Below are 55905 nucleotides of genomic sequence, written 5' to 3'. Positions count from 1 at the left end.
TCCGCGTGATCCTTGCGGACATGGAGTTGGTGCCGCTCGATGATGTCGAAGGCTGGATCGAGAGAAGCTACGCCGCCTATATGGGGTCCAAGCATGTGGACCGGGCGATGCCCGATTCCCTCGACCTCCTGAACACGCTGCGCGAGAACCTCCTCGTTCTGAGGTTCTGGATCGGTTTGAAGATCGGCGTTCCGGCAGCGACGTTGGAGAATCTCCTCCAGCGTGACCAGCTGAGCTCGCAGTTCATCGCTCTCGATTGAAGTGCTGCGGTGAGCCAGAGCGAGCGTGGACTCCTAATCCCGCACCCGATGGTCCACTTAGACCCAGCCTGTCGAGTGGTGGTCTGACTCGGGTGCGCGAGGGATGTCGCCGTGTAGGTTCGATCGCAGCGCGCGAGCATGAGCCCGATCGCTTGCTCCGCAAGGTCGCTCAGGTCGCAGTCGGCTGAGCGGTGATGCAGGCCCGACTGAGCGAAAGTACGATTTCCAAAGTGCGGGGTTAATGCGGGGCGCTTGACTGAAGACACTCGGAGATACGCGGAAGATCTTCACGATTCCATTGACCGTTCGCTGAGTGTGCTCCGCCAGTACCGCCGGATCTCCCTGGTCAGCACTAAAAAGGAACCCCCGCAAGTAGAAGCCTTGCGAGGGTTCAGCAGCGGTGTAATCTCCGCTACGTGGCTCCGACCGGCATCGATCCGGTGACCTTTCGATTTTCAGTCGAACGCTCTACCAACTGAGCTACAGAGCCGTACGGCACATCATGATCTGCCGCATCCTAGACGAAGAGCCTCCTCGAAAGAAGGCTCATCGCTCAGAGCGACCCTGACGGGACTTGAACCCGCGACCTCCGCCGTGACAGGGCGGCACGCTAACCAACTGCGCTACAGGGCCATAACTTTTCAATTGTATCGGAAGAGTGACCCCAACGGGATTCGAACCCGTGCTACCGCCGTGAAAGGGCGGCGTCCTAGGCCGCTAAACGATGGGGCCGAAGAGATTCCCGGAGGTTTCCCTTGCCGACGCTCAAGCATAAGGGGCAGAGCGGGCAAAAACGAAATCCAGGGCGGTTCTACTTCCATCCCGGGCGTTTCGGGGGGACTATGGATGGGTCTCGCCTGTGCGTCCGAGTGCCACCCGAGTGCTCGTGCGAGCACGCCACCTGTTGCAGCTGTGACGAATGTTGTTACTGTTACAGCTGTGAAACCGGCGGAAGGAGCCGAGTGAACGAGGCAAGACTTGCGGATGCCCGATCCGCAGGCGACGATGACTGCGGCTGCACGCCGCCCGTCGTCGACCGCCCTTCCGTGCTGGCGAACTCGAAGATCACCCGCCGCGGCGCGATCACGGTCGGTGCGCTGAGCGCCATCGCGCTCACCGCGTTCGGCGTCTCTTCTGCCGGCCAGACCGCCCAGGCCGCCGACTACCCCAGCTGGGACGACGTGCAGCGCGCCAAGGCGAACGAGGCCGCGAAGGCCTCTGAGATCACGCGCATCGAGGCGCTGATCCGCACGCTCACCGACCAGGCCGCCGCAGCCGAGGCTGCGTCGCGCAAGGCCGGCGAGGAGTTCTACGCCGCCCAGCAGGCCTATTTCGATCAGGCCGCCAAGGCGGAGGATCTGCAGTCGCAGGCCGACGAGCAGGCGAAGATCGCCGACGAGAGCGCCCGCAAGGCCGGCCAGGTCGCCAACCAGCTCTACCGCAGCGGCGGAGACGAAGCGGCTCTCGAGCTCTTCCTCTCCGAGTCCTCCGACGGGGCCGACGACCTGCTCGCCCGCCTCGGCAGCATGGACAAGCTCGTCGAGTACAACCGCACGGTCGCAGAGCGTGCGGCGTCGGCTCGCGACACCGCACAGGCGCTCAGCAACCAGGCATCCGCAGCCCGCGACGAGCGCGACCGCCTGCAGAAGGTCGCCGAGCAGAAGATGATCGCCGCGCAGCAGGCGGCCGAAGCCGCGCAGCGGGCGCTCGAAGAGCGCCAGGCGAACCTCGTCACTCTCGAGGCGCAGCTCGCCGCACTCAAAGACAACACGACCGCGACGGTCGCCGCCTATCAGGAGGGCGAGCGCAAGCGGAAGGCAGCGGAAGAGGCGCGACGCAGGGCAGAGGCCGAGCGCCTGCGCCGGCTCGCCGAGGAAGCCGCGAAGAACAACCAGGGCGGCGGCGGTGGCAGCCCCAGCAGTGGTGGGGGCGGCGGTGGCGGAGGAACCGGCACGGGCGCCTGGCGTCGACCGCACGGCGGCCGCATCTCATCGGGCTACGGCCCCCGGCCTCCGCGCTGCGTGAACGGCACGTGCCGGTCGACCTTCCACCGCGGACTCGACTTCGCGAACGGCTGCGGTGCCGCGATCTACGCCGCATCGTCGGGCCGCGTCGACGTCGCCTGGTACAACGGCGGCTACGGCAACTACGTGCGCATCCAGCACGGTGACGGAATCGCCACCGGCTACGCGCACCTCAGCCACTTCGCCGTCCGCAGCGGGCAGCGGGTCAGCGCGGGCCAGATCATCGGCTACTCGGGCAACACCGGCGCCTCGCAGGGCTGCCACCTGCACTTCGAGGTCTACACGGGCGGCGGCACGACCGACCCCTACAGTTTCCTGTCTCGGCGCGGAGCTCTCTGAGTCCGCGACCGCACGGCAGACGACAGAACCCCCGGCCGCTGGGCCGGGGGTTCCGTCGTTGACAGCGGGAGGTCTCAGTGACCGTCGTTCGCGAAGCGCTCGATCGCCTCGTCGAGGATGCGCTGCGCCTCGGCGGCGTCGCCCCAGGCGTCGACCTTGACCCACTTGTTGGGCTCGAGGTCCTTGTAGTGCTCGAAGAAGTGCGCGATCTCCTTCTTCGTGTACTCGGGCAGGTCGCCGATGTCCTGGATGTGCGCCCAGCGCGGGTCCTTCGACAGCACGGCCACGAGCTTGTCGTCGCCACCGGCCTCGTCGCTCATCTTGAGCACGGCGACGGGGCGCACGTTCACGACGACACCGGGGAAGATCGCGTGGTCGAGCAGCACGAGCACGTCGAGCGGGTCGCCGTCCTCGCCGAGGGTGTTGTCGAAGTAGCCGTAGTCGGCCGGGTAGCCGAAGGTGGTGTACAGGACGCGGTCGAGGTGGACGCGACCGGTCTCGTGGTCGACTTCGTACTTCACGCGGCTGCCGCGCGGGATCTCGATGACGGCGTCGTGTGCGCCCATGTGCTGTTCTCCTTGAAAGACGGGTGGATGCCGGAGACCAGCCTACTCGCGCCCGCCTGAGCGGCCGAGCAGCTGCGGCTGCACCTCGGCGGTGCGCCGGCGCAGGGCATCCGCCACCGCCGCCACCGCCGGCTGGCGAAGCGAATCGGCCCGCACGACCAGCCAGTAGGGGAGCCGCTCGTCGAAGTCGTCCGGCAGCAGCCGGACGAGATCCGGATGCTGATCCGCGAGGAAGCACGGCAGGAAGCCGATGCCCGCGCCGGCGCGCGTCGCCTCGACGTGCACGAAGACGTTTGTCGAGCTCAGCGAATCCTGCATGCCAGGCACGAGCCGGCGGGGTGCGTCGAGGTCGTCGACCTGCAGCATCGAGTCGACGAAGTAGACCAGAGGATGGTCGGCGAGGGCGTCGATCCCCGAGGGGGTGCCGTACTCGGCGAGGTACTCGCGAGACGCGTACATGCCGAGCGCATACTCGCCCAGGCGGATGGCCTCGGCGCGGTGCACCTGCGGCTCGCCCACGACGACCTCCATGTCGAGACCCGAGCGGTGCTGCAGAGCGCGCCGGGTCACGTTCATGACCTCGACGCTGAGTCGCGGATGCCGGCGCCGCAGCTGCGCGACGGCCGGGGCGATCACGAAGCCGCTGAACCCGTCGGTCGACGAGATGCGCACCACACCGGCGATCGGGTCGAGCGGACCGTCGCCCTGCAGGATGCCCGACATCGCGGACTCGACGTCCTCCGCGGCGCGGACGGCGCGACGGCCGAGGTCGGTGAGCTCCCACCCGCCGGCGCCGCGGGAGAGCACGCGGCCGCCGAGCGCGCCCTCGAGCGCGGAGATCCGGCGGGAGACGGTGGTGTGGTTCAAGCCGAGGGTCTCGCCCGCCGTGACGAAGCGTCCTGCACGCGACACCTCGAGCAGGATGAGGAGGTCGTGCGGGTCGGGAGAGGACGACGAGACGGCGGTGGTGCTCATATCTGCAATTCTGCACACCAGGTCTGCTGGAATGGTCATTGATGCACACCGGGTTCCTGCCGATACTTGCTGAGACCCCCGCGAGCTCACACACGAAGGAGTGCACATGAGCGTCCCCCACGCCGCCCCAGGCGCGACATCCCCCGCCGAACCCGAGACCGGGAAGACCTCGGGCCTGAAGAAGATCGTCGCCGCCTCCATGGTCGGCACCGTCGTCGAATGGTACGAGTTCTTCCTCTACGCCACCGCCGCATCGCTGATCTTCGGCACCTACTTCTTCCCGAACGCCGGCACCGAGCTCGACGGCATCATCGCCGCCTTCCTCACCTACGCGGTCGGCTTCATCGCGCGCCCGCTCGGCGGCATCGTGTTCGGCCAGATCGGCGACCGCCTCGGACGCAAGCACACCCTGCAGGTCACGATCATCCTCGTCGGCGTCGCGACCTTCCTCATGGGCTGCCTGCCCGGCTTCAACGCCATCGGCTACTGGGCGCCCGCGCTGCTCGTGGTGCTGCGGTTCATCCAGGGCTTCGCCGTCGGTGGCGAATGGGGCGGCGCCGTGCTGCTCGTCGCCGAGCACAGCCCCGATCGCTCGCGCGGCTTCTGGTCGAGCTGGCCGCAGGCCGCCGTGCCGGTCGGCAACCTGCTCGCCACCCTCGTGCTGCTCGGCATGTCGTGGATCCTGCCCGCCGACCAGTTCCTCGGCTGGGGATGGCGCGTGGCGTTCTGGGTCTCGGCGATCGTCGTGATCATCGGCTACTACATCCGCACCCACGTCAGCGAGGCGCCGATCTTCCTCGAGGCGCGCGCCCAGGTCGAGGCCGACAAGGCCGCAGGATACGGCGTGCTCGAGGTCGTCAAGAAGTACCCGCGCGGCATCTTCGGCGCGATGGGCCTCCGCTTCGCCGAGAACATCCTGTACTACATCATCGTGTCGTTCACGATCGTGTACCTGAAGACCGTGCACGAGTACGACACGAGCCAGCTGCTGCTCGCGCTGCTCGTGGCCCACGCGATCCACTTCGTCGTGATCCCGCAGGCGGGGCGGCTCTCCGACCGCTTCGGACGCCGCCCGGTGTACCTCGCCGGCGCCGTGCTCGGCGCACTGTGGGCATTCTTCGCCTTCCCGATGTTCGACACCCTGAACCCGCTGATCATCATCGCGGCGGTCTCGATCGGACTCTGCTTCCACGCCCTGATGTACGCCGGTCAGCCGGCCATCATGGCCGAGATGTTCCCGACCCGCATGCGGTACTCGGGCGTCTCGCTCGGCTACCAGGTGACCTCGATCATCGCGGGGTCGCTGGCGCCCATCATCGCCACCGCCCTGCTGCAGGAGTTCAGCTCGTGGGTGCCCGTTGCCGTGTACGTCGCGATCGCCTGCGCGATCACCGCCGTCGCCGTGATCACCCTGCGTGAGACGAAGGGCATCTCGCTGCTCGAGGTCGACCAGGCAGACGCCGAGAAGCACGGCCTCGCTGCCGTGAAGGCCGGCGCCTGAGCATCCGTCGCCCGATCGAGAACCCGCCACCGGAGGAATGACATGACTCAGCCCGACGCCCCCGCGCCCGTCACCGCGACACCGCTCGCGGGGCGTCGGGCGCTCGTCACCGGCGGCGCGAGCGGCATCGGCCTGGCCGTGGTCGAGGCGCTCGCGGCGCGCGGCGCCCACGTCGTGGTCGCCGATCGCGACGTCGAGGGCTGCCGCCGCGCCGCCGCGGCGGTCGGCGGCACTCCATGGGCCGTCGATCTTCTCGACCGCGACGCGGTGGCCGACGACCGGCTCGCCGAGGCGCTCGACGGCGTCGACATCCTCGTCAACAACGCGGGCATCCAGCACGTCAGCCCCATTGAGGACTTCGACCCCGACGACTTCCGGCGCATGCTCGCCCTCATGCTCGAGGTGCCGTTCCTGCTCGTGCGCGCGGCGCTGCCCGGCATGTACGAACGCGGGTTCGGGCGCGTGATCAACATCTCCTCCGTGCACGGGCTGCGGGCCTCGCCGTACAAGTCGGCATACGTCACCGCCAAGCACGGGCTCGAGGGGCTGTCGAAGGTCACCGCCCTCGAGGGCGGCGCGCACCGGGTGACGAGCAACTGCGTCAACCCCGGGTACGTGCGCACGCCTCTCGTCGAGAAGCAGATCGCCGATCAGGCGAGGGTGCACGGCATCGCAGAGGCCGAGGTGCTCGACCGCATCATGCTCACCGAGAGCGCGATCAAGCGGCTGGTCGAGCCCGCCGAGGTCGCCTCGCTCGTCGCCTGGCTGGCGGGCGACGACGCCGCCATGGTGACCGGCGCGAGCTACACGATGGACGGCGGCTGGTCGGCCCGCTGACTCCGGCCCCCTCGGCCGGCGCGCGTTCACAACTCAGGAGCCGCGACGCCGATCGGTGCTGTCGCGCCCGGTTCGGGCCCACCCGGGGCATGTTCTCCTGAGTTGCGACCGCGCTAGCGTGGAGACGTGCCCTCGCTCGATCCCGCCATCGCCGAAGTCCGCCGCGCCGTGCGCACCGCGCTGGGCCCGCTGCCCGCCGGCTCGACCGTCGTCGTCGCGCTGTCGGGCGGAGCTGATTCGCTGGCGCTCACGGCCGCGACGGTGTTCGAGGCGCGTGCACGCGACATCACCGTGCTGAGCCTGACCGTCGACCATCAGCTGCAGGAGGGCTCCGACGCGGTGGCCGCATCGGCCGCGGTCGCCGCCGAGCAGCTCGGCGTGCACGACGCCCTGCAGACGAAGGTCGCCGTCGCGTCCGACGGAGCGGGGATCGAGGCCGCCGCCCGCGACGCGCGCTACGCCGCTATCCACGCCATCGCCCGTGCCGAGGGCGCGGCCGCTGTGCTGCTCGGACACACCCTCGACGATCAGGCCGAGACCGTGCTTCTCGGCCTCGCCCGCGGTTCAGGGGCCGCGAGTCTGCAGGGCATGGCCCCGGTTCGCGAGAGCGACGACGGGATGCTGTGGATGCGCCCGCTGCTCGCAGTGCGCCGAGCCACCACGCGAGCGTGCTGCACAGCATCCGGGATCGAGTTCTGGGACGACCCGCACAACCTCGACCCGCGCTACGCCCGGGTGCGCACCCGCGAGCGGGTGATGCCGATGCTCGAGACCGAACTCGGCCCCGGCATCGCCGAGGCGCTCGCCCGCACCGCCGAGCAGCTGCGGGAAGACGCCGAGGCGTTCGACGAGATGATCCACGAGACCATCGAAGACATCGTCGAGCACGCCGAAGCGGGCATCTCGGTGAGCGTCGCCGCGCTCGCGGCGAACCCCGCGGCGCTGCGCAACCGCATCATCCGGCTGGTCGTCGACAGCGAGTTCGGGGTGAGCCTGACCCGGGCGCAGACTCTCGAGGTGGCTCGCCTGGTGACCGACTGGTCGGGCCAGGGGCCGATCGATCTGCCCGCGTGCACCGCGCGGCGGGCAGGCGGGCAGATCGTCTTCACCGCGCGGTAGCGACTACTTGCGGCCGCCGAGCAGTCCGCCGAGGATGTCGCCGAGTCCGCCGCCTGCTCCGCCGGACGAGCTCTTCCCGCCGCCCAGCAGCCCGCCGAGGATGTCGCCCAGTCCGCCGCCGGCACCGCCGGACGAGCTCTGGCCGCCGCCGAGCAGTCCGCCGAGGATGTCGCCCAGTCCGCCGCCGGATCCACCGGACCTGCCCTTGTTCATGTTGGCGATGATGCCCATGATGATCGGCGCGAGGATCGGCAGCAGCTTGCCGAAGTCGATGCCGCCCGCCGTCTTCTCGCTCTTGTTCAGCGTCTCGGTGACCTCGCCCTTGCGCTCGCCGAAGACGTGCTTCACGATCTTCTCGCCGTCGGCCTGGTCGACGTCGTCGACCTTCGAGGCTCCGGTGAAGCCGCCGTGGCGGTTCAGGGCCTTCTCGATCGCCGCCGAGCCCTCATCGGTCTCGGCGTTCTTGGCGAGGCCGCCGAGCAGGGTCGCGCCGCCCTCCTGCACGGCCTGGCGGGCGACATCCGTGCTGACGCCGAAGCGCTCAGCGATGTCGTCGACCGGCACCTGCTTCAGGATCTCGTCGAAGTTCATGTCTTCCTTCCCCGCAGGGCGGGAGCCCTGCTCCACAGCACACAGTAGTGCGGAAGGTCATGCCGATCGACCTAAGATCGATCCATGCGCGCTGCCGACATCCAGGACGACCTGACCGACATCCTCGTCACCGAGGAGCAGATCCACGCCAAGCTCGAAGAGCTGGCTGCGCAGGTGGCGAACGACTACTCCGGCAAGGATCTTCTGCTGATCGGCGTGCTCAAGGGCGCCGTGATGGTGATGGCCGACTTCTCGCGCCGGCTGCCGATGAATGCCCCGATGGACTGGATGGCGGTCTCGAGCTACGGCGCCAGCACCAAGTCGAGCGGCGTGGTGCAGATCCGCAAGGACCTCGACACCGACCTGCACGGCAAGCACGTGCTGATCGTCGAGGACATCATCGACTCGGGTCTCACTCTCAGCTGGCTGCTCGAGAACTTCGAGTCCCGCGGGGCCGAGTCGATCGAGGTGCTCGCCCTGCTGCGCAAGCCCGAGGCGGCGAAGGTGCAGATCGACTGCAAGTACGTCGGGTTCGACATCCCGAACGAGTTCGTCGTCGGTTACGGCCTCGACTACGCCGAGAGCTATCGCAACCTCCGCGACGTCGCCGTGCTGGCGCCGCACGTCTACAGCTGAGGTCGTCGGCGTTCCGCCGAGGGTGAACGCACAGCGGACGCCTGAACACCGGGCGGTACGCTGAACGCATCATGGATGTCAAGAAGGTCTCCCGCAATCCGCTGATCTACGTCGCGTTGATCGGCGCACTGCTCTTCGCCGGTTTCCTGCTGATCTCGAACCTCTCGGCGCCCAAGCAGGTCACCGTGCAGCAGGGCCTCGAGCTGCTCGACGGCGACACCGTGACGAAGGTCGTGAACACCGACGGCGACCAGCGGGTCGACCTGACGCTCTCGAAGGAGTTCGAGGGCGCCAAGAACGTGCAGTTCTACTACGTCGAGGCGCGGGCCGACCAGGTCGTCGAGGCCATCGACGGCGCCGAGATCAAGGCCAAGGACGCGAACGACGTCGTGCCGCGCGCCACCTGGTTCGACGGGTTCCTCTCGCTGCTCCTGCCGCTCGTGCTGCTGGGTCTGCTGTTCTGGTGGCTGCTCTCTTCCATGCAGGGCGGCGGAAGCAAGGTCATGCAGTTCGGCAAGTCGAAGGCCAAGCTCGTCAGCAAGGAGACCCCCACGGTCACCTTCGCCGACGTCGCCGGTGCCGACGAGGCCATCGAGGAGCTGCACGAGATCAAGGAGTTCCTGCAGGATCCGAGCAAGTTCCAGGCGATCGGCGCCCGCATCCCGAAGGGCGTGCTGCTGTACGGCCCTCCCGGAACGGGAAAGACGCTGCTCGCACGTGCGGTCGCCGGTGAGGCCGGCGCCCCCTTCTACTCCATCTCCGGTTCCGACTTCGTCGAGATGTTCGTCGGCGTCGGCGCGTCCCGCGTTCGCGACCTGTTCACCCAGGCGAAGGAGAACGCCCCCGCGATCATCTTCATCGACGAGATCGATGCGGTCGGACGCCATCGCGGCGCAGGCCTCGGCGGCGGCAACGACGAGCGCGAGCAGACGCTCAATCAGATGCTCGTCGAGATGGACGGCTTCGACCCGAACGCGAACGTCATCGTGATCGCCGCGACCAACCGTCCCGACATCCTCGACCCCGCGCTGCTGCGCCCCGGTCGCTTCGACCGCCAGATCGGGGTCGATGCCCCTGACCTGAAGGGCCGTCAGCACATCCTCCAGGTGCACGCGAAGGGCAAGCCGCTCGCGCAGTCGGTCGACCTCGAGGTCGTCGCCCGCAAGACGCCCGGCTTCACCGGCGCCGATCTCGCCAACGTGCTCAACGAGGCCGCACTGCTGACCGCCCGCTCGAACGCGCAGCTGATCGACAACCGCGCTCTCGACGAGGCCATCGATCGCGTGATCGCCGGCCCTCAGCGCCGCACCCGCGTGATGAAGGACAAAGAGAAGCTCATCACCGCGTACCACGAGGGCGGCCACGCCCTCGCCGCGGCGGCGATGAACTACACCGACCCGGTCACCAAGATCACGATCCTTCCGCGCGGCAAGGCCCTCGGCTACACGATGGTGCTGCCCGTCGACGACAAGTACTCGGTCACCCGCAACGAGCTGCAGGACCAGCTGACCTATGCGATGGGCGGCCGTGTCGCGGAGGAGATCGTCTTCCACGACCCCACCACCGGCGCCTCGAACGACATCGAGAAGGCGACCGGCATCGCCCGCAAGATGGTCACCGAGTACGGCATGACCACGCAGGTCGGACCGGTCAAGCTCGGCTCCGAGGGCGGCGAGATGTTCGTCGCGCGCGACATGAACCGTGGCCGCGACTACTCCGACAAGGTCGCCGAGGCCGTCGATGAGCAGGTGCGCGCGCTCATCGAGCAGGCCCACAACGAGGCCTACAAGGTGATCAGCGAGAACCGTGACATCCTCGACCGGCTGGCGCTCGCGCTGCTCGAAGAGGAGACCCTCGACCACAACCAGATCGCCGAGATCTTCACCGAGGTGCGCAAGCTCCCCGAGCGTCCGCAGTGGCTCTCGAGCGAAGAGCGACCGGTGTCGAGCCTGCCCCCGATCGCGGTGCCCCGTCGTGTCGAAGAGGGCGTGGCCGCGCAGACCGCGCAGCCGGGCGATCAGGCTCGCACCTCCGGCTCGCCCGCGACCGGCGGGCAGGCCCGACCGGCGACGGCGTGACGTGAGCGTCGACAGGGCGCGCGTCGAGCGGCTCACCCGCGAACTGCTCGAGGCGATCGGCGAGGATCCGGACAGGCCGGGGCTGACGCAGACTCCGGCGCGGATGGCCGAGCTGTACGCGGAGTTCTTCGCCGGCGTCGGTGAGGATCCCGCGAGTCATCTCGCGCGAACCATCAGCGTGTCGCGGGGCCCCGCCCCCGACACGCTGCCGTCGGGCGCGGTGCTGCTGCGCGACATCCGCTTCCGGTCGGTGTGCGAGCATCACCTGCTGCCGTTCGCCGGCGTCGCGCACATCGCGTACCTGCCCGGCGAGCAGGTCGTCGGTCTGGGCGCGCTGGTGAAGGTCGTCGAGACCCTGGCGACCCGCCCGCAGGTGCAGGAGCGACTGGGCGAGCAGATCGCGGATGCCATCGCCGAGAACCTCGACACCAGGGGAGTGCTCGTCGTGCTCGACGCGTCGCACGGCTGCGTGACGATGCGCGGCGGCCGGCAGCCGCTCGCCACGACGGTGACCATCGCGGCTCGCGGCGAGTTCACCGAGCCCGCGGCCCGGTCCGAGCTCATCGCCCTGATCGGCGGCGGGCAGCTGTGACCGGCATCTGGGGCATCCTGAACATCACCCCCGACTCGTTCAGCGACGGCGGGCGCTACCTCGATCTCGACATCGCCCTCGCCCGCGCCCGCGCGATGCGCGCGCAGGGCGCCGGCATCATCGACGTGGGCGGCGAGTCCACGCGCCCCGGCGCCGAGCGCATCGGCAGCGCAGAGGAGCAGCGTCGTGTGCTCCCGGTGATCGAGGCGCTTTCGGCCGAGGGCATCCCGACCTCGATCGACACCCTCAACGCCGACACAGCCGCAGCCGCCGTGAAGGCGGGGACCCGCATCGTGAACGACGTCTCGGGCGGGCTGGCCGACGAGCGGATGCTCGCGATCGTCGCCGACCTGGATGCCGACATCGCGATCGGTCATTGGCGCGGCCCGTCGGACGACATGTACGCGCGGGCCCAGTATTCGCGGATCGCCCGCGAGGTGGCATCCGAGCTGCGGGACCGCGTCACCGCGGCCGCCGTCGCCGGCATCGCTCCGTCGCGCGTGATCCTGGACCCCGGCATCGGCTTCGCGAAGTCGGGAGCGCAGAACTGGGAGGTGCTGCGCGGCCTCGACGAGATCATCGGCCTCGGGCATCGGGTGCTCGTCGGCACGTCGCGCAAGCGGTTCCTCGCCGAGACCCTCGGGGGAGAGGCCGATCAGGAGCGCCGCGACCTCGCGACCGCCGTGACCAGTGCCCTCGCGGCCAGAGCAGGCGCCTGGGCGGTGCGGGTGCACGACGTCGCCTCGACCCGCGATGCGCTGGCCGTCAGTGCCGCATGGGATGGAGTCTGAGATGAACGCTGTCGACGAGATCACCCTCACCGGGCTGACCGTGTTCGGGTACCACGGCGTCTTCGACTTCGAGCGGCGCCAGGGCCAGGAGTTCACGATCGACCTCGTGCTGCAGCTGTCGCTGTCGGATGCCGCGGCATCTGACGACGTGCTCGACACGGTGCACTACGGCGAGCTGGCGGACAGGGTCGCGGGCATCGTGGCCGGTGAGCCGGTGAACCTCATCGAGACGCTCGCACAGCGCATCGCCGACGCGGTGCTCGACGACGACCGCGTGCAGAACGTGACCGTCACGGTGCACAAGCCGCATGCGCCGATCGAGCAGACCTTCGCCGACGTGTCGGTCACGATCCGCCGAGGACGCGCGTGATGGACCGGCGGCTCACCCACCTCTCCGACCTGCCCGATCCGCGGCCCGGCCGCGAACCGCAGGTCGCCGTGATCGCACTCGGATCGAACGAGGGCGACCGCGGTGAGATGCTGCGTGCCGCGGCCGAGCGGCTCCGCCGCCTGCCGCTGGTTGACGACCTCGTCATGTCGGATCCGATCGAGACGGTCGCCGTGAAGCCCGATGGGCCCGATCCCGATGCGCCGCCGTACCTGAACGCGGTGGCGCTGATGACCACTCGCCTCGCCCCGCAGGTGCTGCTCGGCATGCTGCACGCGGTCGAGGAGGAGCAGGGCCGGGTGCGGCTCGAGCGCTGGGGCGACCGCACTCTCGACCTCGACCTGATCGCCTACGGCGACTTCGCCAGCGACGCCGAGCACCTGCAGGTGCCTCACCCGCGCGCAGCCGAGCGGCTGTTCGTGCTCGAACCGTGGCTGAGCATCGATCCCGACGCCGTGCTTCCCGGATCCGGACGCGTCGACGACCTCGTGCGCCGGCTGCGCGCCTCAGACGGACGATGAAGCGCACATCGGGAGCACTGCTCTTCGTGCTGGGTCTGCTGTCGACGGGCGCCGGCTTCGCCTTCGACCATCTGCTCACCGTGACCGGGCGCGCGACGTTCACGCCGTCGGCCTTCCTTCCGGTGCTGCTCGTGCTCATCGCGATCGCCGTGCTGCTGCTGGCGTGGCCGGTGCGCCGCAGCACTCGCGGCGGCCAGCGCATCGACCCGTTCCGGGCGCTGCGCGCAGCCACGCTCGCGCGGGCGTCGAGCCTGCTCGGCGCGATCATGGCCGGCTTCGGCGCGGGACTGCTGCTGTTTCTCGCCACGCGGCCCGTGCCTGCGCCGGTAGGGTCGGTGGTGGCGATGATCGCCCTCATCATCGGCGCGGCGCTGCTGGTCGGGGTGGCGCTCATCGCGGAACAGTTCTGCACACTGCCGAAGGACCCTGATGAGCGACAGCCAGACGAACCCGCCCCGTGAGCCGAACCCGTTCGCCCCGCCTGCAGAGAACCCCGCGCCGCCGGTGACGCCCGCGGCTCCGGCATCCGCTCCTGCGGCCCCGCCGATGCCGTCCGCGCCGCCCGCGCCGCAGCCGGCGCCTCCCGCACCGCCTGCTGTGCAGCCGGCGCCTGCCGCGCCGCTGACCGTCCCCGCCGTGCTCGACGAGGGCACCTACACGGGCATCCGCACGCCGCGCAGCCCCGCCGCACTGGCGCTCGACGGCACGTGGCACCAGATCTCACCGCGGTACGTGGTCTCGCAGTTCGTGCAGTACGCGATCGTGATCGTTCTCGTCGCGATCGCGGCCGTCGTCGCCGCCACGATGTTCGAGCAGAACTGGGTCTGGATCCCCGCCGGGGCGTTCATGGTGATCAACCTGATCACCCTCGCGATCCTGCCCCGGCAGGCCAAGGCGCTCGGCTACATGCTGCGCGCCGATGACGTCGTCTTCCGCCGTGGCATCCTGTGGCAGCGGATGGTCGCCGTGCCGTACGGCCGCATGCAGCTCGTCGACATCACCCAGGGCCCGCTCGATCGCATCTTCGGCCTCGCGCAGCTCAAGATGGTCACCGCTGCGGCGGCGACCGGCGTGCAGATCCCCGGGCTCACGCAGGGCGCCGCCGAGGCGCTGCGCGACACCCTCATCGAGGTGGCCGAGACGCGGCGGACCGGCCTGTGAGCACCCCCGGACCCTTCGACGCCGTGTCGGCTCCCGAGACGCTTCCGGACGGCGGCTCATCGACGCTCGCCGACGGCGAGTGGCATCGGATGCACCCCCTGACGCCGCTGTTCAAGGGCGGCCTCGCGCTGCTGGTGGTGGCCGGAATCGTCATCTCGAACATGCGCGACAAGGTCATCGAGTGGCTGGTGAAGCTCTTCGCTCCCGCTGAGGCCGGGTACGTCACGCAGAGCGGCGACCCCGTCGACTGGGTGCTCGAGAACGACCTCGTGCTGCTGGCGCTGGCCGCCGTGCTCGGGCTCGTCGTGCTGCTCGTCGCGATCTTCTGGTTCCTCTGGCGCTTCCAGCAGTTCCGCATCACCGGCCACCACGTCGAGGTGCGCAAAGGACTGCTGTTCCGCTCGCACCGCCGAGCCCCGCTCGACCGCGTGCAGGGCGTCAACCTCACGCGCCCCTTCCCCGCCCGGCTGATCGGACTCGCGAAGCTCGAGGTCGTCGGAGCGGGCAACGACGCGAACGTGCCGCTCGAGTACTTGTCGACCCCGAAGGCCGAGGCGGTGCGCGCCGACATCCTCAGGCTCGCCGCCGGAGCCAGGAACGCCCGCATGGTGGCATCCGGACCCGCGCCGCAGCAGACGGCCCGCGAGCAGCTCGTCGGATCGATGAACGCCGGAGTGTCGGGGCTGATCGAAGGCGTCGATCTCGCCGACGTCGCGCCCGAGAGCGTCGTGAAGATCCCGACCGGCCGCCTGATCGGCTCGCAGCTCGTCATCGGCGTGCTCTGGTTCGTGTTCTTCGCGGCGATCTTCGTCATCTCGATCAGCGCGATGTACCTCGGCATGACCGCAGACGGCGAGAACCCGTCCGACATCGCGCTGGGCCTGGTCGGCCTGGCCCTCGGCATGGGCATCCCGCTCGTCATCGCCGTGGTCGGCATCACCTGGGCGCAGATCTCGAAGTCGCTGCGCTATTCGATCGCATCGACTCCCGACGGAGTTCGCATCACTTTCGGCCTGCTGACGACGGTGACCGAGACCCTGCCACCAGGCCGCATCTTCGCGGTCGAGGTGTCGCAGTCGCTGCTGTGGCGACCGTTCGGCTGGTGGACGGTGAAGATCAACCGGATGACGGGCAAGAGCGCCGCGCAGCAGAGCTCGGGCAACGCGCAGCAGTTCAGCATCGTGCTGCCGGTGGGGCGCCGCGTCGACGTCGAGCGCGTGCTGGGACTGGTCATGCCGGGCATCCCGCCGCACGAGATCGCGGCGATGTGGGAGAGCGGCGTCACAGGACCCGCCGCCGACGACCCGTACAAGACCATCCCGGCCCGTGCGGCATGGCGACGCCCCCTGTCGTGGAAGCGTCACGGCTACCGCCTCACCGAGCACGCGCTGCTGGTGCGCCGTGGCTTCCTCTGGCGCCGTCTCGCCGTCTTCCCGCTCGCGCGCCTGCAGAGCGTCTCGATCTCGCAGAGCCCCCTCGAGCGACTGCAGCGGGTCTCGCGCGGGCAGGTCCACTCCGTGACCGGCCCGGTCACAGGACATCTGTCGGGCCTCGACCGCGACGACGCGATCGCGCTGCTCGACGGTGTCAGCCGCGCAGCGGCGCACGCCGCGTCGAACGATCGCACCCACCGCTGGGCGGAGTGGCAGCAGGCCGCCGGAGCCTGATCCGACGTCGGATGCCGCCCCGTGGCGGCATCCGACGATTCACCGAACCGGGGCGTGCTCTACCGCAGCCACCCTGTGGTGATCGGTGACGAGGTCGACCTCGTCGCGGGGCTTGCCGCGCTCACCGGCCACGCGCACCTCGAGCGCCTGCACGATCGGCTCGCTCAGCCCCACCATCCGCAGATCGCAGACCAGCGCGCCTGTCGCGCACGGCACCGTCCAGCGCAGTGCCGAGGCATCGGCCGCAGAGACGATGCGCGTTGCGAGGGGCGGCGCGTCGACGTCGGGAACGCCGACCTCGTCTGTCGCGGCCCGCAGGCGCCGTGTGCGCACGTCGGCCGGCACATCGCGCAGCACGTTGCGCGCGAGCTCACCCGCGTCTGCCCAGGACTCCGGATGCTGCAGTGCTCGTCCCGAGCGCAGCAGCTCATCGACGCGCCCCGCCGCGGCGAGGGTCTGCGGCCATGGCCTGACGACCTCCGCCGGCGCATCGACCGCTCGCAGCACGTCATGCAGCATCAGGCCGGCGATGCGTCCCGCCCCGAACGAGTCGGAGTTGCCGAAGGCGACCACCCCGATGCCGGATGCCGGATGCCAGCGCATGTGCGACGAGAAGCCGGGAAGGCCGCCGGAGTGCTGCACGACGCGCCCGAACCTGCGGTCGTGCTCGACGACCAGGCCGTAGCCGTAACCCGCGCCGTCGAGTTCGCGCTCGCCGAACTGGCCGACCGCCGGCGAGATCAGCGTGCGTGCGACCTGCATCTCCCGACGGGAGGCGGCACGGAGCGGCCCCGACGAGCTGGGCCGCGAGAGGTCGTCATCGAACGCCGAGCTGAGGAAGTGCATCCAGCTGCCGATGTCGTCCACGGTGCTGAACATGCTGCCGATGCACCCCAGCGCCCCGGTGCCCACGTAGGGCTCGTGGATGAAGGACTCGCCGTCGTCGAAGGTGCGGAATCCGTGTGCGAGGTCGGCATCCGATGGGTAGAGATCGGCGGATGCCCTGGTGGCCGAGAGGCCGAGCGGGTCGAGCAGGCGCTCGCGGATGACGTCTTCGACCGGGCGGCCGGTGACCGACTCGATCGCCCTGCCGATGAGCGACTGGCCCAGATTGGAGTACTGGTACTGGGTGCCGGGCTGCGCCGAGAGGCTGAGACCAGCGCTGACCACGTCTCTCATGAACGCGCGCGATTCGCCCAGGTGGTCGTCGCCCCACGGGTTGTCCTCGACGAGACCAGCGCTGTTCGCCATGAGCATCGACAGCGTGATCCGGTCTCCGACGGGGTGCCCGTCGATCCTCGCATCGCCGACCTCGGGTACCCACTGCGTGACGGGTGCATGCAGGTCGAGCAGTCCCTCGTCCCGCAGGGCCAGCGCCGTCGCGGAGAGGAAGCTCTTCGACATCGATGCGATGCGGAACACGGTGCGCCGAGTGGCCGGGGCGCCGTCGCGGCGCGGCTCGCCGTGTGCGGCGACGGCGATGACGCGCCCATGATGGGTGATCGCGACGAGGGATGCGGGCGCACGCCGCAGCGTCGCCTGATCCAGCCGCTCCGCCAGAGCGGCCTCAGCCGCGTCGAGCAGCAGATCGCTCATCGGGATGCCCTGGCCGCAGCAGCGGCGCGGATCTCGGCCGCGAATCCGGCGATGAGCGCGCGGCTGGCGCGCGTGTTCTCGTCGTCGACCGCACGGGCCTCGGCCAGCAGCTCGGCGACGGGCCGGTCGTCCTCGGCCGGGGTGGTCGGCTCCTGCCAACGGGCCAGGTCGTCTGCGCCGACCTCGGGATGGAACTGCAGTCCGCGCACGTGTGCGCCCAGGCGGAAGGCCTGATTCTCGACGGCAGCGCTCGAGGCGAGCAGCACGGCGTCGGGCGGCAGTGCGGTGATCATGTCCTGGTGGTTCTCGATCATGTGCGCCGACTGCGCCAGCCCGCCGAGCAGCGGGTCTGCGGCGCCGGCCGCAGAAGGGGTGATCAGCGTGGCACCGCGCTCCTTCGGACCGAAATCGGCGCGCACCTCTCCGCCGGCGACGTGCGCGAGCAGCTGCCCTCCCAGGCAGATTCCGAGCGTCGGCAGGTCTGCCGAGATCGCCTCGAGAGCGAGCGCGCGTTCCTGGGCCAGCCAGGGCGCGCGGTCGTCGTCGTCGGGCATGAGCCCTCCGCCCAGCATCACCAGGGCGTCGTAGCCCGAGAGATCGGCGGGCAGCCCGCGCGAGCCGAGAACGGCGTCGACCGCGATGCCCTCCTCTTCGAGCCAGGCTCCCAGCCGGCGGGGTCCCGAGGTCTCGGCGTTGACGACCACCAGCACTCGTGGCCCCGTGGCGCCGCCTGATGCCTCCGCGGCTGCAGCGGCGCGCAGGGCCACATCGACCCTCGGCGCGAACGAGACGGGTGCGCCCGCAGAGCCGGCCAGGAAGGCCGCGTGATCGGCGTCGGACGCCTCGAGCACGCGCAGCACGTTGCCGTGCGCGACGGCGTCGAGGTCGTGCTGAGACCACCCGCGGCGGCGCAGCTCGTCGAGCAGATCCTGGTAGCGCGAGACGTCTTCGAGCCCGCTGGGCATGGCATCCGTGCCGTCGTAGTCGGCGCCGATCCCGACGGCATGCACCCCGGCAACATCACGGATGTGCTCGAGGTGGTCGGCGACGTCGCCGATGCCGACCGGAGGCGCCTCGCCGACTTCCCCCGCCTCGACCCAGTCGCGACGCGCCTGCGACAGGAACGACGGGACGAAGGCGACCATGACCACGCCGTCGTGCTCGCCGATCGCGGCGAGCACATCGTCGGGCACGTTGCGCGGGTGGTCGCACAGCGCGAGAGCGCAGGAATGGCTGACCATCACGGGCCGCGTGCTGACCGCGAGCGCATCGCGCATGGTCGCGGGCGAGACATGGGCGAGGTCGACGAGCATCCCGATGCGGTTCATCTCGCGCACCACGTCGCGCCCGAACCCGGTCAGACCGCCGTGCCTGGCCTCGTCGGTGGCGGAGTCGGCCCAGTCGATCGTGCGAGACCACGTGAGGGTCATGTAGCGCGCGCCGAGGCGCGCGTACTGGCGCAGCACGGCCAGCGACCCATCGATCTGCGCACCGCCCTCGATGCCGATGAGCGATGCGAGCCGGCCCGAGCCGAAGGCGTCTCGCACCTCGCGCGCGCTCCGCGCGGCCACGAGCCGGTCGGGGTGCGCGTCGATCAGGCGCTGCACGAAGTCGATCTGCTCGAGCGTTGCCGTCACCTGCTCGGCCCCGCTCAGGGCCGGATCGACCCACACCGACCAGAACTGACCGGCAACGCCGCCGTCGGCGAGCCGAGGAAGGTCGGTGTGCAGCGCCGGCACGCGGGCATCCAGTCCCTGCACCGCATAGCCGAAGCCCTCTCGGCGCGCCCACGCCAGGTCGTTGTGTCCGTCGATGACGGGGATCATGCTCTCTGCCTCTCTCTGCAGGGTCAGGCCGCTGCGGTGTCGAACGTACGCGACGTGTTGCGACGCACCCACTCCTCGTCGACCTCGTGTCCGATGCCGGGTGCCGTCGGCACGCTCACCCGGCCCGCGTGCGCCACGACCGCGGGAACGACGACGTCGCGTGCGAAGTACTTGTCGGATCCTGAGACGTCGGACGGCAGGACGAAGTTCGGCATCGCCGAGAGCGCCACGTTGGCGGCGCGACCGACCCCGAATTCGTGCATCCCCCCGCACCAGACCGGGATGCCCGCGTCGGCGGCGAGGTCGTGCGCCTGTCGCGCGACCGTGAGCCCGCCCATGCGCGACACCTTGATGTTGAGCACCCGACCGGCATCCAGCGCGAGCATCGTGCGCAGATCCGCCAGATCGACGACGGACTCGTCGAGGCAGATCGGCGTGCTCAGAGCCTGCTGCAGGCGTGCGTGCGCGACGAAGTCGCGGGGCGCGAACGGCTGCTCGATCATCGTCAGCCGCTCGTCGTCGAGTGCGCGGAAGACGGCGGCAGCCGCGTCGTCGTCGGGGTAGGCGCCGTTCGCATCGACGTGCAGATCGAGATCAGGATGCGCAGAGCGCACCGCCCTCACGGGCTCGAGGTCCCAGCCCGGGGCGATCTTCAGCTTGACGCGCCCATAGCCTGCATCCGTCTGGCGCTGCACCTGCGCAAGCAGGGCGTCGATGCCCGGTTCGATGCCGAGCGATACACCCGCCACGACCTCGGAGCGGGTGCCGCCGAGTGCGGTCGCCAGCGAGACCCCCAGGTCGCGGGAATGCAGATCCCACGCGGCCGCCGAGAACCCCGCCTTCGCGAACTCGTGGCCGCGCACGCGGCGCCACTGCGCCTCGAGCTGGTCCGGGGTGTCCCACTCCGCGCCGAGCACGGCAGGAACGAGGTACCGCAGGGCGATCGACCATGCCGTGGCGGTCGTCTCGGAGCCGTAGTAGGGGTCTGCAGGAGACGCGATCTCGCCCCAGCCCGTGCGGCCGTCCGCATCGGTCGCCGCGACGAGGATGTGGTCGAGGTGCGTCTTGCGGTGCGAACTCGTCTCGAAGCCGTGCACGAGGGGAAGCGAGACCTCGAAGAGGCGAAGGCGTTCGATTCTCATTCGATCTCCGGTTCGTTCAGTGCGTCGCCCACCGCGCTCGGGCGGTACAGCCCGAGGTCGGACCCGAACCGGTCGCGGACGGCGAGGCGGCGACGCGCGCCCTTCGCGCTCGCCGTCGTGAGCGTCGAGAGCAGATGGCAGACGGCCGCGACCGAGGTGGGCGAGTCGGCGTACGACGCCGATCCGGTGTGCACGCGGATCAGCGACGACGCGACTCCGGCCAGCGGGGCGTCCTCGCTGTCGGTGATCACCAGCAGCTCGCCGCCGGCTTCACGGAACAGCTCGCCGAACCGCACGGTCTCCTCGCGGTAGCGGCGCATCGAGAAGACCACGAGCACGTCGCTCGCGCGCACATCCGTCAGCACGGTCAGGGGCGTGAGAGCGCGCCCGTCGACGAGGAACACGTTCGACAGGGTCGCCGAGAGGTCGGCGCCGAGCAGCTCGGCGTACGCGGCCGCCTTGCCCAGGCCGCCGATGTACCGACGGCGCGCGCCGAGGATCAGCCCGGCGGCGCGAGGCACGTCGCCCGTGCGCGACAACTCGTCGAAGGTGCGGGCGAGCGATCGCGTCTCGGCCTCGATCACCCGAGCCTGCAGCGCCTCGGCCGACACGTTCGTGCGGATGCGCTGACCGAAGCGCTCGCCGGGTGACACCAGCTCGCGGTCGTGGTCGTTCTCGTCTTCGGGAACATCGGTGCCGGTCCGCGTCGTCATCCCGCGCTCTCCCCATCGTGACGGTGCACCGCGAGGTGCACGGCTGTGGTCTCGTCGACGAGCCGGCTGGCGACCAGGACGCGTCCGTCGGCGAGCAGGCGGTGCAGGGCGCGGCGCACGACCGCATCGGCATCCGGCCGCTCGTCGTCGGCCGCGCAGGCGCGCGCAGGCGCGGCGAGCCAGATCGCTCCGTGACCGGCGTCGGGTGCCGGCAGCGGGTGGCCCCAGTGCTGCGCCCCGAGCGCGGGCGGCGTGGCGGAACGGGCACCGGCGTACGGGTCGGCCGAGCGCTCGAGCGCCCAGTCGACGACCACCCTGTCGGTGCCAGGCCGCGCGTAGTAGTCGGCGACGTAGCCGATGCCCTCTGCGCCCAGCGTCGAGAGGTTGAAGTGCGCGTTGCGCGTGAGCGACGGATCGAACGTCCATCGCATGTGCCCATGCCCCCAGCCGAGGGCGACCTCGCGCTGCGCCTGCTTGAGCATGCGTCCGACGCCCGCGCCCTGGTGAGCAGGATCGACCACGGCGGCCTGCGAGTAGTGGAACTCGGCTCCGTGCTCGTCGCGACCCGCGAAGCCGTATGCGAAGCCGACCAGCGATCCGTCGGCGGTGTGCACGCCCACCGCCGAACCGCCGTTGCGCACGAGGGCGCTCAGCAGATTGGTGTTCAGCTGCAGGTCGGGACTGTCGTACCCGAAGACCCGGGCGTACAGCGCACTGGCCTCGTGCAGGTCGGCATGCGTGCGCAACGTGCTGCTGTGGTACCGCGGCCCCGATGCCTCGTGCATGATACGAATCCTATATTTCGACTGTGATTGCTTCGATGCTAGAAGATATCGGACTCGAATGGCAGGATCAATCCACAGATATGTTTCGTAACTGTACTCACTGAGGGAGCGCACATGGGCAACTCCTGGGCGAGCGACGCCGATCTCGTACGCGAACGCATCGCGCACCTGGTCTGCATCGAGTCGCCGTCGTTCGACGTGGCCGCCAGCCATGCCATCGCCGATGACCTCGCCGGCTGGTGGACCGACGCCGGCGCCGAGGTGCGCCTCGTGACGACCGAGAACGGGGTGCACCTCGTCGCCGAGCTCGCCGGCGCGGGCGAGCCGCTGCTGCTCGTCGGCCACACCGACACCGTCTGGCCGCGCGGCGCGCTGCGCGGCGATGTGCCGTGGGCCATCGACGGCGACGTCCTGCGCGGCCCCGGCGTGTACGACATGAAGAGCGGGCTCGTCGTGATGCTCGCCGCCGCCGAGCGGCTGCGCGATCGTCCGCGACGCGCGGTCCGCGCTGTGCTGGTGTGCGACGAGGAGGTCGGCTCGCCCTCCGCGCAGGGGCTGCTGCGCGAGTGCGCCACGGGGGTGTCCGGCGTCATCGGGTTCGAGTCCCCGCATCCCGACGGCGCCCTGAAGGTCGGCCGCCGTGGCAGCACTCGGATCAGGCTGTCGACCGTGGGGCGCGCCGCGCACGCCGCACTCGACCCCGGCGCGGGCGTCTCGGCGATCGACGAGCTCGTCGATCAGCTCGTCGCGATCCGTGCGATCGTCGGCGACCCCGCACTGCCGTCGGAGGTGCTCTGCAATGTCGGATCCGTCGACGGAGGGGGACGAGCCAACGTGGTGCCGGCCGCCGCGTCTGCCGAGATCGGCCTCCGCTTCATCGACGGCGAGACCGAGGCGCGGGTTCTCGACGCCCTGCGTGCCCTCGCCCCGGTTCGGGAGGGAGCGCAGGTGCAGGTCGAGGTGCTGAGCCATCGACCCGCCTGGGCCGCCTCGAGCGCCGATCGCCGACTGCTCGAGCGAATCGCGGCCGCGGCGGAGCGCGTGGGGCAGACGGCAGAGGGTCGGCCCGCGGCCGGTGCCGGCGACACCAACCTGCTCGGCAGCCTCGGCCTGCCCACGGTCGACGGCTTCGGGCCCCGCGGTGGCGGTGCGCACGCGGTCACCGAGCACGCCTCGCTGGCATCCGCGATGCAGCGGATCGACCTGCTCGAGGCTCTGCTCGCCGACATCGCCGGCTGAGCCGGTCGGATTCACGCGCTCACCACGGCGCATCGCCCGAGGTGGGCGGCAGTGCGTGCCCGCGGGGCGTGACGAGGTACGCCGTGCGACGACTGCGCGCCCAGACAGCGTCGAACTCCTCACGCGCGTAGGTGCGCAGGCCGGCCTCGCCGCCCGGGTTCGCCGGGTCGGCCACGAGCACGTCGCCCTCGGGCGTGAGGCCGCGCACGACGATGAGGTGCCCGGTCGGAGCGTCGTAGTCGGCGCCCGCGAGCTCTGCCCGGTCGGCGAACCGGATCGACGTGATGAGCGGGATGCCCGCCGCTGTCAGCGTTCGCGCGTCGTCCAGCGACCTCAGTCGCGTGACGACCGCGGCGAGACCCAGGCCGCCCGCCACCGCGGCATTGAACGACCAATTCCCCGTGCCGTCGTAGGGCGCGTCGTAGGCTTCGCGGGCCACCCACGGCACTCGCGGGTCGGCACCGTCGGGCGCCTCGTCGGCCGACTCGGGGATCTCCACCTCCCAGGCGTCCATCACCATCGTGAGCGACGTCGGCGAGCACCAGACCGGGCCGCCGCCGCCGAGGTCGTCGCGGGCGGGGTACGCCCGCTGGGAGAGGGGACGCAGGCGGGCCGCGGCTCCCGCCAGCGGTGCGGAAGGTTCGGGCGAGCCCGGTTCCCGGGGCTTTTCTGGCCTGTGGTCGGGCGCGGAGAAGCTCACGGCGGCGAGATGGAGCGGATGCCCTTGCGGAGCCTCTTCCAGAGTGATGCGCAGACGCACCGCGTCGAATGGCGCGCCGTCGGCGGCCATCAGCACGTCGGTGTCGACGGACGGCGCCGCACCGGCGCTCGACGGGGGAGTGGAGACGCTGCGCCTGCGCCCGGCCGCGCCCCATTCCGCCAGGGGAAGCCACGGATGCCAGTCGCCCCCGACCATGCGGGCGCTGATCTCGACGACGGCGGCGCGTCCGGGATCCAGGTTCCAGGAGGCGATCGCCTGGTCTGCGGCGAAACCGGCCTCGAGCGGCTCGGAGGTCCAGCGGCGGCCGTCCCAGCCGGTGGCGGGGTCGGCCCTCACCAGGCGGGTGCGCCAGCTCAGCGTCGACGGCGAGGTGGCGTCTGTGGGTGACATGCGCGGTGGACTCCGATTGTTAGGACGGTTGATCTGTAACGGATCATCGGCCACCGGCGCGATGACGTCAAGAGGTCACGCGTCGATCGCATGGACGCGCGGAGTCGGATTGACCCGCGATATGACAAGTGACGTAGGCTGTACGCGCGTCAAGGAAGCCGCCGATGAGCAGGTCGAACGATGTCGACGACGACACCGCCGACCCGTGTCGCTGGCAAGTATCTGGAACGAATGTGTTGACCAGAGCTCTTGACGTGCGGTTCTATTGCTGAATCCCCACGGGCCCCGTCGCAGGGCCTCGGCACCGAAAGAAGGACGCTCATGCGAACACGTCACAGCAAACATCTGGTCCGTGCCCTCTCGGTCGCGGCTGCCGCCGCGATGGTGCTCGCACCCGCGACGGCCTCGTACGCAGCAGCGCCGACCGGCGTTCACGCGGCGGACTCGTCGACTCCCCCGTCCGACAAGTCGGACGCGAAGACGCTGCGCATCGCGACCTCGGGCTTCGTCGACTCGTTCAACCCGTTCACCTCGATCTACCTGCTGCCCACGAACACGCTGCGCTACACGTACGAGTTCCTCGTGCAGAACTCCCAGGAGGACGGCTCGCCCACCAAGGGCCTCGCCGACAAGTGGGAGACCTCAGAGGGCGGCAAGGTCTGGACGTTCACCCTGCAGGACGGGCTGAAGTGGTCTGACGGCGAGCCGATCACCTCCGACGACGTCGCCTTCACGTACCAGTCGATGATCGACGACCCCGCGCTGGGTGTCGCGAACGGCGGCCTCCTCGCCAACGTCGACACGATCGAGACGCCCGACGAGAAGACCGTCGTGCTCAACATGAAGGCACCGCAGGCGCCGAACCCCGGGGTCGAGATCCCGATCGTCCCGAAGCACGTGTGGGAGAAGATCGACAGCCCCGCCGAGCACCCGAACGACAAGGACGTCGTCGGCTCGGGCCCGTTCCTGCTCGAGAGCTACAAGGCCAACCAGTTCATCACGCTGAAGGCCAACAAGGATTTCTGGCGCGGTGCCCCGAAGATCGACCGCATCCAGTACATCTACTACACGAACTCGGATGCTCAGGTGCAGGCGCTGCGCTCGGGCGACGTCGACATGGTCACCGGCCTCACCGCGACGCAGTTCGACGCCCTGAAGGACGTCGAGGGCATCGAGACCCATTCGGGCCAGGGACGTCGCTACTCGGCGATCAGCATCAACGTCGGTCTGAAGACCCGTGACGGGCAGGCGTACGGCAACGGCAACCCGGCGCTGCAGGACGCCGCCGTGCGTCAGGCGATCCGCCTGGGAACCGACACCGACACCCTGCTCGACAAGGTGCTGGGCGGCTACGGCGTTCCCGCGACGAGCTTCGTTCCCGCGTCGTACCCGAAGTGGACCCTGCCCGCCGACGACGAGGTCATCATGGACTTCGATCCCGAGGCGGCCAAGAAGAAGCTCGACGAGGCCGGCTGGGTGGCCGGAGCCGACGGCATCCGCGCCAAGGACGGCAAGCCGCTCTCGCTGCGCCTCTTCGTCGACTCGACGAGCATCACCGAGCAGTCGCAGGCCGAGTACTTCGTGCCGTGGATGAAAGAGATCGGCATCGACGTGAAGGTCGAGGCGACCGACACCGACACGATCACGGCCGAGACCACCAAGGGCAACTACGACATGTACTTCAGCGGCTGGAGCCAGGGTGCTGACCCCGACTACCAGCTCGGCATCAACACCTGCATGAACCTGCCCACCGGCACGGACGGCAGCGGCGGCACCTCGCAGGACGGCTGGTGCGACCCCGAGTTCGACAAGCTGTACGAAGAGCAGCACACCGAGCTCGATCAGGACAAGCGCGAGAGCATCGTGCGCGAGATGCTGCGCATGAACTACGAGGCCACTCCGCAGATCGCGACCTGGTACGCCAACGGCCTCGAGGCCTACCGCTCCGACCGCTTCGAGGGCTTCTCGCTGCAGCCGAAGAACGAGGGCATCATCGCCAACCAGTCCGGGTACTGGGGCTACCTGACCGTCGCCCCGGTGAGCGACGAGGCGGCGGCGGCCGCCGACGGTCCCAACGTCGGCCTGATCGTCACGGGCGTCGTGATCGGTGTGCTCGTGATCGGCGGCATCGTCTTCGTGATGATGCGTCGCCGCAACAGCGCCGACGTCGAATGATCCGGTGATCATCGTGGCGGGTCCCTGGCCCGCCACGATGATCGTCAGCGCACACCGGCCGACGTCTCAGGGGACGTCAGAAGAGGGAGACAGAGATGTCGGATGCGATGCCGGCCACCGAAGCCGTCATCATCGAGGAGCAGGGCGAGTCGCGACCGCGTGGAGTACCCGCGCTGACCTACGCGCTCACCAAGATCGGCGGAGCGCTGATCAGCCTCGCGATGGTGATCATCCTCGGGTTCTTCGCGTTCAAGATCCTGCCGGGCGATCCCGCCGCGGCCATGGCGCGCGACCGCCCGATGACGCCGGAGCAGATCCAGCAGCTGCGCGAGCAGATGGGCCTCGACAAGCCGCTGTGGCAGCAGTTCGGCGAGTATCTGGTCAATGTGTTCACTCTGAACTTCGGCGAGAGCTACGTCTACAAGGAGTCCGTGGCGTCTCTCATCGGGCAGTACTTCTGGAACACGATCCTGCTGACCGGCACGGTCGCGATCATCGCGATCGCGCTCGGACTGTGGCTGGGGCAGAAGGCCGGATGGATGCACGGCTCGCTCTTCGACAAGGTCACCACCGGCACCTCCCTCGTGCTGTGGTCGGTGCCGACCTTCTGGCTCGGCCTGATCCTGCTCATGGTGTTCGGCGGCACGCTGCGCTGGTTCCCGACCGGCGGCATGGTGTCGCCCAATCCGCCGGACGACCTGATCGGGCAGATCCTCGACGTGGTCTCGCACATGGTGCTGCCGGTGATCACGATGGTGGCCGTCGTGTACGCCCAGTACGTCATGGTGATGCGCGCCTCGGTGATGGAGGAGAAGAGCGCCGACTACCTCGTCACCGCCCGCGCGAAGGGCCTGCGCGACGACCTCGTGCGCAGCAGGCACGCGGTGCCGAACGCCCTGCTGCCCGCGGTCACCCTCGTCTTCATGCACATCGGCGGCCTGATCGCCGGGGCGGTCACGGTCGAGACCGTGTTCTCGTGGCCGGGGCTGGGCAAGCTCACCTTCGAGGCGATCCAGGGCCCTGACCTGCCGCTGCTGCAGGGCACCTTCGTGGTGTTCTCGGCGATCATCATCGTGATGAACCTCGCCGCCGACTTCATCTACCGCTGGCTCGACCCGAGAGTGAGGCGCGCATGAGCGCTGAGAAGCTGACCGTCGCGCGCTCACCGCGCGCCATGGCCTGGGAGCGCCGCCGCGGCGCGTTCGGTGCATTCTGCGCCGAGTTCGCTCGCAGCCGTTCGGGCATGATCGGCCTGATCTTCCTGCTGGTCGTGATCGTGATCGCCGCGCTGGCGCCGGTGATCGCCCCGGCCTGGATGCTGGATGTGACGAGGCTGCTGGACTCCCCGCGCTTCGCACCGCCTTCGCCAGAGCACCTGCTGGGCACCGACCATCAGGGGCGCGAGATCTGGGTGCGCATGGTGTGGGGCGCCCAGGTGTCGCTCGTGGTCGGCTTCGCCGCGACCGCCGTCTCGATGATCATCGGAACGATCGTCGGCATCGCCGCCGGGCACTTCACGGGCTGGGTCGGCGGCCTGCTCATGCGCCTGATCGACTTCTTCCTCGTGCTGCCCTCGCTGATCCTCGCCATCGTCCTGTCGTCGGTGCTGCAGCGCGGGGTGTGGACCATCGTGATCGCGATCGGCCTGACCTCGTGGGCCGGGACGGCACGCGTCGTGCGCTCGCAGACGCTGTCGGTCGAATCGAGGGACTACATCGAGCGGTCGCGGGTGCTCGGCGCCGGCCACTGGCACATCATCGTCAAGCACCTGCTGCCCGGGGTGCTGCCGCTGGTGCTCGCCAACACGACACTGACGGTCGGGTCGGCGATCATCGCCGAGTCGACGCTGTCGTTCCTCGGTCTCGGCGACACCACGACGCAGTCGTGGGGAGCCGTGCTGAAGAACTCGATGGACGTGTCGGCCGCGACCAGCGGCTACTGGTGGTACGTGCTGGTGCCCGGCATCGCGATCGTGCTCGTCGTGCTCGCCTTCACCCTCGTCGGCCGTGCCGTGGAGAACATCATCAACCCGACACTGAGGAGCCGTTGAGCGATGCCCGATCTGACTTTCGAAGACGTCTCGATCACGTACCGGACGTCGGGCCGATCCGGTCGAGGCGAGGTGGCGGCCGTGAAGAACATCTCACTGCGTCTGCCCGCCGGCGGCACCCTCGGCGTGGCAGGCGAGTCGGGCTCGGGAAAGTCCACTCTCGCGATGAGCGTGCTGCGGCTGCTGCCGGCGAACGCCACCCTCACGGGGCGGGTCATGGTGGGCGACACCGACGTCACCGAGCTGAACTTCGGGGCCCTGCGGGCTCTGCGCTGGGCCGACGCGTCGATCATCTTCCAGGGCGCGATGCACTCGCTGAACCCCGTGCGCACGGTCGGCCAGCAGATCACCGAGGCCCTCGAGCTGCACGTCACCGACGCCTGGCGCACCGAGAAGGACCGCCGTGCGCGGGTGGCCGAGCTGCTGCGCATCGTCGACCTCGCCCCGCGCAAGATCGACGCGTACCCGCACGAGATGTCGGGTGGGCAGAAGCAGCGCGTGATGATCGCGATGGCGCTGGCCTGCGAGCCGGACATCATCATCGCCGACGAGCCGACGACAGCTCTCGACGTGATCGTGCAGAAGCAGATCCTCGAGATGATCAGCTCGCTGGTCACCGAGCGGGGCATCTCGATGCTGATGATCAGTCACGACCTGTCGGTGCTGGCCACCGCGTGCGATCGCATCGCCGTCATGCGCGACGGCGAGCTGCTCGAGGTCGGCGAGTCGCTGCAGGTCTGCCTCGAACCAGAGCATCCGTACACCAAGCAGCTCGCCGACGCCTTCCCGACCATCGGCGACCCGTCGTCGCGGATGAACCCCGCCAGCCGACGCGACCGCGACACCGGCGCGTCGTCGGCGCATCCGGCGCAGGGGATGAGCGACGAGGTGCTGCTCGAGGCCAGGGGGCTCAACGTGACCTATCACGGTCGCGGCGAGGCTCTGCGGGCGGTGAAGAACGTCGATCTGCAGGTGCGGCGCGGCGAGATCCTCGCGCTCGTCGGGCAGTCGGGTTCGGGGAAGAGCACTCTCGCCCGCACGCTGGTCGGGCTGCAGCATCCGGATGAGGGATCCGTCGTCCGCTTCCGCGGGCAGGACCTGCCGCGCGGCGGACGCGCGCTGCGCGAGTTCCGCAGCGAGGTGCAGATGGTGCTGCAGGACCCGACTGCGGCCCTCAACCCGAAGCTCAGCATCTACGAGTCGGTCGCCGAGGGCCTGCGCGTGCAGCGCTACCAGGGCGACGAGGCGCAGCGCGTCGCGCAGAGCCTGGCCGATGCAGAGCTCACTCCGCCCGAGCGCTTCATGGCCGCCATCCCTCAGGAGCTGTCGGGCGGGCAGCGCCAGCGCGCGGTGATCGCCGGAGCGCTCGCGCTGGGACCGCAGATGCTTGTGGCCGACGAGCCCGTCGCGTCGCTGGACGCCTCGGTGCGCGGCGAGATCCTCTCGCTGCTGCTATCGCTGCGCGAGCGCCTCGGGCTCAGCGCGCTCGTGATCACCCACGACCTGGGGCTCGCCTGGAACATCGCCGACACGGTGGCGGTGATGTACGAGGGCGAGATCGTCGAGTACGGCACGACCGAGCAGGTGCTGCTCGACCCGCAGCACACCTATACGAGGCGACTGCTGGCCGCGGCGCCCACCATCGAGCGGACCATGTCGTGACGAGCGTCGTCGCGCATCCGGTGGTCGACCGTCACGCGTATCTGGCCGACGCGCCGCTGCGTCGCGGCGATCGGGTGCGGCTGGTGTCGCCGTCGGGCCTCGGCAGCGCCGAGAGCCTGGAGCGCGCGGTCGGGTACTACCGCGACTGGGGTCTGGACGTCGTCGTGGGCGATCATGTGCTCGACCCGCATCCGCGCGCGAAGTACCTCGCAGGTCCCGATGAGACGCGACGGCAGGATCTGGTCGACGCGTGGCTCGATCCGGATGCCGATGCCGTGGTGTGCCTGCGCGGCGGCTACGGCGCCATGCGCCTGCTCGACGGGATCGACTGGTCGGCGATGCGCGCGGCGGCGCTTCGCCGCGATGGCCGGCCGAAGCTGCTGACCGGCTCGTCCGACATCACGGCGCTGCACGAGGCGTTCCGTGTGCACCTCGACGTGCCGACGCTGTTCTGCCCGATGCCCGCCAATGACGTGTTCCGCGACTCCGAGACCATTCGCGCCGACGTGCATCGCGGGCTGTTCGAGCCGTGGGGCGGGCGCGAGATCGTGGGGCCGAAGACCGAGGTGATCGCACCCGGCCGCGCGAGCGGGCGCTTCACCGGCGGCAACCTCAGCCTGCTGGCGGGGGCGCTCGGCGCGCCGGAGTCTCGTGCGGTGCCCGACGGCATCCTCTTCCTCGAGGACATCGACGAGGAGGCCTACCGGCTCGACGGGTTCCTTCTCGCGCTGCTGCGCTCGGGGCGTCTCGCGGCAGCATCCGGCATCGTCCTCGGCTCGTGGCACCGCTGCGATCAGTCCGACGCCGTGCGCGCGCTGATGATCGAGTACCTTGCCGACCTCGGCGTGCCGGTGCTGTGGGAGCAGGGCTTCGGGCATGATCCGGATGCCCTGAGCGTGCCGCTCAACGTCGACGGCGTGCTGGATGCAGCGGAGGACGGCATCCGGCTGATCGTGGGAGAGGAGTCATGATGACGATCGCCCTGCCGGCACTGGACGAGCGGGTGACCTGGTCGATCCGGATCGTCGACGCCCGGTCCGGCGATGTTCTCGCCGAGCACGCACCGGATGTGATGTGCGAGACCGCGAGCATCGGCAAGATCTTCCTGCTGATCGAGGTCGCGCGACGGCTGGCCGAGGGCTCGCTGGCGCCCGATGACCTCGTGGCGATCCCCGACGAGCACCGTGTGGCCGACTCGGGGCTGCTCTACCGCATGCGCTCTCAGACGCTCTCGGTTCACGACGCCGCGCTGCTCGTCGGCGCGTTCAGCGACAACCTCGCCACCAACGCCCTGATCTCGCTGTGCGGCCTCGATCGGGTTCGCGCGGTGGCACCGGGCCTCGGGTACCGCGACACGGCGCTGCACGACTACATCCGCTCGGAGCGCACCCCCGATCTGCCGTGGACGCCGTCGTTCGGCACGGGCGCCGAGCTGGCAGACGTGCTGCGCCGGCTCGGGGCGGGCGAGGTGCTCTCGCCCGAGGTCAGCGGGATGGTGATGGACTGGCTCGCCGCAGACGCCGACACGTCGATGGTCGCCGATGCGCTGCTGCTCGATCCGCTCGCGCACGTCGAGGCGGAGTACCAGGGCATGGTTCTGCGTCACAAGACCGGCAGCACGTCGTTCGCCCGTATCGACGCCGGTCACCTGACGGGGCCGGCAGCGAGCGTCGCCTATGCGGTCGCCGCGAACTGGAAGGACAGCGAGATCGATCTGCGTGCTCCGGTGCTCGACGCCATGCGCGCGATCGGCGAGCAGCTGCGTCGGCACGTCACCGGTCGCGAACGCGATGACGCAGCCATGGAGCAGGAGCCGGCCTGAGCCGTCGCGCGGGTAGCATCGTCGGGTGACTCGTGACGGACGCCTGGGCATCGGCATCATCGGCGCAGGCCGGGTGGGGCCTGTGATCGGAGCGGCGCTGGCCGGAGCCGGCCATGCGGTGACGGGCATCACCTCGGGTTCGGATGACGACCGCGCGGCCGCCGTGCTGCCCGGAGTCCCCGTGCTCGACGCTCTCGAGGTCGTGCGGCGCAGCGAGCTCGTCATCGTCGCGGTGCCGCACGATGAGCTGCCAGGGCTGGTCAGCGGCATAGCCGAGCTCGACGGCTGGCAGATGGGGCAGCTCGTGCTGCACACCGATCCTGCCTACGGCATCGAGGTGCTGCGCCCTGCGGCCGCTCGCGGTGCCATCCCGCTCGCGGTGCATCCGGCGATCGCGTTCACCGGCACGACCATCGACCTTCGGCAGCTGCAGGCCGCGTTCGCCGCGGTCACCGCGCCGGCGGCGGTGCTGCCGATCGCGCAGGCGCTCGCCGTCGAGATGGGCTGCGAGCCCGTGGTCGTCGCCGAGGACGACCGGGCCGCGTACGCCGAGGCGATCCAGACGGCATCCGAGTTCTCCCGCGCGATCGTGCAGCAGGCCACCGGACTGCTGCGCGGGATCGGCGTCGAGAATCCCGGCGGCTACCTGTCGGCTCTTGTCGGGTCGACGGTCGAGCAGGCTCTGCGCGCAGCATCCGACCCGGCGGATCCGCCGCTGCTCTGATCCCGGCGCACCGCGGGATCGGCCCTGTCTCGCACTCCGGTGAACGTCAGCGTCCGCCCGAGAAGCCTCCGCCTCCGCCACCGCCGGAGAACCCGCCGCCGGTCGATCCGCCCGACGACGAGCTCGAGGGAGGCGTGTAGGTCGCCGCCGTGTTCAGCGAGGAGGAGTAGCTCGACAGGCGCGATGCGAGCGAGACGCCGACGTAGGCGCTGACCCAGTCGGGGTGTCGGCCCGAGTCGGCATAGGCGGTCTCGAGCACGGTCGACCAGCTGCGCTCTTCGCCGAAGAGCATCGCGTACGGCAGCAGCTTCTCGTACAGGTGCACCACGTCGGACGAGCCGTCTCTGCGCCGCTCGGCACCCTCGACCGACTGCAGCATGCGCAGTCGGTCGGCCTCGGCGACGCGGATGAACTCCCGCACGCCGAGCAGGTACTCGGCCCGCTCGGCGCCTTCTGCGGTGAGCACGGTATGCCTGCTGAAGGCCACGATCGCCGAGATGCCGACGCCGACCGCGGCCAGGGCGAAGGCGATGATCGACAGCGGCAGCAGCTCGCGGTCCTTCGTGGCCGTCCAGATCAGCAGGGCGAGGGTCACGCCGAGCATCCCGAGCGACGCCCAGCCGAATGCGACCGCCGCGCGACTGCGTTCGGAGGTGACCCAGCCGCGGCTCTTCGCCTCGGCGGCTCCCTTGCTGACGAGTCCCTGCATGCGCTTGGCGAACTTCGTGCTCGTGCGCGGGATGCGTCGAGTGGTCGTGTCTCCGGGGAACAGGGCGTCGAGCATCGCCCCGTCGAGCGGATGCCCGGAGCGCGCCCGATCGAGCAGGCGCACCGCCGGACGGTCTTCACCCTCGTCTTCCAGGCGCAGCGCGCCCTGCACCGCCAGGTGCACGATCTGCGCCGGCACGGGGTTGGGCGCGCCCTGGATCAGCGAGGCTGCGACGAGCGGAGGCAGATCGGCGGGCACATCGAACTGCGCGATCACGACGCCGCTCGCGACGCGACGTCGCCGCTGCAGCAGAGCGACCGCGATCCACGTTCCGGCTGCGGTGAGCAGCGACAGCGCCGCGGCGACGGCCGGCCCGAAGTCGGCCACGGGATCGGCGCTGCGGGCGTCCGGCTGCGTGACCGTGCCGGCGGTGAACCCGATCGCCACCGTCACACCGTCGCCTGCCGCGCGCTCGCCGGAGCGCACCCTGTAGGTGGAGCCGTCGCTCGACTGCTCGATGTCGCACGCGAGTCGCTGACCCTGATGGCCGGCGTAGCAGGCTGCGTCGCCGGTGGCGGCGCTCGCGAGAGCGGGAGAGAAGCGGAGCTCGGCGTCGAAGCGACCGATGTCCTGCGTGCTGTTCAGCGGTAGCAGGTTCCAGTAGAACTCGTCGTTGCCCGACTCGGTGCCCTGCAGCATGAAGTCGCGCATGGTCGACTCGATCACGTACGTCGTCGAGCCGTGCACGTAGTCGTCGGTGCCGGTGAGCACGAGCACCATGTCGTCTTCCGTCTCGACCTCGAACGGCACGTCGCGGCCGTTCTCGTCTGTGACCGAGACGATGTCGATGTCGAGACCGGCTCCGAGATATCTCTGCGGGTAGCCGCGGATGATGCCCTTGTTCTGGTCGTGATCGGGGAACTCCGCGACGAGCGTCTCGGTCACCTCCGCGATCGCCCTGCCATCGGCGTCGAGCGAGACGTCGTACTCGGCCGACCAGGAGGAGTACGAGAAGTCGTCGACGTCTGCCGAGGCCGAGGGCGTGAGCACGAGGAGGACCGCGACGATGATCGCGAATGCGGCGAATGCACTCATGGCGCGGAGCAGGGCAGGGGTTCGCTGAGCACGCATGTCGAGAGGCTATCCCGGGCGCTTGCCGGCCGCTTGGGGGCGCGGGGCGCGCCGGTAGACTTGCAGGGACTTTCAAGGAGCCCCACCCATGACTGACGCGCCCGCGCAGACCCCCGCATCCGCTGAGCTGGAAGAGGACGTTTTCGAGCAGAAGGCGGTTCGCCTCGCGAAGCGAGAGCGGCTGATCGAGAAGCGGGCGGATGCCGGTGGCGGCGCCTTCCCGGTGTCGGTGCCGGTCACGCACAGCATCCCGGCGCTGCGCGCGGAGTACGGCGAGCTCGAGCCCGACACCGCGACCGGCGTGGTCGCGGGTGTCGCCGGCCGCGTGGTGTTCAGCCGCAACACCGGGAAGCTCTGCTTCGCGACGCTGCAGGCCGGCGACGGCTCGCGCATTCAGGCGATGGTGTCGCTGGCGAACGTCGGCGAGGAGTCGCTCGCCGATTGGAAGGCGCTCGTCGACCTCGGCGACCACGTCTTCGTGCAGGGCGAGGTCATCTCCAGCCGTCGCGGCGAGCTCTCGATCATGGCGGACGCCTGGCAGATCGCGTCGAAGGCGATCCTGCCGCTGCCCAATGCGTACTCCGAGCTGAGCGAAGAGGGACGGGTGCGCAGCCGGTTCCTCGATCTGATCGTGCGCGACCAGGCCCGCACCACGGTGCGCGCCCGTGCGGCCGTGAACGCGAGCCTTCGCGCGACGTTCACCTCTCACGAGTTCCTCGAGGTCGAGACCCCGATGCTGCAGGTGCAGCACGGCGGGGCGTCGGCGCGTCCGTTCATCACGCACTCGAACGCGTTCGACACCGAGCTCTACCTGCGCATCGCGCCGGAGCTGTACCTGAAGCGCGCCGTGGTGGGCGGCATCGAGCGGGTGTACGAGATCAACCGCAACTTCCGCAACGAGGGCGCTGACTCGACGCACAGCCCCGAGTTCGCGATGCTCGAGGCGTACCAGGCGTACAGCGACTACAACGGCATCGCCGACCTGACCCAGGAGCTGATCCAGAACGCGGCGGTCGCCGTCGCAGGCTCCACGACCGTCACCTGGGCCGACGGCACCGAGTACGACCTGGGCGGCGAATGGGACCGCATCTCGATGTACGGCTCGCTCTCGCAGGCCGCGGGGCGCGAGTTCACCCCACAGGACGACGTGGCGGGTCTGATCGCGTTCGCAGAGGAGCACGGCGTCGACATCCCGCCCCACCCCACGCACGGCAAGCTCATCGAAGAGCTCTGGGAGCACTTCGTGAAGGTCGACCTCGTGCGCCCGACCTTCGTGATGGACTTCCCCGTCGACACGTCGCCCCTGGTGCGCGAGCACCGGTCGATTCCCGGCGTCGTCGAGAAGTGGGACCTGTACGTGCGCGGCTTCGAGCTGGCCACCGGGTACTCCGAGCTGGTCGACCCGGTCATCCAGCGCGAGCGCTTCGTCGAGCAGGCCAAGCTGGCCGCGGGCGGCGACCTCGAGGCGATGCGCGTCGACGAGGAATTCCTGCGTGCGCTCGAGCACGGCATGCCGCCGTGCGGTGGCATGGGCATGGGCATCGACCGCCTGCTGATGGCGATCACCGGTCTCGGCATCCGCGAGACCATCCTCTTCCCGCTCGTCAAGTGATCGGCTGCCGGCCATGACGCCGAACCTCGTCGATCTGCTGATCGCGGTGCTGCTCATCGCGTCGGTGGTGACGGGAGTGAGCGCCGGGCTGTTCGCGGTGCTGGGCTCTGTGTGCGGCGTGGTGCTCGGCGCCCTGGCGGCGCCGTGGGTGCTGCCGCTCGTCGCGCGCGCCGTGCCGGACGGCCAGTGGCGCGGCCTGCTGCTGGTGTTCACCGCGCTCGCGCTGCTCGCGATCGGCGCGACGATCGGCTCGGCGGTCGGTCGTCTGGTGCGCAAGGGCGCCGACCGGCTCAAGCTTCGCGTGGTCGAGCGTCTTCTGGGCGGTGTTGCAGCGGTGGCGGCAGCTGCGCTGGCGATCACGATGGTGGGGTCGTCGATCGCGTCGGCCGGAGTGCCGGGACTGTCGGCGACGGTCGCGTCGTCGACCGTGCTGCGCTCGATCGAGCGATACATCCCTGCCCCCGTCGCCGAGGCGGCCGCCCGGCTCAACGCGCTGGTGTTCGGCGAGTCCGGGCTGCCCAGCCTGCAGGGCCTGCTGCAGCCCGGAGACCTCGATGCCGCACCAGATGCCGCGCCGATCGAGCTCTCGACGCCCGAGCTCGAACGCGCTGCGGGTTCCGTCGTGAAGATCTCGGGCTCCGCCGACGGATGCGGCGTCATCTCCAGCGGCAGCGGATTCGTGGTCGCCGACGACCGCATCCTGACCAACGCGCACGTCGTGGCCGGCGTCGGCTCGCCGATCGTCGAGGTGCCGGGCGAGCCGGCGCGCGACGCCACCGTCGTGTACTTCGATCCGGTCGACGACGTCGCCGTGCTCGCAGCCGATGTCGCAGCTGCGCCGCTCGGGCTCTCCGACGACCTGGACGCGGGCGCCGGGGCAGCGGTCATGGGCTACCCGTTCGGCGGACCGTTCCGTGTCGTTCCCGCAGGCGTCATCTCGTCGTCGACCGCTCCGGTGGATGACATCTACGGCGACAGCAGCGCGGAGCGTAGCGTGTACGCGCTTCGCGCACAGGTCGAGCCCGGCAACTCCGGCGGCCCGCTGCTCACCGACCGCGGGCAGGTCGCCGGGATGGTGTTCGCGAAGGACGCCGCGACGGAGAACGTGGGGTATGCGATGACGAACGCCGAGCTGAAGCCGGTGCTCGCGCAGGTCGCCGACGCGTCCGACCGCGTGTCGGTCGGCGCCTGCATCCGCTGACAGTGCCGAGGGCGATGGCCGCGTCATCGCTCGCGAAGCGCCCACTCGGGAAGCATGGCCGCAGACAGGATGCTCGAGATGAGCGAGGCCATGCTGTGCCCCGGCTCGATGCGCAGGGCTTCGCCGACGTAGACGTCGGCGTGCGATGAGCGACCCATCGCCCACGACAGCCACCCGGCGGCGGTGAGGGCACCCACCTTCGCGTGCCGGGGCGCACGCGCCGCTGCCCAGCGAACGACCTGCAGCGCACAGCCGAGGCGATCGAGATCGGGCTTCGGCCCCCGGCCCAGGAACACCTCGCCGATGGCATCCGGAATCGTCGTGCGGGCGGCCGAGAAGGCGAGCTGCGCATCGAATGCGAGGCGGCCGAAGTCGAGGTCGGTGGCCCACTGCACGAGGATCGCGTCGCGCAGCGGAGGCCGCGACAGGCACCACAGCAGGGCGGCGCACGCATACGGGTCGTCGTCGGCCGGGGCCTCGAGCACGTGCTCCGCGAAGCCGGGGAGGTCGGCGAGCATGGTCTCGGCGGCCAGGAGCGCCATCGGATCGTCGGCGCTTCGCACGCCGCCGTGCATGTGGTGCTCGATGGCCTCGCCGAGATCGCGCAGCGCGCGCCCTGCGCGCTCGCGCTCTCTGAGATCGCTCGAGGGCAGCTCGGCTCCGGCCAGCTGATCGCCGCTGACGTCGCCGATACCCGGCACCTCGGGCGCCGTCGGGATGGCGTCGAGCGGGTGCATGCGCGACCGGTCGTCGAGGTAGTCTCCCCAGCCCTCGCCGGTGACGCACAGCGCCTCGATGACGCGAAGCCCGGTGCTCGCGCACTCGTCGACGAGCGCATCGACGAGTGCGAGCCGCGGCAGCAGCACGCCGTCGGGCACCTGAGTCGCGGCCTCGTCGGTGTACACGACGATCGCGACCGCGTCGACGTCGGGGACCTGCAGCAGGGCGCGCAGCGCCACCGCGGCGACGTCGGCGGGCAGGGCCCCGGGATCGGGCAGGTCGAGGCGCATCGCGCCCTGCGTGCGCGAGCCGTGGAACGGCAGCATGACGATGCTGTTCCGTGGTGTGAAGCCGGCCAGGGCGGGCACGAGGCCCAGGAGCTCGGCGGGGTCTGCGGCGTGGATGATCGTGGTCATGAAGGGGAGTGTGGTCGAGAGCGGCGACTTCGCGATCGGCGTCAGGAGCGTCCTCCCCGGCGACGGTGGACAGGCTCCGGGATCGTCGTCCTGTGCAGGACGATCGCGCCATCAGCCCGCACCAGCCGCACAGCTCGCCGCATCGGCCGCACTCACAGACGCGGGCGGTAGCATGGGGGTGTGGAGAACTTCTGGGTCGCAGCCGCATGGTCACTTCTGCCGACCGTCGCGGTGAGCGTGGTCTTCGTGATCGTGCTCCGCGGCATCCTGCGCTTCGACCGCACCGAGCGCAAGGTGCACGCCCAGATCGAGGCCGAAGAGCGCGCGGCTCGCGGCCTGCCGCCCCGCGTCTGACCCACCGGCTACGCTGAACCGAGGCCATCGAGGGGAGGCGCTGTGCTCGACGTCAACACCTGGCCCTGGTGGGCCGTGGTCGGCTACATCATCATCGATCTCAGCGTCCGGGCGTTCGCGGTCATCGTCGTGCCCCGCAACCGTCGTCCGACGTCGGCGATGGCGTGGCTGCTGGCGATCTTCTTCATCCCCGTCCTCGGCATCCTGCTCTTCCTGCTCATCGGCAATCCGAAGCTGCCGCGCGTACGCAGGCGCAAGCAGGAGCAGATCAATCACTACATCGCCGAGACGGCCAGCAACCTGCGCCTCGGCTCGCTGCGCCCCGACCCTCCGGAGTGGTTCCCCCCGCTGGTCGCGATGAACCAGTCGATGGGAGCGCTGCCGCTCTCGGGCGACAACGGGGCCCACCTGATCAGCGACTACCAGACGTCTCTCGACGTGATGGCCGATGCGATGCGGGAAGCTCAGGACTACGTCCACGTCGAGTTCTACATCCTGCAGGCGGACGACTCGACCGACAACTTCTTCCGCGCGATGGAGGAGACGGCGGCCCGCGGCGTGCCGGTGCGGGTGCTGCTCGACTACTGGGCGAACCGGTGGAAGCCGAAGTACCGCGAGACGATCAGGCGGCTCGAGAAGATGGGCGCCGACTGGCACCTCATGCTTCCCGTGCAGCCGCTGCGCGGCCGCATCCAGCGCCCCGACCTGCGCAACCACCGCAAGCTCCTCGTCATCGACGGCACCGTGGGGTTCCTCGGATCGCAGAACGTCACCGACTCGTCGTACAACCTGCCCAAGAACATCCGGCAGGGGCTGCACTGGGTCGACCTGATGGTGCGCGTCGACGGGCCTGTCGTCGCGAGCCTGAACGCCGTCTTCCTCAGCGACTACTACGCCGAGACCGACACCGTTCCCGAGGGCATCGACATCACCCGCATCGAGACGGGCGCGGGCGACCTCGACTGCCAGATCGTGCCGTCAGGGCCCGGGTTCGAGCTCGAGAACAACCTGCGTCTGTTCCTCGGCCTGCTCTACGCCGCCCAGGAGCGGATCATGATCGTCAGCCCGTACTTCGTGCCGGATGAGGCGCTGCTCGCGGCCGTCACCTCGGCCGTCGACCGGGGCGTGCAGGTCGAGCTGTTCGTGTCGGAGCAGGGCGACCAGGCGATGGTCTATCACGCGCAGCGCAGCTACTACGAGGCGCTGCTGCGCGCCGGCATCCGCATCTGGATGTACCCGAAGCCGTACATCCTGCACACGAAGAGCCTCACGATCGACGACCAGGTGGCGGTGATCGGCTCGAGCAACATGGACATGCGCTCGTTCGGTCTCAACATGGAGGTCTCGATGCTCGTGCGCGGCGAGGAGTTCGTCGACGAGATGCGCGTCGTCGAAGACGAGTACCGGTCGCTCAGCCGCGAGCTGACGCTCGAGGAGTGGCAGCAGCAGCCGCTGCGCTCGACCGTGCTCGACAACCTCGCGCGTCTGACCTCGGCGCTGCAGTAGACGGCGCTCGCTCGGCACCGCGGTGCGCGGCCGGTTCGAGACGCTCGCACCGCCCGTGACACTATCGGGGTATGACCCTCATGCGAGCCCTCTCCTCCGTCGTCACGCTCGGCGCCGTGGCCCTGCTCGCCACGGCGTGCGCAACGGCGCCAGGTGCCAGCGCACCGACGAGCTCGGGTGCGCCGAGCGGCACATCGACACCGCCGACCGCCGACGGCGTCGACGAGGTCGAGGCCGCGTGGCTCGACGGCGGACGTTCGTTCGCGCTCGTGACCTGGGGATCGTCGTCCTGCGCGCCGGTGCTCGTCGATGTCGCGGCGTCCGGTCAGAGCATGCGTGTGACGTTCGCCGCCAGTGCAGAGAAGGCCTGCACCGACGACCTGGCGCCGAGGGCGCTGATGGTTCCGGTACCCGATGGCGTCGACGTCACGACCGAGGTCGAGATCGAGGTCGTTCACGGTGAGCGCACCGACACGGTCGATCTGGACGGGCGTGCGGAGGCGCCGCAGGGGCAGACCGAGTTCCAGCCGTCGGCAGGCTGGTTCGACGACGGCCTCGTGCTGCTGACGTGGGGCTCCAGCTCGTGCGTGCCCGTCGTGAACGACGTTCAGCAGACGGATGCGGGGGCGACCGTCACGTTCGCCGAGATCGACGGAGTCTGCACCATGGACATGGCACCGCGGCTCACGCCGATCATGCTCTCGCAGCCAGACGACGGCGAGGCTTTCGAGCTGACTCTGGTCGGTGCGGGACTCGACCGCGAGATCGTCGTCGAGGGCTGAACGTCAGGGCCTCAGAACCGCGAGGTGTCGTGCCCGTCGGGCAGGGCGATGGTGAGACCGCCGCGCTGCACACGGCACGCCATGCGCACGGCGAGACCCAGCTCGTCGCCGTCGAGCTCGATCGACGTCGGCCCGATCATCGCCGCCTCCGCCGAGGCTCCGCGCAGGTAGCGGATCGACGCGTCCCTGCCGCGCCGCTCGAGCACGAGACGGCCCGCCCGCGTGCGGCGCAGCACGGAGTTGTCCCACCAGACCTTCCGCCAGATGCCGAGCCACCCGAGGGGTCCTGTCGCCTGGATCAGCGCGATGTCCATCGCCCCATCGTCGAGTGAGGCATCCGGCAGCAGCGCGATGCCGGCGGGCAGGGCGCCGCAGTTCGCGAACAGCATGCTGTGCACCTTCGCCGAGTGCAGTCTGCCGTCGTCGAGCTGGTAGACGACGCGGAAGGGCTTCGCTCCCGGAAGCGAGCGCGCGGCGCCGTCGAGATAGGCGACCCAGCCGACCGACCGCTTGAGATCGGGTCTCGTGTTCGCGATCATGTCGGCGTCCAGGCCCATGCCGGCGAGCACGACGAATCCGTGCTCGCTGACGGTGCCGTCGGGCCGGCTGAGCCGCGCCCAGCCCATGTCGACCGGATACGTGAAGCCGGTGAACACGGCCTCCATCACCTTCTCGATGTCGAGCAGGGGAAGACCGAGGTTGCGGGCGAAGAGATTGCCCGTGCCTCCTGGCAGGACGGCGAACGGCGTGCCCGTGCCGGCCATGGTCTCGGCGACGGCGCGGATGGTGCCGTCGCCGCCGGCGGCGAGCACGGCCGTCGCTCCCTCGTCGAGGGCGAGGCGGGTGATGGCCTGACCGGGGTCTTCGATGGTCGTCTCGTAGAACCTCGGCGGCGCCCAGCCATGCGTGCGCGAGAGCGACAGGAGAGCTGCGCGCAGCCGCACGACATCGACCTTCACCGGGTTGAGGATGAGAGCCGCGTGCGCGTTCTCGTTCCCGGATGCCGACATGACGCCACTCTACGACCTGAGCGCTCGCCGCCTGACCGCCGCCCGAGCGGTGTCAACGCCCTCGATAGACTTGGCGCATGATCGATCTCGCCCTTCTCCGCGACGAGCCCGAGCTCGTCCGACGCTCACAGATCGCGCGCGGGAACGCGCCCGAAACCGTCGACGCGGCGATCGAGGCCGATCGATCGCGCCGCGATGCGCTGAACGCCTTCGAGACGCTGCGCGCCGAGCAGAACGCGTTCGGCAAGACCGTCGCCAAGGCTCCGAAGGACGAGAAGGCCGCGCTGGTCGCCCAGGCCAAGGACCTGGCCGATCGGGTCAAGGCCGCGCAGCAGGCGGCGAACGAGGCGGCGGATGCTGCAGCATCCGCCCTCGACCGCATCGAGAACGTCATCGTCGACGGCGTCCCCGCCGGCGGCGAGGAGGACTTCGTCGAGCTGCGCCGCGTGGGCGACGTGCCCACCTACGACTTCGAGCCGCGCGACCACCTCGAGCTCGGTGAGATGCTCGGGGCCATCGACATGGAGCGCGGCGTGAAGGTCTCGGGCTCGCGCTTCTACTTCCTCAAGGGCGTCGGCGCACGGCTCGAGATCGCTCTGATGAACCTCGCGCTCGACAAGGCGCTGGCCAACGGCTTCACGCCGATGATCGTGCCCACGCTGGTTCGGCCCGAGATCATGCAGGGCACCGGATTCCTCGGCGAGCATGCCGACGAGGTCTACCACCTCGACAAGGAAGACCTCTTCCTCGTCGGCACGAGCGAGGTGCCCCTCGCCGGCTATCACAAAGACGAGATCCTCGACCTGAGCGCGGGCCCCCATCGATACGCCGGGTGGTCGACGTGCTACCGCAGCGAGGCCGGTTCGTACGGCAAGGACACCCGCGGCATCATCCGGGTGCACCAGTTCAACAAGCTCGAGATGTTCGTCTACACGACGCCCGAAGACGCCGAGGCCGAGCACGACCGTCTCGTGGCCCTGCAGGAAGAGATGCTCACCGCGCTCGGTCTCGCCTACCGCGTGATCGACGTGGCCGCGGGCGATCTCGGATCGAGCGCGGCGCGCAAGTTCGACATCGAGGCGTGGGTGCCCACTCAGGGCGCCTTCCGTGAGCTCACGTCGACATCGAACTGCACGACCTACCAGGCGCGCCGGCTCGACATCCGGTACCGGCCCGAGACCGACGACGCGGCCGCGGCGAAGACGCGCAGCGTCGCCACGCTCAACGGAACGCTGGCCACGACCCGGTGGATCGTCGCGATCCTCGAGACGCACCAGCAGGCAGACGGATCGGTGACCGTGCCCGAGGTGCTGCGCCCCTACCTGGGCGGCATCGAGGTGCTGCGGCCGATCGGCTGGACGGAAGAGCCGGCAGCCGCGCAGGGCGTCGAGTGACGTCGCGCGGCCTCGTCGGGCTCGATATCGACGGCACCATCCTGCTGCAGGACGAGACGCTCAGCCCCGGCGTGACCGAGGCGGTCGATGCCGTCCGCTATGCCGGGTACGAGGTCATGCTCGCGACAGGGCGCAGCTGGGGCGGCACCAAGAGGTACATCGACGAGCTCGGCCTCACCGCCGAGTACGCGGTGTGCTCGAACGGCGCCGTGGTCATGCGCCGTGTCGGCGACGACTGGGAGCGCTGGCGCGTCGAGGTCTTCGACCCGGCGCCCGTGCTCGCGCTGCTGCGCGAGAGCCTGCCCGAGGCACGGTACATGGTCGAGCTCGGCTCTGGCGAGCGCCTCTACACCGACGTGCTCGACGACTGGACGCTCGATGCCGGCCGCGAGGTCGAGTTCGAGGAGCTGATGCGTCAGCCCGTCTCGCGCGTCGTCGTCGTCTCACCGCAGCACGACGAGGAGGACTTCCAGCGCATCGTCGCCGAGGCGGGTCTGAACGAGGTGTCGTACGCCGTCGGCTGGACCGCCTGGCTCGACATAGCGCCGAAGGGCGTCGACAAGGGCACCGCTCTCGAGCGGGTGCGCTCGCAGCTCGGCACGCCCCGTGAGAACGTGCTCGTTGCCGGCGACGGCCGCAACGACCTCGGCATGTTCGCCTGGGCTCTCGAAGGCGGAGGACGCGCCGTGGCGATGGGCCAGGCCGTCGACGAGGTGCAGAACGCGGCGGGTGAGCTGACCGGAGCCGTGGAAGAGGGCGGACTGGCATCCGCCCTTCGCACTCTCCTCTGAACCCGCCGATGCGCCGGGCATCCGCCCAGAAGATCCCCAGGAGTTCGCGCAAGAATGAGTCGTCCGCGTTCGGCTTCCCCCGGAGCCGATAGACTCGACGACTGACCGCCCGGTGAGAGCCGGAGTCGGGAGGGTTGTCCGAGCGGCCGATGGACCTGGTCTTGAAAACCAGTGGGCAGCAATGTCCCGTGGGTTCGAATCCCACACCCTCCGCTTCTTGTCGAAAGGCCCCGAGTGAGCACGTCCGTCAAACGGCGCCAGCCCGTGGCGCGCCATGGCCAGCTGCGTTCGCCCGGTGCGGCCGGGCAGCTGCTGAAGCTGATCGGCGTCGCGCTGGCAGTGATCCTCGTCAGCGGCGTGGGCGTCGCCGGATACGTGCTCGGCGGCTTCACGTCGACCGTCAACGCGAACGCTGTCGAGATCGAGGGCACCAAAGAACTGCCGCCTGACATCGGGGCGTACCCCGGCGGATTCGACATCCTGCTGACCGGTGTCGACACGTGCGAAGAGAAGTACAAGCACCTGTTCGGCAAGCGCTGCACCGGCAAGGACGCCGGCGGCACCCTGAACGACGTGAACCTGCTGGTGCACGTGTCGGCGGAGCCGCGTCGAGTGACCGCGGTGAGCTTCCCGCGAGACCTCATGCTGCCCATCCCCGAGTGCACCGACATCGACGGCAAGACCAACGGGGCGCTGCGCAAGCAGCCGCTGAACGTCGCCTACGAGCACGGCGGCGAGAAGGGCGGCCTGAACTGCGTCGCCAAGACCATCTCGCAGCTCACGGGAGAAGACATCGAGTTCGCCGCGAAGGTCACCTTCGGCGGTGTGATCGAGATCACGGATGCCATCGGCGGCGTCGACGTGTGCCTCGCGAACCCCATCAAGGACCGCTACACCGGCCTCGACATGGCCGCGGGCGACCACACGATCCAGGGCGTGCAGGCCCTGCAGTTCCTGCGCACGCGTCACGGCGTCGGCGACGGATCCGACCTCGGTCGCATCGGAAACCAGCAGCAGTACATGTCGAGCCTGGCGCGCAAGATGATCAGCGGCGAGGTGCTCGGAAACGTGCCCGTCATGCTCCGTCTCGCCGACACCGGCCTCAACAACCTCGAGGCGTCGAAGTCGCTGGCCGACCCCATGAAGATCGTGCAGATCGCGCTCGCCGTGAAGAGCGTGCCCTTCGAGGACATCGTCTTCGTGCAGTACCCGACGCTGGAAGACCCGTACGACCCGAACAAGGTCGTGCCGAACGAAGAAGCCGCGACGGTGCTGTGGGACGCGATCAAGGAGAACAAGCAGCTGCAGATCACGCATGAGGCGACCAGCAACGACGGCGTCGTCGTGAAGGAGCCCGAGACGCCCGCACCTACGGCCTCGGACACCCCGACGCCCGTGCCCGACGACGTCGTGGCGCTGCCCGACACGATCAAGGGCAACTCGGCCGCCGTGCAGACCTGCTCGAACGGCAACGTCCGGCGCTGATTCGTGAGTGCCCGCCGGAACGGGTATGCTTGCAAGGCGCGTTCGAGCGGAAGCCGGGCGCCTGGAGACGTCGCATAGTCAGGCCTAGTGCACCACCCTGCTAAGGTGGAGTCCCCTCACGGGGACCGAGGGTTCAAATCCCTCCGTCTCCGCCAGTTTTTCCCTGGTCAGAACCCGTTTTGCGGGTCTGCTCGACCGTTCCTCCCTCCGATGATTCGTGTTCCGTCGCGGTTCCAGGGGAGTGAGAGGGGAGCGCAGCGTTCAGACGGCGCAGCGCCTCCATATCCTGCGCCTCACCCAGCACATGCGCGTAGACCCTCAGAACGGTGCGCGGATCGTCGCCAAGCCACGCCGCAACCTGATTAATCGGCACCCCGGCGCGGAGCCAGCTCGAAGCGCAGTAGTGCCGCAGATCATGAATCGTGTGATCCGGTGCGGTCGTCGTCCACGCCACAGCGCGCCGGAAGTACGTACCGCGCAATTGCAGCCCCGTCGCACTCGTCGCCAGATAATCAGTCGGTATCTTGCCCGCAGCCCATGCCCGCGCGATCTCTTGCGCACGAGCAACCAGCGGGACGGTTCTCCGCCCCCGCGCCGTCTTCGGAGCCTTCTCCGCATAGCCGTCGCTCGCAGCCCTCAACACCCGCACGCCCGGGAACGGCACTTCCTGCAAGTCCCCGACACGCAGCGCACGCAGCTCCGACCACCGCAAACCCGCGAGGCTCAGGAACTCTGTAATCAACGCGCCGTGCGGCGAACGCTCCCGCTGAGCATCCAGCACCGTCGCCAGAAGCGCAGCCGTCAGCGGCGCGCCCTCATGCGCCTGCACAGCGCCCGAAGGCATCCGCACGCCCCGAACCGGATTCACTGGTGTGAGCCGCTGCCGAACTGCCCACGACCACAACGCAGAGAGCGTCGTTCTCAGCCGTGAAACGGTCGAGTGCGCCCGCCCCTTGTCCAGCAGCTCAGTCAGCAGTTCCAGCACGTCGCCCTCAGAAACCGAGCCAATGGGGTGCGCCGCGAACTTCGCAGGGAGAGCCGCGAGGTTGTCTCGATCCGTCCGCAACGTGTGCGGCGCAACCTGCCCTGAACGCGCTTCGAGGAACGCGGCGGCAACCTCAGACACCGGCTTTTTGGATCGGCTCGGAGGGACGAACCCGCCGCCGTGCAGCGCCTCCTTTTGCTGCCGCTCCCACGCCTCGGCTGCACGCTTCGTCGAGAACGTCTTGTCCGCAACGACACGGCCCCCGGAATGGAGCCGAACACGCCAGCTCACCCCGGAGGCCGTCTCTCGCCGCTCGAGACTCATGCGGCCCGGCCCGCGAGTCGATGCACGTCCGCTACGGCGTAAACCCGTCGAGCACCGACCACGAGCGGCGTGATCGGAAAGGTGCCAGCCCTGACCTTTCGCGAGATCGTCGACGGGTGTACCCGCATCAACTCTGCAAGCTCGGCCTCGGTATACCAGAGCGGCGTATCCGCGGTCTTGTGCATTACTTGTCCCTCCACTTCTCAACCAATCGGCTCCACTCGGTGTGCATATCGCTCAACGCCACATCGTCATCCGCAGTCCAGGTGCCGCCAGCGGTGAGGCACAGACGATCTGCTTCGCGTCCGCCGATTTCGTCCGTCAACCGTTCAAGCCGAATCACGGCTGCCCTATCCGCATCGGACTCAGGCGTGCGCAGTGAGGGCAGGACCGGTCGCAATCGGCGGGCCAGCGCGATGAACTCGTGAAGGTTCGTGACCACCTGCTCAAGCCGCGAACCCATAGGCCGAGTTAGGCGGCGTCGCTCGTCGTAGTACGCTCGCAATCTCGCGTCATGCTGAGCCGTCCACTGCCCAACCATGGCGAGGGCGATAGCTTGCTTCTCGAGGGTTGCAATCGCTTCATTCAGCGCATCAAGATCACTCATCGCTCACCCCCACGGGTGACGGGAACCGTCGCGCAATCTCCGTGATGTCCTCGTCAGACACCCAGGACGCCCGGAACTGCACGATGCCTCCGGTCTCCCCGTCGATCACGTAGCCCATGCCGGCCTTCGTGGTCGGGATGCGGTCGCAGTGGGCGCCGGCCTCATACGCAGCCGACCCGAGCGCCAGCACAGCGTCATCTTTCGTGCGGAAGCGCAGCGCGACGGTAGCGGTGAACAGATCACGCGACGCCAGCGACTCCTTACGCGGGTCTTGCATTGCTGCTAGTACCGCGATCCCCGCAGCGCGCCCGGTCGAAAGCACCCGCTTCAGATTCGCGTCTACCGCGTTCCGAGACTTCGTGTCAGGCGCGAGATACGACAGCGATGCCGCCTCATCGATCAGCAGCAGCTCCAGCGGCTCGGTCGCAGTAGGCACGTGCTTTCGCAGCCCGCTCTCCCGCATGTACGCCAGGCGATCATCCAGCCGCAGCGCAAGCCGCTCGATCATCGCCGCTGCCTCGTCGTAGCTGTACGCGACATCGTGGAACAACGGACGGCCCGCAGTGAGTTCCACGCCGCCCTTGAGGTCCACACCGTGCACCCGCACCGTGCCCGCATGGATGCTCGGCGCGAGCTGCCCCAACGCAGACCAGATCACGCTGCCCTTACCCGCGCCCGATGCGCCAACGAGCAGAGTTTGCCGCCCGAAGATCGGAAGCGAGAACGGGCCTTCTGACGTGACTCCGATACGCACCGGAGCGGCAGCGTCGGCCAGCGGAACCATGCGGAACGGGATGGTCCCCTGATCCGCCAGAGCATCCCGACTGCGCACCTGAACCCGTACCGTCGAAGCCGACGCCGACGAGCACTCAACTCCGAAACCCAGCGCGGCGCTCACCTTCTCGTCGTCGTAGTCGCTCGGCACCGATCCCGGCACCACCTGATAGACAGCCGCAGGGCCATGCGCACGCAACTCGACCCGCACGAGCGCCGGGAAGGTGCGCACCTTGTCACCGTTGCGCGTCGTCCCGTCACGAGTCACACCCGCAGCTACAGCCCAATCCGGATTGACCTGCCGCAGCCGAGCAAGCGCCGACTTCTCGAACTTCGACAACGACGCACGATCCGCGCGAGCAAGCCGAGGCCGGAACACCGACGCAAGGACCCTGCTTCGCCCCAGCACACGATGACGCAGCGCGGGGACGAGCAGCACCAGCGCCAGCCCGAGGACGATCACCGCCCACAGCACCCGCCCAAGCACAGCCACGGATTCGAGGCCGGACGGTGCTCCGAACAGCCCGAAGGCGAGTAGCAGCACTCCCATGAGTGCCAGCACCGCCATAGTGATGAATTTGTTCATTGTCCGTCCTCCTTTGAATCACGCCACAGCGGCGGGAGCGCGAATAGCCCGCCGACCGAGAGAGCGACCAACGTGCAAGCGATGCCCCACTGCGCACCCGGCCACAAGAAAACGGTGCTGATCGTCATGTCCCGCTGCCCGCCGTACTGACCCCACCCGAGCCAGGCGCTCGCGATGCTGCCGAACATCGGCCCGACGCACAGCACGATTCCGATCAGCAGCACAGCCCGAGCAGACAGCACCACAGCGAGCCGCGCCCAACCTCGACGCTCAGTAACGGCATTGACGAATCGACCGCCCGTGCCGTCGCGGATCACACCCCGCATATCGGCCACCAGCAGCAGCGCGAAGACCCACAGCGCCACTCTCAGTAGATCGTTAAACACGACCTCCGAGAACGAGTCGTGGATGTTCCCGGCGTCACGCCAGTTCGGCCAGTACGCGGCAACCGTCGCGACCATTCCCGATAGCGACCACAGCAGCCCAGCCATGAACGCCGCGCCGAACACCCACACGACAGCCGCGCGCCCCGCTCCTGCCCAGACCTGTGAAGGCATCATCGTGACACCTCGGGAATCGTGACATCGACGCGATGCAGAGTCGGGAGGCCGACCGTCTCCCACGCGCCCTGATCTTCGGTCCGAGCGGTCACGGTCAACGCCAACTCGTAAGTGCCCGCATCGAGGTTGTCCAGCCGCACATGCGCCCCAGCAAGATAGCCGTACTTCGCGTAATGCCACTGCACGAGAGCGCAGGGACCTTGCGTGTCCACGCCGCCGCCGATGATGACCCGGCACAGCGGCTTATCGTTGCCGTCCTCGGTGATTTCGAGCAGCGCACCCTTTGCGTCTGACGGCGGCGGGAAGTACACAACGGCAGAACCGTGCGCCGAATCACCCGCCCGACCACTAACGATCTGCGACACACTCGGCTCATCCGGTGCCGACTCCGCATAGATGTCCACAGTGCGTGGCGTGGAGGCCGGGGCGCACCCGGCGGTGACGCTCATTACGAGAGCCACCGCCAGGAGCCCCAACACAAGACGACGCATCAGGACGCTGCCTTCTTGCCGCCCATGTACGTCCCGCTGACAGATACGCGAAGGTCGAAGCCGTCCTTCTGGTTCTGCACACTGATACGCGCGTCCGCAGGGTCCAGCGCGACCTCAGTGAATGCGCCGAAGCCGTCTTCACGATCAGTCGTCAGAGTGACGTCCAGCACATCCGCCCCATCCGCGAGCTGCAGCATCGCCTGATGCCGGAAGAGCGCAGCGCCGCGTGCATTACGCTGAGGTCGATCCGTGGACTGTCCTGCCGCACGGTCGAACTCGAAGACCGGGCGACCGGGCTGCGAGGACTTGCCGCGCACCGTGACACCGTCGCCGAAGGGCAGCGCAACCGAGTTGACCATCAGCTCACCACCGCCAGAGTCTCGGCATCCGTCAGCAGCCGTGCCTCGAACGTGAAGTACCGGCGCTGTGTGCCCGTCACCGTCGCCGCGTCGATGTACGGCGAGCTGACCAGCTCACGCAGCCCGAGCAGCACCGCCTTACGCGGCAGACGCACTGCGTTCGCCAGCTTCGTCGTCGCCACGACCTCGCGCCGAACCTGCGACAGCTCGAACTTCTCGGACGGAACCAGCAGCGCCCCGAGGACGGCCAGACCGTACCCCGACAGCTTCCCGTCGTCCCGCGCCTTCTCATACAGAGCCATGTTTGACATGACGTTCCTTTCCTGTCATTGAGTGTCGATCGATCGACCAACGTCAGAACCGTAGCATATGTCGATCGATCGACCAACGTCTGAGATACGATGTCTTCATGACTCCGCGACCTCCATCCGTACCGTCGTTTGACCCCGACGCTGACTACCCAGCGCGCGACGCAAACGATCTGCGCGAGCTCGCGACATTCTTTGCTGAGGCGGCGAACACATTCGAGCGTGCGGCCGCTATCGCAGGGGGTAGCGAAGCCGTCGAGACTCGTCTCGATGAGGTCGCGGCGCTGAGCACGAAGGGCCGCGCTCAAGCTGAGCAGCTTCAGCATCTACTCGCCGAGTTTGCGATCCACCAGGGCTACACGCAACGCGGGATCGCGAAGAAGCTGGACATATCGAACTCAACGGTCTATCTCTGGTGGCACGACCCGCTTTCGCGCGACGACCTCGTGTAGCGATGTGAGGTTGATGCGGAGTGCTTCCGTAGACTTCAGAGCGTGAGCCAAGACCGCGTAGACGTGACGACATGGGAGCGTCTGAGAGTCGAACCGCGCGGCGCATCTGAGAAGGTCTGGTTGTGCGAGCCGGGCGGCTCGTCCACTCGCCCTGATGGACACTGGCTCTTCAAGCCTGCAACGGTTCACGCCAATGGCACGCGTCAGGTGGGCGACTGGACCGAGGCGGTGGCCGCTGACATCGCCGCGCACTTGGCGATTCCGGCGGCTCAAGCTCAGTTGGTTGTGCGCGACGGTGCTCAGGGCGTGCTTTCTCGCAACGTCCGGCCAGCGGAATACGACATGGAGAGCGGGCGGCTCGCGATGCTTGACCGAATCAGTGTCGCGCTCCGCGATTCTGCGCGCGATGGCACGGCGTCTATCGGGCATTCTCTGGCGAACATCCGTTTGACTCTCGACGCGTACGGACCGCCGCCTGGGGCATCCTCTTGGAGCGTGTGCTCTGGCTATGACGTGTTCGTCGGCTACTTGGTGCTGGATGCCCTCATCGGCAATCGGGATCGGCATGAGCAGAACTGGTCCGTACTTCGGGCTCGCTCCAGCCGTGGCCCAGCCGACTCACTGGCCCCGGCGTATGATATGGAAGCGAGCCTTGGGTTCCAGTTGACTGACGAGGCCAAGCGATCCCGGCTCGCAAACGCCGATTCGCTTGCGGCGTTCGCGCGCAAAGGACTCGCGCAGCGGTTCGACGGTGATCGCAAGGTTACCCTGGTCGATTTTGCGGCCCGTGCCGTTGAGGACTGTACTTCTGAAGGCGTCAGGCGCATCGCAACGTTGGTTGAGGAGATCGCAACGACAGACTTCGAAGCCTTGCTTGCGAACCGCGACGGCGGAGTGTCGGAGGCCACGCGTATGTTCGCAGGTGCAGTGTTGATGATCAATGGAAGGAGGATCCAAGATGCCATCCGTGCTTGAAGATATGGCCGCCGATGCCGTGACCGCGACTGAGTTGCTGGTCGTCTGGCAGCAGCCCAGCAGCCGCGCGATGATTCCGGTAGGGGTCCTTGCGTTCGACGGCCGACTCTACACGTTCGAGTACCTTCCCAACGTCGCGGAGATCGATGAATTTCGACCGTTGCTCGGTTTCCGAGATTTCACGGTGACCTACGAGAGCGACGAACTCTTTCCGCTCTTTCATGAGCGTGTGCTCGACCCGACCCGGCCGGACTTCACCCGCGTCCTTGATGACCTGAAGATCGATCCGGCTTCAGCTACTCCCTGGGAGCAGCTGGTCCGCTCGGGAGGATCGTCGGAAGGCGACACGCTTCAGGTGACGCCCCTTCCGCGAGAAGAAGCGGGCGGCGGATGGACTTGCACAGCGTTGGTCGCAGGCGTTCGCTACCTCGCAAGGAAGAGCATCGCGACCGCAGACGGTGTGACACGCATCTACACAGCTGACGAGCTTGAGTCTCTGCTGGATCGATTGAGCGCGGGACAGGTGCTCCGTGTGGTCGCTGAGGTTGGGAACGAGTACAACTCAGAGGCCCAAGTACTCTTCACCGAGCAGCAGGAACCGGTCGGCTATCTACCGGATTGGCTCGCGAAACTGACTGCGCCGTGCCTGACGAACGGCTCAACTCTCCATGCCGTGATTGACCGTGTGAACGATACGAGCGCGGGCTGGCATCTTCGGGTGCTTGTCACGTTGCATGCTGATGAGCCATTCGATCAGCTACGGGATCGCATCAACAGCACGACCCGCTCGGCCTGAGCCTGACCGCTTGGCCGAGTTCTTCGCGGAAATATCCCATCCATGAACAAGGGACCCGGCTTCGCCGGGTCCGAGGGCGGGCGGCGCGCGGTGCGCGTGCGGCTTCGCCGTTCACCCGCGCGCCGCCCGCCCTCGTCCGGATCCCCGTTCCTATTCAGATCGGCCACTCCGCAGCCACTTTCGCCCGCTTCGATGCTGCCGCGTGCGCGAGCGCACTTTGCCAACGACCGATGGACACGACAAACAGCCCCACCGTCGCCGGTGAGGCCAATCAGTGGCCGCTCTCACGGTGCACGCGCGTGCTGCCGAGCCTCCCAAGCTTCACGAGCACGCCGAGCACGAAGATCAGCCGCGAATCCAGCCCAGAACGCCTCATCCGCCCCGATCCCGCTGCCCGGTTCGCCCGCGATGTTCGCTGCCGCCCACACCATCCGTTCCTCGCGGATACGCCGTCGCGTGAGGTGCGCGAACGACCATCCTGCTCGCGCCTTCGTCGGGCGACTCATCGTGACCGTGTGCCCTCCGTACCCGAGTGACCGATGCGCATTCTTCGGGCAATCGACCGGCCCTGATTCCGGGCAGTGCTTGCATCGAACTTGAAAGCGCGCAGCGTGCCGCAGCCGTCTCACGAACTCCAACCGCTCGGGCGACGGATCACCGTCGGCGGCGTCCTGCCCCGGCACAATATCCTTGAGCGAGTAGTTCAGCGCCTTGGCGACATAGCCGACAACGCGAGCGGCAGCAGTAGACATGTCCGGAGCCACGCCATTCTCCCGCGCTTGCTTCGCTCGAATCTCCCGATCCGCAACACCCTTCTGCCCCCACGCCACGAACTCGCCCGTAGCCGGATGCGCAGCCGTTGCCCTACGAGCTGCCATGCCGAGTGTCACTGCTGACTCAGCCGTATGATCCGGCACCCTCACGACCGCGTGAACGTGCAACGCCATACGTGCCTGAACCTCGCGCACCACGAAGTACTCCAACGACGGCTCTCGTCGCCGCATCGCATCCACCGACGACGCCCACAGGCGAGACACCGCACCATGCCAGCGCGCCTGGCCCTGATAGTCGTACCCGTCCAAATCGACCGGCAGCCCGCGCAGCTCCACATCACCAGGCTCATGCACGCCCCCGCAAGCGCAATTGTGCCGTTTGCTATCCCACGGCTTCGGCACCCTATGGACAGCCCCGAATGACGGCGCACTGAGCGTGATGAAGAAGTACCGGAAGCCCTGTACAGGTTGCCCGTCCGCATCCCAGATACCCGACCGCGCCAGGCGCTGCCAGTCCCCACGCTGCTGAGCGCTGCATGACGGGCAGATAGCCGACCGGCGGGACTGGCACCGGACGAACACACCCGGCTTGACCTCGTATGGGCGGGCGCAGCTCGAACGCCGCATCGCATCCGCGAACGCATCCGCAAAGCTCGAATCCGACATCGCAGCCGGTCGGCCCAGGGGAGTATCAGGGGAGCGGCACCGCCGAACACGCCGACAGCGGGCGTGCATCCGGTGCACCGGCACACACGATCACGCGGAGCATGCGTGCACCCTGGCACTGCTAAGGTGGAGTCCTCGCAAGGGGACCGAGGGTTCAAATCCCTCCGTCTCCGCCAAGAATCCCTGATCCGGATGAAGTTCGGATCAGGGATTTTCACGTAGGCGGGTGGCGCTTCTCCACCCCAGAGCCACCTCACTATCCCCGTCGCGCTCCGCAGGCAAGGGTCTCGCGCGAGGCGCGGCATCCGGGCATCCTGCCGTCATGTCCGACAACACCGACGCAACCGACGACATGACCCACGAGCAGAAGCTGCGCGATCAGTTCCTGCGCGCCGAGCACTCCACCGAGGCCGACGCCGCACCTCGCATCGAGGTGTCTGAGCACGACGGCAATACCCGCATCGACATCGCCGACACCGCCGCGGTGCGCCCGGGGCCCGGACCGGGGGTCGAGGGGGCCGAGGAACCCGAGAGCGGCCGATAAGACAACTGACGCCGTGCGCTTCGCGCGGAGTTGCGCGCTTCGCGCGGATTGAATCCAGGCATCCATCCGCGCGAAGCGCACATTCCCGCGCGAAGCGCACTTCAGTCGGGCACGGACTGCCGAAACCGGCGGGAGCACGTGCCTCCGGTAGCCTCGGAGGATGGCGAACGCAACGACGCAGACCACCAAACGCGAGGGCTTCGGCTCGCGCAACGTCTTCATCATGTCGGCGATCGGATCGGCTGTCGGGCTCGGCAACATCTGGCGCTTCCCGTACGTGGCGTACGAGGGCGGTGGCGGCGCCTTCCTGATCCCGTACCTGTGCGCGCTGCTGACCGCGGGCATCCCGCTGCTCTTCTTCGACTACGCGATCGGCCACCGCTTCCGCAGCTCGGCGCCTCTGGCGTTCCGCCGGATGAACCGCGCCGCCGAGCCGCTCGGCTGGTGGCAGGTGCTCATCTGCGTCGTGATCGCGACCTACTACGCGGTGATCATCGCGTGGGCTGCGATGTACACCTGGTTCTCTGCGAACATCACGTGGGGCAAGGGCAACGAGCAGGACTACTTCTTCACCGACTTCCTTCAGATGGGCGACGTGAGCGCGGGGCTGTCGACCGAGTTCGTCCCCCAGGTCGGCCTTCCGCTCATCGGAACCTGGCTGGTCGTGATCATCATCATGACCCTCGGCGTGAAGCGCGGCATC

Annotated in this window: 56 protein-coding genes and 5 tRNA genes (2 of these 61 cut by a window edge); 37 read left to right on the top strand and 24 right to left on the bottom strand. The window is 68.8% G+C overall.

Going from position 1 to position 55905, the window contains the following annotated elements; all coding sequences use genetic code 11:
* Positions 1–260, top strand: partial view of a hypothetical protein gene (locus AB0N59_RS01880; RefSeq protein WP_363477925.1) — the 3' end only. It extends 1075 nt beyond the left edge of the window; 260 of the gene's 1335 nt are visible here — the last part of the coding sequence; its start codon lies beyond the left edge, outside the window; it ends in the stop codon at positions 258–260.
* Positions 261–677: 417 nt separating this feature from the next.
* On the opposite strand, the gene AB0N59_RS01875 is transcribed toward AB0N59_RS01880, so the two are convergent.
* The 3 genes from AB0N59_RS01875 to AB0N59_RS01865 form a co-directional block, all read right to left on the bottom strand.
* A tRNA-Phe gene (locus AB0N59_RS01875) sits at positions 678–750 on the bottom strand.
* 69 nt (positions 751–819) lie between these two features.
* A tRNA-Asp gene (locus AB0N59_RS01870) sits at positions 820–893 on the bottom strand.
* A 26-nt stretch (positions 894–919) separates the two neighbouring features.
* Positions 920–992 (bottom strand) — tRNA-Glu (locus AB0N59_RS01865).
* 230 nt (positions 993–1222) lie between these two features.
* Here AB0N59_RS01865 and AB0N59_RS01860 point away from each other — a divergent pair.
* Complete coding sequence (locus AB0N59_RS01860; protein WP_363477922.1) at positions 1223–2623, top strand: peptidoglycan DD-metalloendopeptidase family protein; 1401 nt, start codon at positions 1223–1225, stop codon at positions 2621–2623.
* Positions 2624–2697: 74 nt separating this feature from the next.
* Here AB0N59_RS01860 and ppa read toward each other — a convergent pair whose 3' ends face one another.
* Entirely contained in the window at positions 2698–3189 is a 492-nt protein-coding gene (gene ppa / locus AB0N59_RS01855) for an inorganic diphosphatase (RefSeq protein ID WP_204975534.1), read from the bottom strand.
* 42 nt (positions 3190–3231) lie between these two features.
* A complete protein-coding gene (locus AB0N59_RS01850; RefSeq protein WP_363477919.1) occupies positions 3232–4164 on the bottom strand; it encodes a LysR family transcriptional regulator in 933 nt (310 codons plus the stop codon).
* Positions 4165–4270: 106 nt separating this feature from the next.
* On the opposite strand from AB0N59_RS01850, the gene AB0N59_RS01845 reads away from it, so the two are divergent.
* The 3 genes from AB0N59_RS01845 (at position 4271) to tilS (ending at position 7621) form a co-directional block, all read left to right on the top strand.
* Positions 4271–5665, top strand: a complete 1395-nt coding sequence (locus tag AB0N59_RS01845; RefSeq protein ID WP_363477916.1) for an MFS transporter — start codon at positions 4271–4273, stop codon at positions 5663–5665.
* A gap of 42 nt (positions 5666–5707) precedes the next feature.
* Entirely contained in the window at positions 5708–6502 is a 795-nt protein-coding gene (locus tag AB0N59_RS01840; protein ID WP_363477913.1) for a 3-hydroxybutyrate dehydrogenase, read from the top strand.
* A gap of 126 nt (positions 6503–6628) precedes the next feature.
* The gene (tilS, locus tag AB0N59_RS01835) at positions 6629–7621 is read left to right on the top strand and encodes a tRNA lysidine(34) synthetase TilS (RefSeq protein WP_363477910.1); all 993 of its coding nucleotides are present in this window, start codon (positions 6629–6631) and stop codon (positions 7619–7621) included.
* 3 nt (positions 7622–7624) lie between these two features.
* Here tilS and AB0N59_RS01830 read toward each other — a convergent pair whose 3' ends face one another.
* A complete protein-coding gene (locus tag AB0N59_RS01830) occupies positions 7625–8212 on the bottom strand; it encodes a DUF937 domain-containing protein (RefSeq protein ID WP_363477907.1) in 588 nt (195 codons plus the stop codon).
* Between the two features lie 84 nt (positions 8213–8296).
* Between AB0N59_RS01830 and hpt the strand changes: the two genes are divergently transcribed.
* The 9 genes from hpt to AB0N59_RS01785 all read left to right on the top strand — a co-directional run bounded on the left by hpt (position 8297) and on the right by AB0N59_RS01785 (position 16046).
* Complete coding sequence (gene hpt / locus AB0N59_RS01825; protein ID WP_363477904.1) at positions 8297–8848, top strand: hypoxanthine phosphoribosyltransferase; 552 nt, start codon at positions 8297–8299, stop codon at positions 8846–8848.
* 71 nt (positions 8849–8919) lie between these two features.
* The gene (gene ftsH, locus AB0N59_RS01820; RefSeq protein ID WP_363477901.1) at positions 8920–10926 is read left to right on the top strand and encodes an ATP-dependent zinc metalloprotease FtsH; all 2007 of its coding nucleotides are present in this window, start codon (positions 8920–8922) and stop codon (positions 10924–10926) included.
* Position 10927: 1 nt separating this feature from the next.
* The gene (gene folE, locus AB0N59_RS01815) at positions 10928–11518 is read left to right on the top strand and encodes a GTP cyclohydrolase I (protein WP_363477898.1); all 591 of its coding nucleotides are present in this window, start codon (positions 10928–10930) and stop codon (positions 11516–11518) included.
* On the top strand, positions 11515–12309 hold the full coding sequence (gene folP / locus AB0N59_RS01810) for a dihydropteroate synthase (protein ID WP_363477895.1): 795 nt from the start codon (positions 11515–11517) through the stop codon (positions 12307–12309). Before folE ends, folP begins: the two co-directional genes overlap by 4 nt.
* A 1-nt stretch (position 12310) precedes the next feature.
* The gene (gene folB / locus AB0N59_RS01805) at positions 12311–12679 is read left to right on the top strand and encodes a dihydroneopterin aldolase (RefSeq protein WP_363477892.1); all 369 of its coding nucleotides are present in this window, start codon (positions 12311–12313) and stop codon (positions 12677–12679) included.
* Entirely contained in the window at positions 12679–13218 is a 540-nt protein-coding gene (gene folK, locus AB0N59_RS01800; RefSeq protein ID WP_363477889.1) for a 2-amino-4-hydroxy-6-hydroxymethyldihydropteridine diphosphokinase, read from the top strand. The genes folB and folK overlap by 1 nt, the downstream gene beginning before the upstream one ends.
* A complete protein-coding gene (locus AB0N59_RS01795; protein WP_363477886.1) occupies positions 13215–13679 on the top strand; it encodes a DUF3180 domain-containing protein in 465 nt (154 codons plus the stop codon). The genes folK and AB0N59_RS01795 overlap by 4 nt, the downstream gene beginning before the upstream one ends.
* Positions 13680–13815: 136 nt before the next feature.
* The gene (locus tag AB0N59_RS01790) at positions 13816–14379 is read left to right on the top strand and encodes a PH domain-containing protein (protein ID WP_363481171.1); all 564 of its coding nucleotides are present in this window, start codon (positions 13816–13818) and stop codon (positions 14377–14379) included.
* Complete coding sequence (locus AB0N59_RS01785; RefSeq protein WP_363477883.1) at positions 14376–16046, top strand: PH domain-containing protein; 1671 nt, start codon at positions 14376–14378, stop codon at positions 16044–16046. Before AB0N59_RS01790 ends, AB0N59_RS01785 begins: the two co-directional genes overlap by 4 nt.
* A gap of 39 nt (positions 16047–16085) precedes the next feature.
* On the opposite strand, the gene AB0N59_RS01780 is transcribed toward AB0N59_RS01785, so the two are convergent.
* Genes AB0N59_RS01780 through AB0N59_RS01760 form a run of 5 tightly spaced genes read right to left on the bottom strand, consistent with a single transcriptional unit; the run spans position 16086 to position 22108 of the window.
* The gene (locus AB0N59_RS01780) at positions 16086–17642 is read right to left on the bottom strand and encodes a serine hydrolase domain-containing protein (RefSeq protein ID WP_363477880.1); all 1557 of its coding nucleotides are present in this window, start codon (positions 17640–17642) and stop codon (positions 16086–16088) included.
* Positions 17639–19468, bottom strand: a complete 1830-nt coding sequence (locus tag AB0N59_RS01775; protein WP_363477877.1) for a membrane dipeptidase — start codon at positions 19466–19468, stop codon at positions 17639–17641. Before AB0N59_RS01775 ends, AB0N59_RS01780 begins: the two co-directional genes overlap by 4 nt.
* Before the next feature lie 23 nt (positions 19469–19491).
* The gene (menC, locus tag AB0N59_RS01770) at positions 19492–20610 is read right to left on the bottom strand and encodes an o-succinylbenzoate synthase (RefSeq protein WP_363477874.1); all 1119 of its coding nucleotides are present in this window, start codon (positions 20608–20610) and stop codon (positions 19492–19494) included.
* The gene (locus AB0N59_RS01765; protein ID WP_363477871.1) at positions 20607–21323 is read right to left on the bottom strand and encodes an SIS domain-containing protein; all 717 of its coding nucleotides are present in this window, start codon (positions 21321–21323) and stop codon (positions 20607–20609) included. The genes menC and AB0N59_RS01765 overlap by 4 nt, the downstream gene beginning before the upstream one ends.
* Complete coding sequence (locus AB0N59_RS01760) at positions 21320–22108, bottom strand: GNAT family N-acetyltransferase (protein ID WP_363477868.1); 789 nt, start codon at positions 22106–22108, stop codon at positions 21320–21322. Before AB0N59_RS01760 ends, AB0N59_RS01765 begins: the two co-directional genes overlap by 4 nt.
* 114 nt (positions 22109–22222) lie before the next feature.
* On the opposite strand from AB0N59_RS01760, the gene AB0N59_RS01755 reads away from it, so the two are divergent.
* Positions 22223–23347, top strand: coding sequence for a M20/M25/M40 family metallo-hydrolase (locus AB0N59_RS01755; protein ID WP_363477865.1), 1125 nt, complete (start codon positions 22223–22225; stop codon positions 23345–23347).
* A gap of 19 nt (positions 23348–23366) precedes the next feature.
* Here AB0N59_RS01755 and AB0N59_RS01750 read toward each other — a convergent pair whose 3' ends face one another.
* On the bottom strand, positions 23367–24458 hold the full coding sequence (locus tag AB0N59_RS01750; protein ID WP_363477862.1) for a C39 family peptidase: 1092 nt from the start codon (positions 24456–24458) through the stop codon (positions 23367–23369).
* A 321-nt stretch (positions 24459–24779) separates the two neighbouring features.
* Between AB0N59_RS01750 and AB0N59_RS01745 the strand changes: the two genes are divergently transcribed.
* From AB0N59_RS01745 to AB0N59_RS01715, 7 genes are all read left to right on the top strand, one after another.
* Positions 24780–26633: an ABC transporter substrate-binding protein gene (locus tag AB0N59_RS01745; RefSeq protein ID WP_363477859.1), complete on the top strand. Its 1854-nt coding sequence runs from the start codon at positions 24780–24782 to the stop codon at positions 26631–26633.
* Positions 26634–26728: 95 nt separating this feature from the next.
* On the top strand, positions 26729–27769 hold the full coding sequence (locus AB0N59_RS01740; RefSeq protein ID WP_181417606.1) for an ABC transporter permease: 1041 nt from the start codon (positions 26729–26731) through the stop codon (positions 27767–27769).
* Positions 27766–28683 carry an ABC transporter permease gene (locus AB0N59_RS01735; protein ID WP_363477856.1) on the top strand — a complete coding sequence of 306 codons (918 nt, stop codon included), beginning with the start codon at positions 27766–27768 and terminating at the stop codon, positions 28681–28683. Before AB0N59_RS01740 ends, AB0N59_RS01735 begins: the two co-directional genes overlap by 4 nt.
* Before the next feature lie 3 nt (positions 28684–28686).
* A complete protein-coding gene (locus AB0N59_RS01730; protein ID WP_363477853.1) occupies positions 28687–30345 on the top strand; it encodes an ABC transporter ATP-binding protein in 1659 nt (552 codons plus the stop codon).
* A complete protein-coding gene (locus tag AB0N59_RS01725) occupies positions 30342–31316 on the top strand; it encodes an LD-carboxypeptidase (protein WP_363477850.1) in 975 nt (324 codons plus the stop codon). Before AB0N59_RS01730 ends, AB0N59_RS01725 begins: the two co-directional genes overlap by 4 nt.
* Positions 31313–32167, top strand: coding sequence for a serine hydrolase (locus AB0N59_RS01720; RefSeq protein WP_363477847.1), 855 nt, complete (start codon positions 31313–31315; stop codon positions 32165–32167). The genes AB0N59_RS01725 and AB0N59_RS01720 overlap by 4 nt, the downstream gene beginning before the upstream one ends.
* A gap of 25 nt (positions 32168–32192) precedes the next feature.
* Positions 32193–32891, top strand: coding sequence for a DUF2520 domain-containing protein (locus tag AB0N59_RS01715; protein WP_363477844.1), 699 nt, complete (start codon positions 32193–32195; stop codon positions 32889–32891).
* 46 nt (positions 32892–32937) lie between these two features.
* Here AB0N59_RS01715 and AB0N59_RS01710 read toward each other — a convergent pair whose 3' ends face one another.
* The gene (locus AB0N59_RS01710; protein ID WP_363477841.1) at positions 32938–34731 is read right to left on the bottom strand and encodes a DUF2207 domain-containing protein; all 1794 of its coding nucleotides are present in this window, start codon (positions 34729–34731) and stop codon (positions 32938–32940) included.
* An 88-nt stretch (positions 34732–34819) separates the two neighbouring features.
* Here AB0N59_RS01710 and lysS point away from each other — a divergent pair, with 88 nt between their 5' ends.
* Together lysS and AB0N59_RS01700 are read left to right on the top strand one after the other, a co-directional pair.
* On the top strand, positions 34820–36343 hold the full coding sequence (gene lysS / locus AB0N59_RS01705) for a lysine--tRNA ligase (RefSeq protein ID WP_363477838.1): 1524 nt from the start codon (positions 34820–34822) through the stop codon (positions 36341–36343).
* A 13-nt stretch (positions 36344–36356) separates the two neighbouring features.
* On the top strand, positions 36357–37544 hold the full coding sequence (locus AB0N59_RS01700) for a MarP family serine protease (RefSeq protein WP_363477835.1): 1188 nt from the start codon (positions 36357–36359) through the stop codon (positions 37542–37544).
* A gap of 23 nt (positions 37545–37567) precedes the next feature.
* Here AB0N59_RS01700 and AB0N59_RS01695 read toward each other — a convergent pair whose 3' ends face one another.
* Positions 37568–38680 carry a DUF4192 family protein gene (locus AB0N59_RS01695; RefSeq protein ID WP_363477832.1) on the bottom strand — a complete coding sequence of 371 codons (1113 nt, stop codon included), beginning with the start codon at positions 38678–38680 and terminating at the stop codon, positions 37568–37570.
* 180 nt (positions 38681–38860) lie between these two features.
* On the opposite strand from AB0N59_RS01695, the gene AB0N59_RS01690 reads away from it, so the two are divergent.
* The 3 genes from AB0N59_RS01690 to AB0N59_RS01680 all read left to right on the top strand — a co-directional run bounded on the left by AB0N59_RS01690 (position 38861) and on the right by AB0N59_RS01680 (position 41322).
* Positions 38861–39034, top strand: coding sequence for a hypothetical protein (locus tag AB0N59_RS01690; protein WP_204975566.1), 174 nt, complete (start codon positions 38861–38863; stop codon positions 39032–39034).
* A gap of 42 nt (positions 39035–39076) precedes the next feature.
* Positions 39077–40540, top strand: a complete 1464-nt coding sequence (gene cls, locus AB0N59_RS01685) for a cardiolipin synthase (protein ID WP_363477829.1) — start codon at positions 39077–39079, stop codon at positions 40538–40540.
* Between the two features lie 71 nt (positions 40541–40611).
* Positions 40612–41322, top strand: coding sequence for a hypothetical protein (locus AB0N59_RS01680; RefSeq protein WP_363477826.1), 711 nt, complete (start codon positions 40612–40614; stop codon positions 41320–41322).
* 11 nt (positions 41323–41333) lie between these two features.
* Here AB0N59_RS01680 and AB0N59_RS01675 read toward each other — a convergent pair whose 3' ends face one another.
* Positions 41334–42332, bottom strand: a complete 999-nt coding sequence (locus AB0N59_RS01675) for a diacylglycerol kinase family protein (protein ID WP_363477823.1) — start codon at positions 42330–42332, stop codon at positions 41334–41336.
* Positions 42333–42409: 77 nt separating this feature from the next.
* Between AB0N59_RS01675 and serS the strand changes: the two genes are divergently transcribed.
* The 5 genes from serS (at position 42410) to AB0N59_RS01650 (ending at position 46157) form a co-directional block, all read left to right on the top strand.
* The gene (serS, locus tag AB0N59_RS01670; protein ID WP_363477820.1) at positions 42410–43726 is read left to right on the top strand and encodes a serine--tRNA ligase; all 1317 of its coding nucleotides are present in this window, start codon (positions 42410–42412) and stop codon (positions 43724–43726) included.
* The gene (locus tag AB0N59_RS01665) at positions 43723–44517 is read left to right on the top strand and encodes an HAD family hydrolase (protein WP_363477817.1); all 795 of its coding nucleotides are present in this window, start codon (positions 43723–43725) and stop codon (positions 44515–44517) included. Before serS ends, AB0N59_RS01665 begins: the two co-directional genes overlap by 4 nt.
* Before the next feature lie 128 nt (positions 44518–44645).
* A tRNA-Ser gene (locus AB0N59_RS01660) sits at positions 44646–44730 on the top strand.
* 21 nt (positions 44731–44751) lie between these two features.
* The gene (locus AB0N59_RS01655; RefSeq protein WP_363477814.1) at positions 44752–46002 is read left to right on the top strand and encodes an LCP family protein; all 1251 of its coding nucleotides are present in this window, start codon (positions 44752–44754) and stop codon (positions 46000–46002) included.
* Between the two features lie 63 nt (positions 46003–46065).
* A tRNA-Ser gene (locus AB0N59_RS01650) sits at positions 46066–46157 on the top strand.
* Here the strand turns inward: AB0N59_RS01650 and AB0N59_RS01645 are convergent.
* Genes AB0N59_RS01645 through AB0N59_RS01610 form a run of 8 tightly spaced genes read right to left on the bottom strand, consistent with a single transcriptional unit; the run spans position 46136 to position 50999 of the window.
* Positions 46136–47278 (bottom strand): tyrosine-type recombinase/integrase, encoded by a 1143-nt coding sequence (locus tag AB0N59_RS01645; RefSeq protein WP_363477811.1) that lies wholly within the window; start codon positions 47276–47278, stop codon positions 46136–46138. The two genes, AB0N59_RS01650 and AB0N59_RS01645, sit on opposite strands and share 22 nt — an antisense overlap.
* Before the next feature lie 29 nt (positions 47279–47307).
* A complete protein-coding gene (locus AB0N59_RS01640) occupies positions 47308–47496 on the bottom strand; it encodes a helix-turn-helix domain-containing protein (protein ID WP_363477808.1) in 189 nt (62 codons plus the stop codon).
* On the bottom strand, positions 47496–47918 hold the full coding sequence (locus AB0N59_RS01635; RefSeq protein WP_363477805.1) for a hypothetical protein: 423 nt from the start codon (positions 47916–47918) through the stop codon (positions 47496–47498). Before AB0N59_RS01635 ends, AB0N59_RS01640 begins: the two co-directional genes overlap by 1 nt.
* A complete protein-coding gene (locus AB0N59_RS01630) occupies positions 47911–49278 on the bottom strand; it encodes a hypothetical protein (protein ID WP_363477802.1) in 1368 nt (455 codons plus the stop codon). Before AB0N59_RS01630 ends, AB0N59_RS01635 begins: the two co-directional genes overlap by 8 nt.
* Positions 49275–49838 (bottom strand): hypothetical protein, encoded by a 564-nt coding sequence (locus AB0N59_RS01625; RefSeq protein WP_363477799.1) that lies wholly within the window; start codon positions 49836–49838, stop codon positions 49275–49277. The genes AB0N59_RS01630 and AB0N59_RS01625 overlap by 4 nt, the downstream gene beginning before the upstream one ends.
* Positions 49835–50287 carry a hypothetical protein gene (locus AB0N59_RS01620; protein ID WP_363477796.1) on the bottom strand — a complete coding sequence of 151 codons (453 nt, stop codon included), beginning with the start codon at positions 50285–50287 and terminating at the stop codon, positions 49835–49837. Before AB0N59_RS01620 ends, AB0N59_RS01625 begins: the two co-directional genes overlap by 4 nt.
* A 41-nt stretch (positions 50288–50328) precedes the next feature.
* Positions 50329–50646: a hypothetical protein gene (locus AB0N59_RS01615; protein WP_363477793.1), complete on the bottom strand. Its 318-nt coding sequence runs from the start codon at positions 50644–50646 to the stop codon at positions 50329–50331.
* 41 nt (positions 50647–50687) lie between these two features.
* A complete protein-coding gene (locus tag AB0N59_RS01610; protein ID WP_363477790.1) occupies positions 50688–50999 on the bottom strand; it encodes a hypothetical protein in 312 nt (103 codons plus the stop codon).
* A gap of 98 nt (positions 51000–51097) precedes the next feature.
* On the opposite strand from AB0N59_RS01610, the gene AB0N59_RS01605 reads away from it, so the two are divergent.
* From AB0N59_RS01605 to AB0N59_RS01595, 3 genes are read left to right on the top strand one after another with little or no spacing between them, the layout of a single operon-like run.
* Entirely contained in the window at positions 51098–51448 is a 351-nt protein-coding gene (locus AB0N59_RS01605) for a hypothetical protein (RefSeq protein WP_363477787.1), read from the top strand.
* 42 nt (positions 51449–51490) lie between these two features.
* Positions 51491–52423 (top strand): HipA domain-containing protein, encoded by a 933-nt coding sequence (locus AB0N59_RS01600; RefSeq protein ID WP_363477784.1) that lies wholly within the window; start codon positions 51491–51493, stop codon positions 52421–52423.
* The gene (locus tag AB0N59_RS01595) at positions 52407–53219 is read left to right on the top strand and encodes a hypothetical protein (RefSeq protein ID WP_363477781.1); all 813 of its coding nucleotides are present in this window, start codon (positions 52407–52409) and stop codon (positions 53217–53219) included. The genes AB0N59_RS01600 and AB0N59_RS01595 overlap by 17 nt, the downstream gene beginning before the upstream one ends.
* A 284-nt stretch (positions 53220–53503) precedes the next feature.
* Here AB0N59_RS01595 and AB0N59_RS01590 read toward each other — a convergent pair whose 3' ends face one another.
* On the bottom strand, positions 53504–54619 hold the full coding sequence (locus tag AB0N59_RS01590) for a replication initiator (protein WP_363481168.1): 1116 nt from the start codon (positions 54617–54619) through the stop codon (positions 53504–53506).
* 361 nt (positions 54620–54980) lie between these two features.
* On the opposite strand from AB0N59_RS01590, the gene AB0N59_RS01585 reads away from it, so the two are divergent.
* Positions 54981–55202 carry a multidrug transporter gene (locus AB0N59_RS01585; RefSeq protein ID WP_363477778.1) on the top strand — a complete coding sequence of 74 codons (222 nt, stop codon included), beginning with the start codon at positions 54981–54983 and terminating at the stop codon, positions 55200–55202.
* Between the two features lie 160 nt (positions 55203–55362).
* Positions 55363–55905, top strand: partial view of a sodium-dependent transporter gene (locus AB0N59_RS01580; RefSeq protein ID WP_363477775.1) — the beginning only. It continues 1077 nt past the right edge of the window; 543 of the gene's 1620 nt are visible here — the first part of the coding sequence; the start codon lies at positions 55363–55365; the stop codon falls past the right edge of the window.

The sequence above is a fragment of the Microbacterium sp. NPDC089321 genome, from assembly GCF_040684935.1.
Taxonomy (GTDB): Bacteria; Actinomycetota; Actinomycetes; order Actinomycetales; family Microbacteriaceae; genus Microbacterium.
Note: the sequence above shows the minus strand (reverse complement) of the source record. Positions and strands in the feature narration are given on the sequence as shown.

What these genes read in the sequence shown, in the direction of transcription:
- AB0N59_RS01620 (WP_363477796.1), bottom strand. Translation starts at nt 50,287, where the DNA reads ATGAGCGTCACCGCCGGGTGCGCCCCGGCCTCCACGCCACGCACTGTG.
- AB0N59_RS01740 (WP_181417606.1), top strand. Translation starts at nt 26,729, where the DNA reads ATGTCGGATGCGATGCCGGCCACCGAAGCCGTCATCATCGAGGAGCAG.
- menC (WP_363477874.1), bottom strand. Translation starts at nt 20,610, where the DNA reads ATGAGAATCGAACGCCTTCGCCTCTTCGAGGTCTCGCTTCCCCTCGTG.
- AB0N59_RS01595 (WP_363477781.1), top strand. Translation starts at nt 52,407, where the DNA reads ATGCCATCCGTGCTTGAAGATATGGCCGCCGATGCCGTGACCGCGACT.
- AB0N59_RS01695 (WP_363477832.1), bottom strand. Translation starts at nt 38,680, where the DNA reads ATGACCACGATCATCCACGCCGCAGACCCCGCCGAGCTCCTGGGCCTC.
- AB0N59_RS01845 (WP_363477916.1), top strand. Translation starts at nt 4,271, where the DNA reads ATGAGCGTCCCCCACGCCGCCCCAGGCGCGACATCCCCCGCCGAACCC.
- AB0N59_RS01625 (WP_363477799.1), bottom strand. Translation starts at nt 49,838, where the DNA reads ATGATGCCTTCACAGGTCTGGGCAGGAGCGGGGCGCGCGGCTGTCGTG.
- AB0N59_RS01750 (WP_363477862.1), bottom strand. Translation starts at nt 24,458, where the DNA reads ATGTCACCCACAGACGCCACCTCGCCGTCGACGCTGAGCTGGCGCACC.
- AB0N59_RS01765 (WP_363477871.1), bottom strand. Translation starts at nt 21,323, where the DNA reads ATGACGACGCGGACCGGCACCGATGTTCCCGAAGACGAGAACGACCAC.
- AB0N59_RS01780 (WP_363477880.1), bottom strand. Translation starts at nt 17,642, where the DNA reads ATGAGCGATCTGCTGCTCGACGCGGCTGAGGCCGCTCTGGCGGAGCGG.
- AB0N59_RS01735 (WP_363477856.1), top strand. Translation starts at nt 27,766, where the DNA reads ATGAGCGCTGAGAAGCTGACCGTCGCGCGCTCACCGCGCGCCATGGCC.
- AB0N59_RS01585 (WP_363477778.1), top strand. Translation starts at nt 54,981, where the DNA reads ATGTCCGACAACACCGACGCAACCGACGACATGACCCACGAGCAGAAG.
- AB0N59_RS01795 (WP_363477886.1), top strand. Translation starts at nt 13,215, where the DNA reads ATGAAGCGCACATCGGGAGCACTGCTCTTCGTGCTGGGTCTGCTGTCG.
- ppa (WP_204975534.1), bottom strand. Translation starts at nt 3,189, where the DNA reads ATGGGCGCACACGACGCCGTCATCGAGATCCCGCGCGGCAGCCGCGTG.
- ftsH (WP_363477901.1), top strand. Translation starts at nt 8,920, where the DNA reads ATGGATGTCAAGAAGGTCTCCCGCAATCCGCTGATCTACGTCGCGTTG.
- AB0N59_RS01830 (WP_363477907.1), bottom strand. Translation starts at nt 8,212, where the DNA reads ATGAACTTCGACGAGATCCTGAAGCAGGTGCCGGTCGACGACATCGCT.
- AB0N59_RS01720 (WP_363477847.1), top strand. Translation starts at nt 31,313, where the DNA reads ATGATGACGATCGCCCTGCCGGCACTGGACGAGCGGGTGACCTGGTCG.
- AB0N59_RS01630 (WP_363477802.1), bottom strand. Translation starts at nt 49,278, where the DNA reads ATGAACAAATTCATCACTATGGCGGTGCTGGCACTCATGGGAGTGCTG.
- AB0N59_RS01760 (WP_363477868.1), bottom strand. Translation starts at nt 22,108, where the DNA reads ATGCACGAGGCATCGGGGCCGCGGTACCACAGCAGCACGTTGCGCACG.
- AB0N59_RS01610 (WP_363477790.1), bottom strand. Translation starts at nt 50,999, where the DNA reads ATGTCAAACATGGCTCTGTATGAGAAGGCGCGGGACGACGGGAAGCTG.
- AB0N59_RS01745 (WP_363477859.1), top strand. Translation starts at nt 24,780, where the DNA reads ATGCGAACACGTCACAGCAAACATCTGGTCCGTGCCCTCTCGGTCGCG.
- folK (WP_363477889.1), top strand. Translation starts at nt 12,679, where the DNA reads ATGGACCGGCGGCTCACCCACCTCTCCGACCTGCCCGATCCGCGGCCC.
- AB0N59_RS01635 (WP_363477805.1), bottom strand. Translation starts at nt 47,918, where the DNA reads ATGAGTGATCTTGATGCGCTGAATGAAGCGATTGCAACCCTCGAGAAG.
- AB0N59_RS01605 (WP_363477787.1), top strand. Translation starts at nt 51,098, where the DNA reads ATGACTCCGCGACCTCCATCCGTACCGTCGTTTGACCCCGACGCTGAC.
- AB0N59_RS01730 (WP_363477853.1), top strand. Translation starts at nt 28,687, where the DNA reads ATGCCCGATCTGACTTTCGAAGACGTCTCGATCACGTACCGGACGTCG.
- hpt (WP_363477904.1), top strand. Translation starts at nt 8,297, where the DNA reads ATGCGCGCTGCCGACATCCAGGACGACCTGACCGACATCCTCGTCACC.
- AB0N59_RS01850 (WP_363477919.1), bottom strand. Translation starts at nt 4,164, where the DNA reads ATGAGCACCACCGCCGTCTCGTCGTCCTCTCCCGACCCGCACGACCTC.
- AB0N59_RS01840 (WP_363477913.1), top strand. Translation starts at nt 5,708, where the DNA reads ATGACTCAGCCCGACGCCCCCGCGCCCGTCACCGCGACACCGCTCGCG.
- AB0N59_RS01640 (WP_363477808.1), bottom strand. Translation starts at nt 47,496, where the DNA reads ATGCACAAGACCGCGGATACGCCGCTCTGGTATACCGAGGCCGAGCTT.
- AB0N59_RS01590 (WP_363481168.1), bottom strand. Translation starts at nt 54,619, where the DNA reads ATGCGGCGTTCGAGCTGCGCCCGCCCATACGAGGTCAAGCCGGGTGTG.
- folB (WP_363477892.1), top strand. Translation starts at nt 12,311, where the DNA reads ATGAACGCTGTCGACGAGATCACCCTCACCGGGCTGACCGTGTTCGGG.
- serS (WP_363477820.1), top strand. Translation starts at nt 42,410, where the DNA reads ATGATCGATCTCGCCCTTCTCCGCGACGAGCCCGAGCTCGTCCGACGC.
- AB0N59_RS01755 (WP_363477865.1), top strand. Translation starts at nt 22,223, where the DNA reads ATGGGCAACTCCTGGGCGAGCGACGCCGATCTCGTACGCGAACGCATC.
- AB0N59_RS01710 (WP_363477841.1), bottom strand. Translation starts at nt 34,731, where the DNA reads ATGCGTGCTCAGCGAACCCCTGCCCTGCTCCGCGCCATGAGTGCATTC.
- AB0N59_RS01680 (WP_363477826.1), top strand. Translation starts at nt 40,612, where the DNA reads ATGACCCTCATGCGAGCCCTCTCCTCCGTCGTCACGCTCGGCGCCGTG.
- lysS (WP_363477838.1), top strand. Translation starts at nt 34,820, where the DNA reads ATGACTGACGCGCCCGCGCAGACCCCCGCATCCGCTGAGCTGGAAGAG.
- AB0N59_RS01675 (WP_363477823.1), bottom strand. Translation starts at nt 42,332, where the DNA reads ATGTCGGCATCCGGGAACGAGAACGCGCACGCGGCTCTCATCCTCAAC.
- AB0N59_RS01775 (WP_363477877.1), bottom strand. Translation starts at nt 19,468, where the DNA reads ATGATCCCCGTCATCGACGGACACAACGACCTGGCGTGGGCGCGCCGA.
- AB0N59_RS01700 (WP_363477835.1), top strand. Translation starts at nt 36,357, where the DNA reads ATGACGCCGAACCTCGTCGATCTGCTGATCGCGGTGCTGCTCATCGCG.